The organism is Pseudomonas sp. NPDC096950, assembly GCF_044762525.1.
Classification (GTDB): domain Bacteria; phylum Pseudomonadota; class Gammaproteobacteria; order Pseudomonadales; family Pseudomonadaceae; genus Aquipseudomonas.
This window is the reverse complement of record NZ_JBIWEL010000001.1, coordinates 50,728-108,398: the sequence shown is the minus strand read 5'-3', so window position 1 is coordinate 108,398 and position 57,671 is coordinate 50,728. Positions and strand designations below refer to the sequence as shown.

Sequence of the window (57,671 nt, the reverse complement as noted above, 5' to 3'; positions counted from 1 at the left end):
GCATCGGCCTGGCGCGTTTTGCCTATACGCCGTTGATTCCATCGTTGATCCAGGCGCAGTGGTTTTCCGCCAGCGACGTGGTGTACCTCGGCGCCGCCAACCTGGTGGGTTACCTGATTGGCGCACTGATCGGTCATCCACTGGCCCGCCGGGTGGGCAACAGCACGGCCCTGCGCCTGATGATGCTGGCGGTGACGCTGTCGTTTTTCGCCTGTGGCTTTCCGTTGTCGGTGAGCTGGTTCTTCGGCTGGCGTTTGCTGTCGGGTGTTGCCGGTGGCGCGATCATGGTGTTGGTGGCGGCGACCGTGTTGCCCCATGTACCGGTGTCCCGTCGAGGCCTGGCCAGTGGTGCGATTTTCCTCGGCATCGGCTTGGGCATTGCCGGCTCGGGAACAATTGTCCCGCCACTGCTGAGCCTGGGTTTGCAGAACACCTGGTTCGGGCTCGGTCTGCTGGCGCTGGTGCTGACCGCCGCGAGCTGGTTTGGCTGGCCGACCTCGACCCCGCACCACGCCGCGCCAGTTGAGAGCAGCAGCACAACATCGCCAACCCCGCCGGCCCTGTACCTGTTGTTCGCTCAATACGCGTTCATGGCAGCGGGCTTGGTGCCAGCGATGGTGTTCCTAGTGGACTTCGTCGCCCGCGGCCTCGGCGCCGGGGCGCATGTGGGGGCGCTGATCTGGGTCATGTATGGCCTGGGGGCGATTGTCGGGCCGGTGAGCTACGGTTTTCTCGCCGACAAACTCGGCGCGCGGTTGAGCATTCGGATTGTGTTGGTGGTGCAGGCGATTGCCCTGGGTTTGCTGGCGATTTCCAATTCGTTCCTGGCCCTGGCCTTGCTGGCCGTGATCCTCGGCTCGTTCCCACCCGGCATCGTGCCGCTGGCGCTGGCTCGGGTGCATGAACTGGTGCCCAACCACCATCAACAGCAAATTGCCTGGAGCCGCGCCACGGTGTCGTTCGCCACGTTCCAGGCCCTGACCGGGTTTGCCTATTCAGCGATTTTCAATGCCAGCGGCGGGCATCACGCGCTGTTGTTTGTGATAGCGGCTGGGGCCATTGTTGTTGCACTGGCTTTGGAGTTGGCGATGCGGTTGTTGAATAAACCCCAATCCTCTGTGGGAGCGAGCCTGCTCGCGAAGGCGTCGGCACACCCGGCATCTTTGTGAATGACAGACCGCTTTCGCGAGCAGGCTCGCTCCCACACTGAATCATTCGCCCATTGATGCGATCACATTTACAGATCCCTTTCACCACAGGAACCCAAAAATGACCCTGCCCCAAACCATGACCCTGATCGAAATCACCCAACCCGGCGGCCCCGAGGTCTTGCAACCTCGCGATGTGCCCATGCCCACGGTCGGCGCCGGTGAAGTGCTGATCCGCGTGCACGCCGCCGGGGTCAATCGCCCGGACGTGATTCAGCGCGCTGGCAAGTACCCGATGAAACCCGGCATGAGCCCGATTCCCGGCCTGGAAGTGGCCGGTGAAGTCGTGGCCATCGGCAAAGGCGTCAGTGAGTTTGTGCTGGGGGACAAGGTCTGCGCCCTGACCAACGGCGGCGGCTACGCGCAATATTGCGTCGCTCCGGCCAGCCAGACGCTGCCGATCCCCGACGGCATGGACTGGATTCAGGCCGCCGCGATCCCGGAAACCTTCTTCACGGTCTGGGCCAACCTGTTTGAAATGGGTGGCGCCAGCAAAGGCCAGCGCGCCTTGATTCACGGTGGCACCAGCGGCATCGGCACCACCGCGCTGATGCTGTGCCGCGAGTTCGGCGTCGAGGCCTTCGCCACCGCTGGCAGCGAAGAAAAGTGCGACGCGATTCGTAAACTCGGGGCCAAGGCGATCAACTACCGCGATCAGGATTTCGCCCAGGTCATCGCCGAGAAAACCGGCGGCAAAGGCGTCAACGTGATCCTCGACATCATGGGTGGCTCGTACTTCAACAACAACGTGGCCGCCCTGGCGATGGAAGGCCGATTGGTGATGCTCGGCTTCCTCGGCGGTGCCCACGCCGACGGTGTCGATCTGCTGGCGATCATGGCCAAGCGCGCGATCATTACCGGCTCACTGCTGCGCTCGCGCACTCGGGAAGAGAAAGCCGCCATCGCCCAGGGCTTGTACGAATATGTCTGGCCGGTGCTGTCGGCCGGGCGTTGCTTGCCGATGATCGACAAGGTCTACCCGTTCACCGACGCCGCGCAGGCCCATGCGCGGATGGAAGCCGGCGATCACATCGGCAAGATCGTGTTGCAGATGAACTGATCAGTAACCCTCGCCCGCCGCCTGGGAGCCACCGATGATCGCGATGCCGGAGCTGCTGCCCAACCGGGTCGCACCGGCCTCGATCATCGCCACGGCGGTCGGGTAATCCCGCACGCCGCCCGAGGCTTTCACGCCGACGTCGGCGCCCACGGTGCGGCGCATCAGGGCCACGTCTTCGACGGTGGCGCCGCTGCGGCTGAAACCGGTGGAAGTCTTGACGAACGCCACGTTCAGCTCACGGCAGATTTCGCAGGCCTTCACTTTTTCCGCATCGGTGAGCAGGCAGGTTTCCAGGATGACTTTCAGCGGCACGCTGCCGCAGGCCTGTTTGACCTGGGCGATGTCGTCCTGGACCTCGGCGAACAAACCGTCCTTCAGCCAACCGATGTTCAACACCATATCGATCTCACCCGCGCCAGCGGCAATCGCCCGCTCGGCTTCGAAAGCCTTGGTGTCGCTTAGCCCGGCACCCAGTGGGAAGCCAACTACCGCGCAGACCTTGACGCTGTGACCTGTCAGGCACTGCGCCGCATGGGGCACTTGCCCGGAATTCACGCACACCGAATAGAAGCCATGTTCCGCCGCTTCGCGGCACAGGGTGGCGATTTGTTCGCGGCTGGCGTCCGGCGCCAGCAAGGTGTGATCGATGTACTGCGCCAGTGCCTGGGGTGGGAGATGGGCCATCGCAAAAACTCCTGTTTGTATATTCAAATGCCCCTGCGCCACAATCGAGGATCATTTGCGCAAAAACGTTACAAAACTCACAATTAATGTTACTTAAATAACATCAACAATCAACCCCGGAATGCCTGTGGACAGTAAAAAAGCCGAGCGTCTCAAGCTGATTCAACAAGCCCTGCAAGACCAGAGCGCCATTCACCTGCGCGAAATGGCGGCGTTGCTGGACGTGTCTGAGATGACCCTGCGCCGCGACCTGAGCAAGTACACCGACCATCTGCGCCTGCTCGGCGGTTACATCACCAAGATCCACGACGGCAATGAACCCGGCGATTACCGTGTGGCCGAACAGGACACCCGGCACGTCGAGGAGAAACGTCGTATCGGCAAACTCGCCGCACGGTTTATCCAGCCCGGCGACACGGTGTTTTTCGACTGCGGCACCACCACGCCATTCGTGGTGGACTTCATCCCCGACGAGCTCGAGTTCACTGCCGTGTGCAACTCCCTCAACGTACTGCTCAAACTCTCGCAAAAACCCAATTGCCACATCGTGGTCTGCGGCGGCACGTTCCACCGCAAGAACCAGGTGTTCGAGAACACCACTGAAACCGGGATCCTCGATGGCGTGCGCCTGACCTGGGCCTTTGTGTCCGCCGCCGGGGTCAGCCAGGACTTCGGCGTGACCTGCTTCAACTTCAATGAAGTGGAGGTCAAGCAGAAGGTCCTGCGCCAAGCGCAACAGCGCTTGCTGCTGGCGGACCACAGCAAGTTCGACACCGTGCGCACCGCGCATTTCGCCGCCCTTGAGGATTTCCAGTACGTGGTCAGCGACAAGAAAATCCCCAAGGCCTATCGCGACGCCATCGCCGCCAGCGGCGCACAGTTGATTATCTGATCAGGGCCTGTTGCTCGCCCTTATTCAGATAACCGGTGGTGACCTTGAACGCCGCCGTCTCCCCCGCCGCCAACGCGCGCACATGGCCCTTTGCGGACTCGGCGCGATAGCCTTCCGGCTCGCAGGTGGCGGGCAAGATGAACGCTGCCACTTGCTGATCGGCGTTGTGCAGGATCCAGCGCGCTGCGTGGTCAAACTGGTCGGGGCGATAACGCGTGTAGAACGCCGCGCCGTCCGGATGACTCAGCAGGAAATGCGCATCGCCATTGGCATCGGCTCGCACGCCGTCGAAGAAAAACACGATCTCCGGGTCGTACAAATCCGGGCGATCCAGGCAGCGGAACTGTTCCGGCTCCAGCGCCAATTGCTCCATGTAACGGCTCCAGGCCGGCGTCGGTTTGACGTGGGCCGGCACGCTGCTGCGCAGGCGCACCCGTTCAAATCCCTGCGGCTCGACAAACCGCGCGCCCTCGACGTAGGCGTAATTCATGTGGGCCATGTACATCAGGTCCATGGGTTTGCCGGCCAGGTTGGTCACGGTCATGGCGATATCGAACAGCCCGGAATCGGCACGCAAGGTGACGCTCGGGCTAGCCAGATAACGGTCGCCAAAACCCTGGGCGTATTCGTACTCGCCGCCCAGGCGCAGGAAGGGTCCGGCGCTGTCTTCACCGACTTCCAGCCAGGCCCGATCCATCGCCGCGCAGGGCATTTCGCCGTGCAGCGGATGGTCGTCCTCGGGCGTCGGGCAACCGTTGCGCAACAGGCCGCTGTGGAACATGAAGCAGCCGTAGGTGCCGATCACTGTCGGGCTCGGTCGGGGTTGGCTGAACAGGTTGCTCATGGTCAGGTCGCAACCGTCGAACACGGCGTCCCAGATCATCTGGCCCTGATACGGTAGCACCACCAGTTTTCCACGGCTGTTGCTCATTTCCAGCGCCAGTACGCCGCTGGGATAAACGCTGGCGCTGACCCTGAATTGTTCTGACTCCAGCAATGTCTTTGGCGCTTCGCCAAACAGCGCCGGATAGAGGTTGATCCGCGTACTCATGAGGTCACCGCCGCACCTACGGGGGCCGTTTCGCTGGCGGAATGACGCAGGCAACGCACCGCGTAGGCGACGATCACGATGAAACACAGCAACGGCACGCTGTAGGCCAGTTGCATGTTGCCGCCGCTGTAATCGGACAGCAGGCCCTGGAAGATCGGAATTACCCCGCCACCGACGATGCTCATCACCAGCAGCGAACCGCCGACGCCGGTGTCTTCACCGAGGCCGTCGATGGTCAGGCCATAAATGGTCGGCCAGCACGGGCCGAGGAACACGCTCACACCGACCGCTGCATACACTGCGGTGATGTTCGGCACGAGGATGGTGTAGGCCAGCAACACAATGCACAGCACGCCATACACCGCCAGGACCTTGGCCGGGTGCAGTTTGCGCATCAGCACGTTGGCGATCATTTTGCCGATGAAATACATGGCGAAGGTCGTCAGCAAAAACCACGACGCGCTGCGCTCGTTCATCCCGCCCAATTGCATGGCCAGGCGAATGGTGAAACTCCACACGCCGACTTGCGCGCCGACATACAGGAACTGCGCCAGCACGCCGAAGGTGAAACGCTTGTTACCCCACAACCGCGACAGGCTCTGGCCGAGACTGGCGGTTTTCTTGTTGGCCGGTTGATTGCCTTTGCATTTCGGGAAGCGAGTGATGGCGATCAGGATGAACATCAGCACCAGTACCGCGATCATCCATTTGTACGGCAGCAAGGTGGACTGGATCATTTGCAGCTGCTGGATCGCCGCATCGGAAGCGCTCATTTGCGTGAGCTGCTCGCGGGTGGCGTCGGTGTCCTTGAACATCACGAAACTGCCGACATACACCCCGGCCATCGCACCGAACGGGTGGAAGGTCTGGGAGATGTTCAGGCGACGGGTGCCGGTTTCACGCGGGCCCATCAGCGTCGAGTAGGTGTTGCACGCGGTTTCGAGGAACGACAGACCTGCCGCGATCACGAACAGCGCCAGCAGGAACATGCCGTACTTGGCGGTGGACGCCGCCGGGAAGAACAGCAGGCAACCGAGCATGTAGAGCATCAGGCCGATGAGGATGGTGGTCTTGTAACTGAAACGCCGGACCACCAATGCCGCCGGGATCGCCACGAAGAAGTAGCCGAGGTAAAACGCCGACTGCACAAATGCAGTCTGGAAATCGCTGAGCAGAAAGGCTTTCTTGAAATGCGCGATGAGCACGTCGTTCATGCTCGCGGCCGCCGCCCACAGCGCGAAAATGCTGCACAGCAAGATGAAGGCGAACCAGGGCGTGCGGTTCAGGTAGAAACCATCGGGCGTCTGTTGGAGCGGAGGCTTTGTCATTGTTGTTCTCCGGGTAGGTTGTGAGGGGTGAATCAGTTCGACTTCAGGCGTCGAATTGGCGCTGGAATTCGGCGAACGCAGTGGCATCCGGGTAGGAGGTCTGGGTGCCGAGGCCGGTGACCGAGCAGGCGGAATAGGCCACCGCTTGGAGCATGGCGGCGCGGATATCGCGGTCGCGGCTCCAGTGCTGGATGAAGCAACCGATGAAGGCATCGCCGGCGCCGGTGGTGTCGCGGGCCGCGACTCGCAGGCCGGGAATCTGGAACTCGCCCTCCTCGCCGACGTACAGCGCGCCTTGCTGGCCGAGGGTCACGATCACATGGCGAATGCCGCTGGCGACCAGGGTTTTCGCGGCTTTCAGTGCTGACTCTGGCGAGTCCACGGTCTGGCCGCTGATCAACGCGAGTTCGGATTCGTTCGGTACCAGGAAATCCAGTTGCGCCAGGTGCTCGCGACTCAGGCCGGCCAAGGCTGGCGCCGGGTTGAGCAACACCGGGATGTTGTGTTTGCGACCGAAGGCGATGGCGTGGTAGACGGTTTCCACATTGATTTCGAGTTGCAACACGATCAGGGAACACTCGCGCAGCGCTGGCGCGGCGGCGTCGATGTCCGCCGGGGCCAGATGGGCGTTGGCGCCTTTGACGATGAGGATGCTGTTGTGGGAATCGGCCTGGACGAAGATTGGCGCCACCCCGCTGGATACGCCAGGCACGCGCTGCACGTAGCGAGTGTCGATGCCGAAGCGCTGGAAATTGGCCAAGGTATTGTCTGCAAACATGTCATCGCCAACCTTGGTCAGCATCAGCACATCCGCCCCGAGCTTGGCCGCGGCCACTGCCTGGTTGGCGCCCTTGCCGCCGCAACCGAGGGCAAACCCCGGCGCTTCCAGCGTCTCGCCCTGGGCCGGCATGCGGTCGATGTAGGTGATCAGATCCACCATATTGCTGCCGATGACTGCGATCTTGCTCATTGCTATCCCACCTTGTGACGGCTTGCCGGACTGGTGTCGGCGTTGTTGTTTTGTTATTTAAATAACACTTGATGTGATTATTCAATCTTTTTTATTGGGTAGGTGGACAGGCAAAGACGAGCGGCTTTGCGCAAATCCTGTGTGGACTGTTGCGAACATCGATCGGTTGAACGACACAGAACCACTGTGGGAGCGAGCCTGCTCGCGAAAGCGGAATGTCAGGCGACATCGATGCAGGATGGGCCGCCGTCTTCGCGAGCAGGCTCGCTCCCACAGGGTGATCGGGGTTGTGAATCACACCGTGCAACACACGGCTGTCGAAATAATTCCCCTCCCTGGCGTGCATCTGTTAAAACCCGTGCTTTCCCCTGTTCGACTGGACCGCTGCATGTTTTCTACCCTCATGAGCCGCTTGAGCCGGCGCTGGTTGCCGTTGCTGTGCATGGCGCTGTTGATCGTCGGTCTGCCGGTGGGTTGCGGGGTGCTCAAGTACAAAGAGCGCGAGTTGCTGTTTCGTATCGAGCCGGGCACGGCGGGCTGGTATCACGGCTTGCCCCGGGACGTTCAGGAGTTCGACATCAAGCCTGCCAGCTTCAAGGGCGGTCAAAACCTGCATGCCTGGTGGTGGCCGGCCGCGCGCCGGGATGCGCCGTCGATTCTTTACCTGCATGGCGTGCGCTGGAACCTCACCGGCCAGGCATTCCGCATCGAGCAATTGCGTGCCATGGGCTATTCGGTGCTGGCCATCGACTATCGCGGGTTTGGCCAAAGCAAAGGGGATTTGCCGTCGGAAGCCAGCGTTTACGAAGACGCCCGCGTCGCCTGGGAGCGTTTCACGTCGATGCAACCGGACCCGAATAAACGCCTGATCTACGGACACTCATTGGGTGGCGCAGTGGCCATCGACCTCGCGGCCGACCTGGCAACCCAGGCGAAAAAAGACCACGTCCCCGTGCCGGTGCGCGGCTTGGTAATCGAATCCACCTTCACCACGCTGGGGGATGCCGTCGCACAAGTGGCCGACAGCAACCTGCCGGTGAAATCCCTGCCGGTGCGCTGGCTGCTGTCGCAGAAATTCGATTCCATCGACAAGATCACCGACATCGACATGCCATTGCTGGTGGTCCACGGGCTGGCCGATACGTTCATGCCGTCGCGCTTCAGCCAGCAGTTGTTCAATGCCGCCAACGAACCCAAGCGCCTGTTGCTGATTCCCGGTGGCACCCACAACAACAGCATGAGCCTGGGCGGCAGTCAGTATCGCCAGGCCATCGAAAATCTGATGAAAGCCAAGCCTGCCCAGGTTGCCGCGGTGAATCGAAGTTCGCCAGAGACGTAAGGCCTAGCGGTAACCCCGGGCCTGCAAATCGAACAACTGCGCATAACGCCCACCCGCCTCCACCAGTCTGTCGTGATCGCCGCGCTCCAGAATCGTCCCTTGATCCAGCACGATGATGTGGTCGGCGTTGCGCACACTGGAAAACCGGTGGGAGATCAGCAAGGTCATACGGCCCTGGGTGTGCTCGCTGAAATGCTCGAACACCGCCGCTTCCGCCGCCGGGTCGAGGGCTGAAGTCGGTTCGTCGAGAATCAGGATGTCGGCGTCGCGGCGCATATAGGCCCGGGACAAGGCAATCTTTTGCCATTGCCCGCCGGACAACTCCTGGCCACCAGCAAACCAGCGCCCCAGTTGCGTGGCATAACCGCGATCCAACCCTTCGATAAACGGCGCGGCCATGCCTTCGGCGGCGGCGGCTTTCCAGCGTTGTTCATCGTCGAAGGCCAGGGTATCGCCGACGCCGATGTTCTCGCCCACGGAGAACTGGTAGCGAATGTAGTCCTGGAAAATCACGCCGATGCGCCGCCGCAGCGCATCTTCTTCCCAGGTATTCAGATCGCTGCCATCCAGCAGAATCCGGCCCTGATCGGGGCGATAGAGCCGGGTCAGTAACTTGATCAACGTAGTCTTGCCCGAGCCGTTCTCCCCCACCAGCGCCACACTGCGACCGGGCACCAGGTGCAGGTCGATGCCTTCCAGCGCCGCACGACTGGCCCCCGGATAACGAAACCCGACGTTCTCGAACCGCAGACCATCGCCGGGCAGTGCGCCCTCGGTCAGGTTGCCGTTATCGCTCACCACCGGCTCGGCCAGATATTCGTAAAGGGCCGACAGGTACAGACCGTCTTCGTAGAGACCGCTGATCGCACTGAGGCTGCTGCTGACGGCGGTTTGTCCCTGCTTGAACAGCACCAGGTACATGGTCATCTGACCGAGGCTGATATTGCCGTGAACTGTGTCCACCACCACCCACGCATACGCCAGATAAAACGCCCCGGTGCCCAGCAGACCGAGCACAAAACCCCAGCCATCCCGGCGCAGGGTCAGGCGCCGATCTTCGGCGTAGAGCCGGGCAAATGTCTCGCGATACCGCTTCAACAACAACGGCGCAAAGCCGAACAGCTTGACCTCCTTGATGTAGCCCTCGTGGGACAGCAGCGTCTCGATGTAACTCTGCTGCCGACTCTCCGGCGCCCGCCGGGTGAACAGCCGAAACGCATCCCCTGAAAAATGCGCCTCGGCAAAAAACACCGGCAACGCACCGACTACCAGCAACACCAGCGCCCACGGGGAAAAATGCACCAGCAGCACGCCGAAACTGATCAGCACAATCAGGTTCTGAATCAGCCCCAACGACTTCATCACCAACGCCAACGGCCGGGTCGAAGCCTCGCGCCGCACCCGCACCAACTTGTCGTAGAACTCCGAATTCTCGAACTGCACCAACGACAACGTCTGGGCCTTCTCCAGAATCATCGTGTTGACCTTCTGCCCCAACTGCACCCGCAACAACGACTGCTGAACCGACAATGCCCGTTGCGTCCCGGACAACAACGCCAACACCCCCGCCTCGAACAACACATAACGCACCACCGGCCACAACGGCGCACTGCCCTGCTGCGTGTGCAACTGCATGGCGGTGACCACCGCGTCGACGATGCGCTGGCCGATCCAGGCAGCCAGCGCCGGGAGGACACCGGCGATCAGGGTGGCCAGGACCAGGCCGAGAAATAATCCGCGGGAGGTGCCCCAGACCAGTAGCAAGGCGCGTCTTGCCTGGTCGAGTAGTGAGGCGAAACGATTGACTGCCAGACTCATTCGGCACGCTCCGTCGACGGCCTGGAAGACTCCCCTTGAAACCGCGCCCGATACCGCCCCGGACTCTCCCCCGTCCATTTCTTGAACGCCCGGTGAAACGCACTCGCCTCCTGAAACCCTAACTGCTCGGCAATATCCCCCACACTCGCCTTGCCATGCCGCAACTGCTCAAACGCCACCCCACGGCGCACTTCGTCCTTGATCTCCTGATACGAGCAGCCCTCGCGCTCCAGTTTGCGGCGGAAGGTGCTGGGGCTCAGGTGTTGTTCGAGGGCGAAGGCTTGCAAGGTGGGCCATTGGCTGTAATGGCTGTTGCGCAGGCGTTGGTGAACCTGGGACGCGAGACCGTGTTGGTTGCGGAAGCGGATCACCAGCCATTGCGGTGCAGTGCGTAAAAACACTTTTAACGATGCCAGGTCCTGAACGACGGGCAGGCGCAGGTAATGGCTGGCGAATTCGATTTCGGTGCGTTCGGTGCCGAAGGTCAGGTTGGGGCCCCAGAGCAGCCGGTCGTCGCTCAGGGAAACGCGCCCGTGGCGAAAATCCGCGCGGTCGATGGGGATGCGCCGTCCGCCGAGCCAGCACAGCAGGCTGATCATCAGCACCAGAAAGGTTTCTTCGCCCAGGCGACTGACGTCGTTGTCGGTCGAACGGTTTTGCAGGCTGATGACTGCGCGCTTGCCGCGCACGGTCAGCGTGCCGCGAAAGTCGTGGAGGAACAGGGCGAAGTTGGCCAGGCATTGGCGCATGGCTTTGTGCAGGTCGGGTTCCTGGATCAGCGCGCGGCAGATCAGGGCGAAACTGCCCGGTGGCATGCCGTGGCTGTCGAGGCCGAAGAACTCGTCGTCGAGTTCGCGAATCTGCAGCAGCCACAACGCAGCAAAAGCATTGGCCGGCACCCGGGCCGTGGGCTGATCGAGCAACGCCGGGGCGATATTGGCCTGTTCCAGCACGGCCGCCAGGCGCTGAGGATTGTCCTCCAGCCGATGGATCATCGCCCGCACGAAGTAGGCTGCCACTGAATCCTTTTCCCGCATGTGAACGCTTTTCTCCCCATCGCCCGAATGGCAAAAAACACCACTGCCGTTGAACAGTTGCGGCATAGGACAAGCGCCCTGCCGGCTCTAGACTCGCGCCATAGTACGCCTTCGGCCGTTATGGCGGCCAAGGTATCGAAGGTTTGATCGCAAGGATTTCAAGCATGAATCTGCAACACATCGGCGTGATTGGCGCGGGCACCATGGGCAACGGGATTGCGCAGGTCTGCGCGGTGGCCGGCTTCGACGTGACCTTGATCGATATCAGCGAAAGCGCCCTGCAAAAGGCTGTCGCGACCGTTGGCAAAAACCTGGATCGGCAGATTGCCAAAGCGACCTTGACCGAAGAGCAAAAGCTCGCCGCCCTCGACAAAATCCGCACCAGCACCGACTACGGCAGCCTGCAAAACGTGCAACTGGTGATCGAAGCCGCCACGGAAAACCTCGACCTGAAACTGCGGGTGCTGCAACAGATTGCCGCGCAGGTCAGTACCGAATGCGTGATTGCGTCCAACACCTCATCGCTGTCGATTACCCAACTCGCTGCCAGCGTCAGCCAGCCCGAGCGTTTCATCGGCCTGCACTTCTTCAACCCGGTGCCGGTGATGGGGCTGATCGAAGTGATTCGCGGCCTGCAAACCAGCGACGCGACCCACGCCCTGGCGCTGGACATGGCCACCACACTGGGTAAAACCGCGATCACCGCCGGCAACCGCCCGGGCTTTGTGGTGAACCGGATTCTGGTGCCGATGATCAACGAAGCGATCCTGGTGCTTCAGGAAGGCCTGGCCACGGCGGACGACATCGACGCCGGCATGCGCCTGGGTTGCAACCAGCCGATCGGCCCGTTGGCGTTGGCCGACCTGATTGGCCTGGACACCGTGCTGGCGATTCTCGAAGCGTTTTACGACGGCTTCAACGACAGTAAATATCGCCCGGCGCCGCTGCTCAAGGAAATGGTCGCCGCCGGTTACCTGGGACGCAAAACGGGGCGCGGCTTCCATGCCTATGCCTGAGCGTTGTTCGCGCTTCGCCGAGTACCGGGACAAAGTGCTGGAGCTGTTCGCCAGCAAGGGTTTCGGCCAGGTCGGCATGCGCGAACTCGCCACCTGCCTGGGGCTGGCCCCGGGCTCGTTGTATCACCATTACCCGAGCAAGCAGCACTTGCTGGCGGACTTGATTGAAGAGTTCTACGAAGAGCTGCTGGCCACACTTGGGCGCATCGAGAAAAAGACCAGGCGCGACATGCTGCCGAGACTGATTCACGCGCACCTGAATCTGCATCGGGAAATGCCTTGGCATTTTCGTCTGGCCGAGCGGGACAGCGGTTGCCTGAATGACGATCAGCAGGCGCGGGTCCGGCAATTGCGCGAGCAATACGAACGCACGCTGTTGCAGATGCTCGGCAGTAAATCCCGGTTCAATGAACCGGCGCAGTTGGCCGTCGCTCACGCGATTGCCAACTTGCTCAACAGCGCGCCCGGTTGGCTGATGCAGCATCCATTGGCGGACGCCGAGCGGGATGAATTGCTGGAAAACCTGGTGAGTGGCGCCGTCGAGCGTTTGCTGCGTCCCTTGACCCCGCGAGCAGTGGCCTGAAGCCTGGACGTTCACCCCTTTAACAAGGCCGCTCAGCAGTTGAAGGTCTGCATTGGCGATGAACCCGTCATCGTCGATTGATCGGGCAATAAGCCGCGACTTATCTATAGAAAAAACGTCTGAATAAACCCGGCAAGAGTTGCCCTCTAACGCTTTGCTATTTGAGGTCAAACCCCATTGAAGCTGGCGGCCGTCGTGGCCTCCAGCCAGACTCGGTTACCGGGAGTACAACATGAAAATCAATCCCTACCTGATCTTCAACGGCGACTGCAAAGCCGCGTTCACTTATTACGCCAAGGCCCTGCCCGGCACCATCGACGCCATGATGACCTTCGGCGAAACCCCGGCCAAGGATCACGTACAGGCGGACTATCACAACCTGATCATCCACACTCGCCTGTCGGTGGGCGACCAGGCGATCATGGGCTCGGACACCACACCCGACCGCCCGACCGATGACATGAGCGGCTGCTCGATTTCGCTGAATGTCGACAGCATCGCCGAAGCCGAGCGTGTCTTCGCCGCACTGGCGGACGGCGGCACCGTGCAAATGCCGCTGGAAGCGACGTTCTGGGCGGCACGGTTTGGAATGTTGGTGGATCGGTTTGGCGTGGCGTGGATGGTGAATTGCGAGAAGGATCAATAAGCACTATTTGCTTCAGGCACAAAAAAGCCCAGCCTTGAAGGGTTGGGCTCTCTGGTAAGTCCCTTTTCGTCTGCTACCTTCAACACGCCGCTCCGCATCGCGTCAACGGAGGTTGAATGAATCATCTGCTGATCGCACTGATCGTGTTCACCTGCCTGTTCGGCAGCGCACTGGTGGGCTCGTATGTGCGGCAGCGCTTGCCCTCGCATCACCTGAGCGATGACTCCGTCGCTGTCCTGAAACTCGCCACCGGCCTGATCGCGACCATGTCGGCGCTGGTGCTGGGCTTGCTGGTTTCTTCGGCCAAAGGCACGTTCGAAACCACCAACACCCAACTGGAAAGCGCGGCGGCCAAGGTCGTCGAGTTCGATCGTGTGCTGGCACGCTATGGCCCGGACACCCAGCCAATCCGCACGCAACTCAAACACAATTACGCCGAAATCGTGCAAGTCCTCGCCTCGCGGGAGCCGTCCCGCCTCGCCTTGCTCGACAGCCCCGAAGCCATCAACCGTTCCGAAGCGCTGCAACAACAAGTCGCCGCGCTGTCCCCCGCCACCGACACCCAACGCACCCTCAAGGCCTCGGCGATCCAAACGATGGACGCCGTATTCGCCGCCCGCTGGCTGACCATGCTGCAGGCTAACCAATCGATCCCGCCGGTGATGCTGGTAATCCTCATCACCTGGCTGTCGATCATCTTCGGCTCGTTCGGCTTGTTCGCCCCGCGCAATGGCACGATTGTGGTGGTGTTGATGCTCTGCGCCGCGTCGACGGCGGCGACGATCTTGCTGGTTGAGGAATTGAATCGACCGCTGGACGGGTTGATCAGTGTGTCGCTGGAGCCGATGGTGCATACGATGGAGCGGTTAGGGCAGTGAGGATGACCAAGTTGGACACCGTCTTTGTGGCGAGGGGGCTTGCCCCCGTTCGGCTGCGAAGCAGTCGTGAAGTCGGCTTGCACAGTGTCACTGACAAAATGCCGGGGGCCGCTTCGCAGCCCAACGGGGGCAAGCCCCCTCGCCACAAAGGCCCTTGAAGATCCTTCCCTACAACGCCATCGACTCCACCACACACTGTTCGCCCAACGCATCCATCCGCGGCCGACCGAACAAATACCCCTGCCCCCACTCACTGCCGCACGCCGTGCCCAACGCTCGATCAGCTTCAGACTCGATGCCTTCGATAATCACGCACGGCGCCAGGGTCTTGCACAGTTGCACCAGGTGCCCGAGGGTCTGGGCGTTGTTGGTTTCCAGACGCGCGCGTTGCAGGTAGCCCTGGTCGATTTTTACGATGTCGGGGCGAGTCTGGCGGATGAATTCCAGGGTGCCGAGGCCCGCGCCGAAGTCGTCGATGGCCACCCGGCAACCCAGTTCGCGCAGGCACAGGACGAACTCGATGGCGGCCGAGATGCTCGGCGGTGTGGCGCTTTCGGTGATTTCGATCACCAGTCGCGCGGCCACTGAGGGCGCGTCGCGCAGTTGCGTAAGGATGTCTCGCCAGTGACCATCGACAATGGCGCTTTGCGCGGAGATGTTGCAGCCCAGGCGCAGGTGTTCGTTTTGCAGCAGGCGCTCGATCACGCTGTGCACCACGCTACGGTCGAGCTCGCGCATCAATTGAAGTTTCTCCAGCATGGCGAAGGGATAGACGCCCTCGCCCTGGGCATCGATATGGCGCAACAACCCTTCCTGGTACAGCACCCGACTGCTGTCGGGCAACCAGACCACTGGCTGAAACGCCAACACCAACCGGCCCTGTGCCAACTCTCGATAAAAGCTTCTGACTCTGTGCATGTCATATCCGTAGACAAAGCGGCGGCCGGCCGCGGTTGAGCGTTGACTGCCGGCCATAATCGACGCTCGCCCAGCCCTCAGGAAGTGTTCCCGGATACCTTTCGCTTGTCCTTGGAAACGTGCACATACCGTTTATCGACTGCGATCATTTGTTTATTGCGATCATGCGCCGGCTAGCGCGACATCACTTAGCCATCACCTCAGGAAAGACTATGCACAGAATGACCAGCGCCAGTTTTAGGGTGCTTGCCGATGTCCTGACCGACGGAGGGGCGAACGTCAACGCCTTGCTCAAGCAGTTCGACAGTGACGAGGAAGTCTTTGCAAACCCAAAGGGTGTCGGGCTGGAGTTGGTCTATAAGGTGATGGCAGAAGCGGTCAAGCACACCGGTGACCCGGACATCGGCCTGCTGGCGTATACCCGGGCGCACCCGGCTAATCTGGAGGTGCTGGGTTACGCGGTGATGTCATGCGCCACGCTAGGCACTGCACTGCAACGGCTGGTGGACTATCACTCGCTGATCAGCAATGGGTTTTATATGTGCCTGGACCACAAGCCCCAGGCGCTGAAGCTGATCGGTTTCGACATCAGCATCGAGCCGTCGCTGACCCCTCGCCCGTTTATCGACGCCGGCGCCGCGCAAACCCTGGGCTTGGTGCACTGGCTGTTGCCCAAGCACAAACCCCATCCGCTGGCGGCGACGTTCACCTACCCCGAGCCCGCTGACACCTCTCGGCTGGAACGGCTGCTGGGCAGCAACCTGATGTTCGGCGCGGCGTACAACAGCCTGACGTTCAGCAAGGACGACTGCGCGATTGCCCTGCCCACCGCCGACCCCGCGCTGGATGTGCTGCATGTCGAATACGCTCGCGCACGCTTGAACGTGCTGCTCAACGGCTCGATGACCGCGCGGGTGCGACGGGTGTTGTCCGAACGCCTGGCCCAGGGCGTGCCCAGTGATCTGGACAAGATTGCCCAGGTTGTCGGCGTCAGCACGCGCAGTTTGCAACGGCGCTTGAGCAATGAAGACATGCACTTCTCGGCATTGCAGGATGAAGCGCGGTTGATGCTCGCGCACAACTTCCTGCGCAACTCGGCGCGCAGCGTGAAGTACATCGGTGCGTTGCTGGGATTTCGGGATCAGAGCAGTTTTCACAAGGCGTGCATTCGCTGGTTCGGGATGACGCCAGGGCGGTATCGGCAGGCGTCCTGATCCGCCATCCACAGGGGATTTGTTGTGAACACCTGGCCGATAAACAACAGAGATCAACTGTGGGAGCGGGCTTGCTCGCGAAAGCGTCGGGTCAGTCGACATCTACGTTGAATGACAGACCGCATTCGCGAGCAGGCTCGCTCCCACAGTTGTTTTGCAGCGCTTCATCCGCCGCGACAACCTGTCCATCCGCTGCCGGTGGTCGACGGCCACCCTCCACTGGTAACCTGCGCCCTGCTCTTTCAATGACGACGGTGACGCATTTGATCAGCAGTACCCCCACCCTGGCCCGGGATATCGACGGTAAAGCCATCTCCGCCCAAGTGCTCGACGAGGTTCGGGAAGAGGTTCTGGCCCTGGCCGGGCAGCAGATTTATCCCGCTTTGGCCGTCCTGCTGGTCGGCGATGACCCGGCCAGCCATGTGTATGTGCGCAATAAATTGCTGCGGGCCAAGGAAGTCGGGATTCGCTCCCTCGAATACCGTCTGCCGGACACCGCCAGCCAGGCGCAGGTACTCGAACAGATTGCGCAACTGAACGCCGATGCTTCGGTGAACGGCATTCTGGTGCAGTTGCCGTTGCCGGGGCATATCGACGAAGCGGCGGTGATCCATGCCATCGACCCGATCAAGGACGTCGACGGTTTTCATCGGGAAAACGTCGGCGGCCTGGTGCAAGGCATGGACGTGCTGACGCCCTGCACACCGAGCGGCTGCATGCGTCTGCTGAAGGAGACTTGCGGCGACATCAGCGGTTTGCACGCGGTGGTTATCGGCCGCTCGAACATTGTCGGCAAACCGATGGCGACGTTGCTGTTGCAGGCTCATTGCTCGGTCAGCGTGGTGCACTCGCGCAGCGTCGATGCGCCGGCGCTGTGTCGATTGGCGGACATTGTTGTGGCGGCGGTGGGTCGGCCGCACTTGATCGATGCCAGTTGGCTCAAGCCTGGAGCGGTAGTGATCGACGTCGGGATCAATCGCGTGATCGATGAATCCGGCAGCCACTTGGTGGGCGATGTCGACTACGCCAGTGCGCGGACCGTTGCCCGTGCGATCACGCCGGTGCCGGGTGGCGTGGGGCCGATGACGATTGCTTATCTGCTGAAGAACACGCTGATCGCCGCCCAGTTACAGCGTGCAGCACTGGCCCGTGAGTCAGATCCGGATGGGTGTGATTCGGATATCAACTGACTGACGCTAATCTGTGGCAAACACCAGACCTTGTGGCGAGGGAGCTTGCTCCCTCGCCACAAGGTCCGGCGCCAGCCACAGGTTTTCACTCAGGAATCAAAACCTCGGCTTAACCGTCTTCCACTCCGGCTTGTAACGCTGCATCTGCCTCACATCATCGCGCTGGCGAATGCCGCAGGTCAGGTACTGATCATGCAACTTGCCCAGCTGATCATGATCCAGTTCCAACCCCAAACCCGGCGCACGGGTGATCTTCACGCAGCCATCCACGATCGGCAGTTTGCCGCCCTTGATCACCTCTTCGTCCGGTTCCTGCCACGGGTAATGGGTGTCGCAGGCGTAATCCAGATTCGGCACCGACGCGGCCACATGGGCCATCGCCATCAGGCTGATGCCCAAGTGCGAGTTGGAATGCATGGACACGCCCAGGCCAAAGGTCTGGCACATTTTCGCCAGGGCCTGGGTGTCGCGCAGGCCGCCCCAGTAGTGGTGATCGGCGAGCACGATCTGCACGCTGTTCAATGCGACGCTGCGGCGGAACTCATCGAAATCGGTGACCACCATATTGGTCGCCAGCGGCAGGCCGGTGCGTTTGTGCAGCTCGGACATGCCTTCCAGGCCCGGCGTCGGGTCTTCGTAATACTGCAGGTCATCACCCAGCAGTTCGGCCATGCGGATCGAGGTTTCCAGCGACCAGTTGGCGTTCGGGTCAATGCGCAACGGATAACCAGGAAAGGCTTTTTTCAGGGCCTTGATGCACGCCACTTCGTGTTCCGGTTCCAGCGCGCCAGCCTTGAGCTTGATGCTCTTGAAGCCGTAGGTTTCGATCATCCGCCGCGCCTGGGCGACGATCTGTTCTTCGTTCAGCGCCTCGCCCCAACTGTCCGGCTTGTAGGGTGAATCGATGTGCTGCGCGTACTTGAAAAACAGGTAGGCGCTGAACGGGATTTCATCGCGAATCGCCCCGCCCAACAGGTCCACCAAGGGCACATTCAGGGAGTGCGCCTGCAGGTCGAGAAACGCCACTTCAAACGCCGAATAGGCGTTGCTCACCGCTTTGCTGGCGTGGGAACCGGGGGCCAGTTCCGCACCGGCAATGCTGGTGGTTTTGTTGGCCGCCACGGTCGCTTGCACGATGGCGCGTAACTGGTTGAGGTTGAACGGGTCGAGGCCGATCAGTTGATCCTTGAGTTGCATCTGGATCGCCAGCGCCGGGGCATCGCCGTAGCTCTCGCCGAGGCCGATGTAGCCGTTGTCGCTCTCGATTTCGATGATCGAGCGCAACGCAAAGGGTTCGTGAATGCCGCTGGCGTTGAGCAGTGGCGGATCGCGGAAGGCGATGGGGGTCACGGTCACTCGTGTGATTTTCAAAGGGTCAGGCTCCGATTATCCAAGTCTTAATGTGAAGCGGCGTGGCTCGGCACCACGACGTCGTTGCGCGGGGTTGGCGTGCCGGCTTTCGGGGTGGTGCGAGCGAAGAAGATCACCACGGCGGCCACCAGCGAAGTCGCCGCCAAACCGTACAAGCCACCTTCGATTGAACCGGTGGATTGCTCGAGGAAGCCGAACGCCGTCGGCGCGACAAAACCGCCGAGGTTGCCGATGGAATTGATCAGCGCAATCACCGCCGCCGCGATTCGCGCATCCAGATAACTTTGCGGAATCGGCCAGAACAGTGCCGACGCAGCCTTGAAGCCGATGGCGGCAAAACAGATCGCGACAAAGGCGCCGCCGGTGGTGGACATGAACATGCCGAACGCCGCGATCACCAGGGTCAGCGCGACCCAGGCCTGCTGGAATTTCCATTTGCTGGCCATTGCCGCGAAGCCGTACATCGCGACGATGGAAATGATCCACGGCACCGAATTGAACAGGCCGACCTGGAAGTCGCCGAGGTTGCCCATCTTCTTGATCATGCTCGGCAGCCAGAACGTGGCGCCGTAGATAGTCAGGGCGATGGAGAAGTAGATGAAGCAGAACAGCGCAATCTGCCGGTCCGCCAACAGCTTGAACATCGACGGCGCGGGCCCTTTCGCGGCTTCGCGGATTTGCTGTTCTTCAGCGATGGCCGTAATCAGCGCGCCCCGCTCCTCGTCGCTCAGCCATTTCGCCTCGCGTGGATGGGATTGCAACCAGAACCAGACGAAACCGCACAGCACGATGGAAGCGAAGCCCTCGATCAGGAACATCCACTGCCAGCCATGCAGGTTCAAGCCGTTGACGTTCAACAATGCGCCGGAGACCGGGCCGGAAATCACCGAGGCAATCGCCGAACCGCTGAGGAATACCGCCATGGTCTTGCCACGTTCAGACGCCGGCAGCCACTGGGTGAAGTAATAAATGATGCCGGGGAAGAACCCGGCCTCTGCCGCGCCGAGGATAAAGCGCAGCACATAGAAACTGGTTTCACCTTTGACGAAGGCCATCGCCATCGCGGCGGCGCCCCAAGTGAACATGATCCGCGTCAGCCAGACCCGCGCGCCGTAACGCTGCAGCAGCATGTTGGACGGTACTTCAAACAGCGCGTAACCGACGAAAAACAAACCGGCGCCCAAACCATAAGCCGCTGCACCGATGCCGAGGTCTGTCTCCATGTGGCTGCGCACGAAACCGATGTTGACCCGGTCGATGTAGTTGACGATGAACATGACCACGAACAGCGGCAGCACGTGGCGCTTCACTTTCGCGGCGGCACGGGCGAGTACCGTGGGTTCCGGCGAACTCTGGAGGGTATTCAAGGGGCGACTCCCGATCTTGTTTTTTTGGGGACGAACCGATCATGGACGGCGCAATTGATCCCGTCTAATCTAACTTGGCATTCGATTGATACCTGGATTAGATCAATGTTCGAACTCACCCAGCTGCGCTGCTTCACTACGGTGGCGACCGAACTGAATTTCCGTCGCGCCGCCGAACGCTTGAACATGACCCAACCGCCGCTCAGTCGACAGATTCAACTGTTGGAGCATCACCTGGGTGTCGAGTTGTTCACCCGCACCACCCGCAGCGTCGCCCTGACCGCCGCCGGGCGCGCGTTCTTCATCGAAGCGCAGAACCTGCTGGAGCGCGCGCAGCAAGCGGCGGTCACCGCTCGACGCTTTGCCGAAGGGGATATCGGCACGGTCAATATCAGTTTCGTCGGCAGCGCGGTGTATGAATTCCTGCCCAAGGTCATCGCCGAAGCACGGCTCAAGCAGCCTCATGTGAAAATCGATCTGTCGGAGATGAACACCTATCAGCAGCACGAAGCCCTGCGCGCCCGTCGTATCGACTTGGGCATAGTCCGCGCGCCGTTGCTGGAACCGGGCTACGCCACCGAATGCCTGGTGCGCGAGCCGTTTCTCCTGGCGGTGCCGAGCAATCATCCGCTGGCCAGCGCCGACAGCGTGTCCGTGCAAGACCTCGACGCCCAACCTTTCCTAATGTACTCCCACGCCGCCTACCCGCCGTTTAACGAACTGCTGACCGGTATGCTGCGCTCGGCCCGCGTCGCCCCGGAATACGTGCAATGGCTGGGTTCATCCCTGACCATCCTGGCGCTGGTCAACGCCGGCATGGGCCTGGCCCTGGTGCCGCGCTGCGCTTCAAGCGTGGTGTTCAAGAACGTGGTGTTTCGCGATATCGACCTGGGGGAAGGCGTGCAAAGCGAGCTGCATCTGATCTGGCGCGAGAACAACGACAACCCGGCGTTTGCCATGTTGCTGGAGGGGATTCGACGGGCGGTCCGGGAAGGTTGGGGCGCGCCGTGAATGCAGTTTTCCGCAGGCAAGAAAAAGCCCAATTGTTGCAGATCGGGCTCAGGTATTAACAACTGATAGCGGTGGTAATCCTGACGTCGTGAAGCGTAGGCATTGTGAGCCGTGGATGCTACTTAGGGGTCATCATCCTGTCCGGAAAGCGGTAGCGCTTCATAGATCGTCTGAAGTGGAAGTTTTCCTTTGCACAGCTAAGCTTCGACAGGCCAACGAGCGTATTAATGAAAAGCCGTTTAATACTTTCTCGGTCCGGTGCATGGGTAAGCGTTGTGCTGATTATCAAAACTGTCGAATGCATCAATCAACGATAATCGACACCCCCGAATGAGAAAGCGGAGACGGATATCCTGTGAAAACCAAGAACGTAGTTCGGGGTGGAATACTGCTAGGTGCCCTACTCTTGATATTTTTTACTTTCTATCAAGTATTGTCACTTCAGGCAGGGCGCCCTTATCCCGCCCCCGCCCCGACATCGATTGAAGACCCTGTTGAGCCTAATCCCGGAACAGGCACACCTTCTACCGATCCTGCGGCCCCCGACTTCCTGGCGATGGACCGGGTTCTGGAAAGGCTGGCGTCCGCATCTATCGTATTTAACGCGCCCTCTCATCTGAACGCCGAAGATACGACTGAAATCCAACTGGTGATGAGTCTTGCGGAAACTGCCGAGATGCTTGAGTCAATCGTCTCGGCCCCTGGAGAAAAGGAACACGCGACCGTCAAGGTCTCCAAGTTAATGGAAGCGAAGCTCATTGGAGAAAATTACTCAATAAAGAGCATCACTCCAGAACAGCAGATCGTGGCCAATCAGGGTATTACGGAATGGAAATGGTCCGTTCACCCTACCAGTGAAGGACGCCAAACACTTTATTTAACACTGACCGCAATTTTGAGTGTCGACGGTTCAACGCTCCAAAAATCAATCAGAACATTTGAAAAAGAAATTGTTGTAGAGGTTACGGCCACTCAGCGGATTAAGTACTTTGTCGAAAATAATTGGCAGTGGTTATGGGCCGCCATTCTGATTCCGTTAATCGGCTGGTTGATCAAAGCGATGAAAACAAAGATTTCCCGGCGAACTCAAGGTGAGTGACGGATCACAACATTTGTTTAGTCCTGAAATCGGGCTTTGAGTAACCACGACCTCACCCCGCTTCGGTAAACACCGTCCCCAGCCAATCCGACAAACCATCAACGCCACACTTCAACGGGTTGAGGCCTGGCGTTGATGGTTTGTCCAGCTAAAACACCATTGGTCGCCTATCGACCACTTCGAATCATATCCGCCGCCTTCTCGCCAATCATGATGCACACCGAATTGGGGTTGCCTGAAATCAACGTCGGCATGACCGATGCGTCGGCCACCCGCAGCCCTTCAATGCCGTGCACCTTCAGGTCCGGGCCGACCACCGAACGCTCATCCACGCCCATGCGACAGGTGCCGGACGGATGCAACGCAGCGTGGGCTTCTTCGTGGCAGAACTTCTTCATGGCCGCTCGCGAGGTGACGGTTGCGTCCGGCACATGACGCCGCGCCAGGTAAGGCTTGAAGGCTGCCTGGGACATGATTTCCTCGCCCACCAGGCAACCGTCTACCAGGCTTTCAATGTCATAAGGGTCGGAGAAATAGTTGGGCACGATCCGTGGCGGCGACATCGGGTCTGCGGAATATAGCTCGACGTAACCTCTGGATTTCGGCCGGATCTGTCCCAGGTTGAGTGTGCAGCCGTTGCCACCGGGAACGGAGTCAACGCCTTCTTCGATCCCGGCGCCCACCACCATGAAATACTGGATATCCGGATTGGTGGCCGCTTTGTCGCCCCACCAGAACGCCCCGCCCTCGATCAGGTTGGACGCTGCCGGGCCTTGCCGGAACAACGCATATTGCAAGCCCGCCATCATCTTCCAATGCAGCTTTTTGTACTTGTCGTAGCTGTGGGGGCCGGTCAACTCATAAACCAGCGACACTTCGATATGGTCCTGGAGGTTCTGCCCCACGCCGGGCAAATCCTTGATCACTTTGATGCCATGCTTTTCAAGCTGCGCAGCGGGGCCAATGCCGGACAACATCAACAAGCGAGGTGAGTTGATCGCGCCGGACGACAGGACGATTTCCTTTTCGGCATGCATCACCTGGCGCACACCCTTCTCGATGTATTCCACGCCAATGGCCTTGTCGCCCTGAGTCAGGATGCGGATCACACGGCAACCGGTCTTGACCGTCAGGTTCTTGCGCGACTTCGCGGGGGCCAGGTAGGCCACGGCCGCACTGCTGCGAAAACCATTCTTGGCGGTGATCTGATACAGCCCGCAGCCTTCAGGTTTGCCCGAGTTGAAATCCTCGTTGTAGGGCAAGCCGTACTGTTGGCAAGCGCGCAGCCACACTTTGGTCAGCGGGTGAATATTGATCGGATCAGACACACCCAACGGCCCACCCACGCCGTGGACGTCGTTGCAGAAACGCTCGTTGTCCTCGGCTTTCTTGAAGTAAGGCAATACGTCTTTGTAAGACCAACCGGTTGCGCCCTGCTCGGCCCAACCGTCGTAGTCGGCGGGGACGCCACGGATGTAAATCATCGCATTGACCGAACTCCCGCCCCCCAGCACGCTGGCCTGGACCATGGTCGGCGTTTCGGTGCGGCGTTGATCTTCGGTGGGCTCCCAGGCATAGCGCTTGAGCAGCGGACCTTGCGCCGTCTTGTAGTAGGCGCCGGGAATATGGATGTAGGGGTTGCGGTCGCGCGGCCCCTCTTCAAACAGAACCACCGACGCAGACGAATCTTCGCTGAGTCTCGATGCCACCGTGCAGCCCGTCGAGCCGCCTCCGATTACGATGAAATCCACCATGACGCTTAAGACCTTTTATGAGGTAACGAGGGAGTGGTTAATCCGTGGGAACGGCGCTTTATCGACCAACGAGGCTGACTAACAGCGCCTTCAGCTCTTTCGCGACCTCATAGCTGTTTTGCTGCTGCTGTTTCTTGCAGAACAACTCGCAACTCCACCAGCCGTCGTAACCGGTGGCCTTCACCGCGTCCGTCCACTCGGCGAGGTTCAAGATCCCGCGCCCGGTCGGGATGTCCCGAAGGAGGTCTTCATTGGGAATGCCACCGGCAAACGGCAGCGAGTCACACACATGCACGCCGTAGATCACGTCTTTGTTCATGCGCGCGATGTCTTCGGGCCTGACGCCGGAGGTAAAGCAATGCCAGTAATCGATCACCATTTTGACGTTGCTGCGTTCGGTGCGATCGATCAGCTGCAGTTGGTGCGCCAGGGTGTTCAACGGCGTCCACGACAACGCTTCCAGATAAAGCAGGACGTCGTATTGCTTGGCCAGGTCCGCCAGCAGCGCCAGGTTGTGGGCGGTCAACGCAAATTGTTCGGCTTCATCGTGCCCGAGCAAACCGCTGTAATGAGTACTGCTGCCGTGTTGCTGAAAATCGATCACCGCTTGCACGTTGATCGGCCCGGTGAGCACTTGCACACCCTTGGCGCCGACCAGGTGGGCCAGTTGAAACAGGCGTTCTGCTTCCTTCAACAAATCGTCGCGTTCGGCGCCCTGGCGTTCGATATCCCGCAAGTAACCGATCCCGGTGACGTGGGTGTTGCTCAGCAACGCTTTGAGTTCCGATTCGGAATGACCGGCCTGCAAATAGGCTTCCAGTTTGCCGCTGTAGATTTCCAGCGCATCGAAACCGACGGTCTTTGCGATGTCGATGTCGATCGCCAGGGTCGAATGTTTGGCGACTGTGGAGTGCAAGGCCAGGATGTTGTTTTGAGTGTGCATATAAGGCTCCTACCGTTGGCATCCAGTGTAGAGCGATAGGGTTCCGGCGGTTATTTCGCACTCGCGGCAAATGCGGCGCAACCTGACGCAGTTGCTGCGTCAGGTGTCGAGCGGGCTTGCTCGCGAATGCGTCCGATCAGTCAACACTTAGGCTAAATGACACACCGCTTTCGCGAGCAAGCCCGCTCCCACAGGGGTTATAGGGTTGAAATCGCGAGGCGGTTGGCCAATGTGGAGACGGCTATTGCAGCTGCGTCCAGTCGCTCCGCCGGCAAGGTGCCCTGAGCGATGGCCGCGGTGATGGCGCGAACGATCTGCGGCATCTCCGGCATCGCTTTGGCGGAAACCAGCAACAGATCCGCCCCCGCGTTCAGCGCCGCCACCGCGACTTCACCGAGGGACAAGTCGCCGAGGGTGGAGCGGTGGTCGAGGTCAATGGTCATGACCAGGCCCTTGAACCCCAGTTCCTGACGCAGCAAACCGATCAATTCGGGAGACAGCGACGCGGCAACCGGCGGCTGGCACGCGGCAAAAATCGCCGGCCCCATCATCACCGCGTCGGCCCCGGCATTCACCCCGGCTTGAAACGCAGGCCAGTAGGCGCGCAGTTGATCCAGCGACTCGTTGACCACCGCCACCTCCGTGGCCGGTTGATTCAGCAGCACTGGATGCCCGGGGAAATGCTTCAGCGTGCTGGCCAGCCCGGCCCGACGCACGCCGCGAACGTAAGCGCCGACCATCGCAGCCGCGCGCTCGACATCATCGCTGAGCGTGCGCCCCCGCAACCAGACGTTGGTGCCGCCCACCACATCGGCGGTCGGCGACAGCAGCAGATTCACCCCGGCATTGCGCACGGCGGTCGCGACTTGAAAGCACGCCTCTTCAAGCTCGATCACATCCATCGCCCTGGCCCGCTCCGGCTCGGGCAGCGCCGGCGCTATCCCTTGCAAACGGTGCACCGCGGAGATATCCGCATCCGCCGCGAGCAGCAACGGACCGCCCAGTTCCCTGGCCGTGCCGGTGAACCGCTGCCACTTTTCCAGGGTTTCCGCTTGCAGGCGACTCGCGCTCATTTTGCCGCTGACATACTCCTGCGCGGTCTCGCCGAACAGCAGGCTGCGCCCGCCACTGCCGAGAAAACGGCGCACGCTGTCGTTCATGTCCAGGTCGAGCAACACCGGGAACAGGACGCTGAATGCCTTGCTTTCAAGGGTGCTCATGGTCAACCCCGACGGGAGATGTGTTGGTCGTGATTTGCCGCTGCCAGTTCGCGAACCTTGGTGGCCGCGTCCAACAGCACCTGACGATCCAGCGTGCCTTCCTGAACCGCTGCGACAATCGCCTCGGCGATGGCATCCAGTCCCGACTCGCTGGACACCAGCAACAAATGCGCGCCCGCCGCCAGCGAAGCGACGGCAGTGTCGGTGATCGAATGACCCCGGAGGATGGACACCGCATCCAGATCATCGGAAATGATCAAGCCACCAAAACCAAGAGTGTCACGCAAAACCCCGATGACTTTCGCCGAGGTCGAGGCGGAGTGATCAGGGTCGATGGCCGGAAAAACCGCCGGCCCGGGCATCACCGCTTGCACGCCGGTGGCGATGACCTGTTTGAACACGTCGAGGTTGTCATTGAGCAATTCCAGCGGCCCCGGAACCGTAGCTTCGGCGATGGCCGGATCGTTTTCAGTGACGTAATGACCGGGGAAGTGCTTGGCGGTGGCGATGACCCCGGCACGCTGGACCCCACGGATAAAGGCACAGGAAACCCGGCTGACTTCCACCGGATCAGCCCCCAAGTGACGGTTGTGCAACCACGGGTTGGCGCCCGTGACCACATCGACAATCGGCGCCAGGAACAGATTGACGCCCAGGCCCCGCGCGACGGTGGCCATCTCAAAACTGCGTTGCTCGATGGCTTGCGCACTGAGGCCCTTGAGCTGTGCTCTCGACGCAATGGCCGGCACCAATTGATGCAGGCGCTCGATGCCGCCGAGTTCCTGATCCACCGCAATCAATACGGGCGCCCCGGCCAACGCCGTCGCCTCTGCGGCGATGTCGATGAAGTCGGCCTGGGTTTCAGTGCCCTTGCGCGCTTGGCTCATGTCCCGGCCGACGTACTCGTCCCGGGTTTCACCGAGCAAAATGGAAACGCCGCCACGGCTCAAATAACGACGGACGTTGTCGTCCAGGTGCAGATCCCCGAACGCGGGCAGCAGGACGGAATACGCAGCTTGATGCAGTTCGCTAGACATCGCTTTTCCTCAACACAGTTTTTGAGCGGAACGCTCGACTTTTTTATCGTGATCGCGTTTTGAGCCAACGGATTTACTGTTCTGGAAAAACCACCCAGGCTCGCCGTTGACTGGATTCGACACAGGCCTGGGACAACAGCACGCCGCGCACGCCCTCGTGAATATCCGGCAACGGCACGGTCGTCGCCGTGCGCCACCCTGCCCCAGCGTCGAGGGCATCGGCGAAATCGGCATACAAAACCGCCAGCGCTTCCAGATAGCCTTCGGTATTGCCTGCGGGCAGGCTGGTGAAGGTCAACGTCTGGACCGAGTTGTCGCTCTGGCCGCGACGGTAGATGCGGTCGGCGCCGTCGATAGGCGTAAACAGCAAGGTTTCCGGTGACTCCTGGCACCACTCGAGCGACGCCTTGCTGCCAATGATCTTGAACCGTAACCCGTTGCGATGCCCCGGCGCGGCGAAACTGGCCCAGAGCAAACCGTCTGCGCCACCTGCAAATTCCAGTTGCACCACACAGGTGTCGTCCAGGCCCCAACCGGGCACGACCGTGGTCAACTTGGCGTTCAGATTCGTGCAGCGTTGCCCGGAAAGGAACTCAAGCATATTGAACGCGTGAGTCCCGACATCGCCCAGCGCGCCGGTCGGGCCGGCCTTCTCCGGATCGCCACGCCACGCGAGGCTTTTGCTCAATCCCTCCACGCCCGGCGCCAGCCATTCCAGCAAATACTCGACATACATGAAGCGGATTTCACCCAATTCCCCGGCCTGGATCCGACTGCGCGCGTCCCTGACCATGGGATAGCCCTGATAGGTGTAGGTCACCGCGAAAAACGTATTGTGCAGCTCGGCAATGCGCGCCAACTCAAAGGCTTCTTGCGGGTCATTGACCAGCGGCTTGTCGCAAATCACCGGGATCCCGGCCTCAAGGAACAGTCGGCACGGTTCGAAATGCAGGTGATTGGGCGTGACGATGACCACCGCATCGATGGGGTCCGGACGCCGGGATTCGGCAGCGGCCATGTCCGCGAATGACAGGTAAATCCGGTCGTCCTCAAGATTGAACGCCGCGCCGGCCTCACGGCATTTGTCCGCGTCCGAAGAGAAGGCGCCGGCGACCATCTCGAAGCGATTGCACAAGCGCATGGCCGCTCGATGATAACTGGCGAAGTAAGCGCCCTGCCCGCCGCCGACCATGCCGACCTTGAAACGCCTTTGCCCTGGAATGTCGCCGGTTAATCTTGCCATCGCTTGAAGACTCCACTAATGAGTGCTCCATGAAGTATCAGCGGGGCTTCTTTTTATCTCCATTTCGCACTTCTTCAATACATGACGCGCACTGAAGCACCCTGGCCGCCAAACAGTATCTTCAAGACGAAGCAACATCAGTTGTTACCCACGAAAAATCAATGTGTTACTGGCTGTGGTCGGGAGTAACCCGAAGGCTGTGGACTGGCCCGTCCGGCCACGATGATCCAGTCTTATCAGAGCCAACCAAGCCGAAAACACGCCGTATTCAGCTGTTTATAAAAGAACCCTTGGAATTGAATAAACCGGCATAAAACATGCTTGGATTAATAACAACGAATTCAAGCACTTGTGGTTAAGCAAAGGGTTATTTCGATAACTGCGCTATAACTTTTATAACCTGCCACTTAATTAACCAGACCCCATCGAGATAACAATGCCCAGCCGAGGAGATCAGCCCCCCATGTCGTTGACTGCCGCCACCTCGCACCCCGAGCGACAGCAGGTTCGCAGTGACTTGCAGGCCAATGTGCAAAAGAACCTGAGTACGCTGGTGGAGTCCTGCCGGTCGGTAGCTGACATGTGCCGCAAGGTCGACGTCAATCGCCAGCAGTTCAACAAATACCTGGTGGGCCAGCACGTTCCTTCGCAGAAGATCCTGCAGAAGATCGGCCGCTATTTCATGATGGAAGCCGAGGACCTGTTTCGCCCGCCCGCCGAGTTCAAGAAGTTCTACGAAGGGTATGAAAACGAGCTGCCGACAGACTTGCGCGCCTCGGCGCAATTCAATCATTTCCTGCCGCTGGCCAAGCAGTCGGCGGATCTGCTTGAAGACTATCTGGGCGTCTATTACCGCTACCACAACTCATCGATCTACAAGGGCCGGATCCTGCGTTCCGTCACGTGCCTGTATCGCGCCGATTCGATGGTGCAGTACGTCACGGTTGAGCGTTTCCCGTTGCTCGATGGCAGCGGCAAGATTGGCTACTCGTTCACCTATCACGGTTTTTGTCTGTTGCTCGGGGACCGTTTGTTCCTGGTGGACTTTGAAGGCAAGCAACGCAACGAGATGACGTTTTCGATCCTGACTCCACAGCATCGCCGACCGATCCGCTTCCTGTATGGCCTGGTCACCGGCGTGGCGTCTTCGTCTTTCCGCCAGCCCTTCTCTACCCGAATGGCGCTGGGTTTGGTGGATAAAGGCAAGATCCGCAAGCATCACCTGCGCAACGCCACCGCCGTGCTGCCCAGCGACCAGTCTTTACCCTTGGAAGTGCGCGAATACATGACCGGCGACAACGCGACCATCGTGTGGGGCGGTCAGGACTGAGGCGGTTGCTCACCGCCCTTTTCATCGTCATTCATGGCTTTGCGAAAGCCCTTGATGGATTCACCGACATCGGTGCCCAGGTGCTTCAGTTTCTTGGTGCCGAAGACCAGCACAACCACCACCAGCATGACGATCCAGTGCTTCCAGTCCAAAATGCCCATCGCCTGATTCCTCTGTAGACCCGTTGATTAATTCACCCGCGAACCGCGCGCCGTGATCACCTCGACCAACGACGGACCCTTGCTGTTCAGGGCCTTGATAAAGGTGGGATTGAGTTGTGAAGCGTGCTCGACCCGCCACGCGTCAAGACCGAAATTCCTGGCAATGCCGGCGAAGTCCGGCGAGTAGGGTTTGCCGTCCGGCAAATTGAATTCGCCGGCGCGATGTTGCTCGACCACCGGGACCTGCACATCGCTCAATGACACGTAACCACTGTTGTTAAACACCAGGAACACCACGGGAATGCTGTGCATCACGCACACCGCCATCTCCTGCATCGACTGCAGGAAATCCCCGTCGCCCACGGCGCACACCACCTGACGCGCCGGCATGGCGAGCTTTGCGCCGATGGCCGCCGGCACCGCCCAACCCAACGTGCCGGCACCGCCGGTACACAGAAGATTGCCGGGATCGTCGTGGGCGAACATCTCCCGCGCGATGGCCTGGGTGCGCCCTGCGCCGATCACCAGCAGCGCATCGCTTTCCAGCACCGCGCGCAATTCGGCCAAGGGTTTGTGAACGGTCAAGACCGGAACATCGCTGACGCCGTCGTCGATCCAGTGCGGTGCGGGATGTTCACCCGGCGCGGCGGTTTTCAGTCGGGGATCCAGCCGTTGCATTTCACTGGTCGCCCGTAACGTGGCGGGCGCCAGGCTGACGTCCAGCGAAGCGCTCTGCACCGCGTGGGCAATCTCCAGGCTGACCGGTCCGGCTCGGCCACTCAACATCGTATCGAACGCCCGACGCAGGGCTGCCGGCAACTGTTCAATCGCCGAGACCTGCACATGCGCTTTGGTAATGCCGGGCGCCAGCCCCCCTGTGGGAGCGGGCTTGCTCGCGAAGACGCCGGCAGATCCAACATCAATATCGCCTGACACTCCGCTTTCGCGAGCGAGCCCGCTCCCACACTTGGCCTGGCACAGATCACCTGTGGGAGTGTGCTGGTCAAACAAAACACCGTCACCGCTGATAACCAGCATCGCCGATGAATCCGCCAACGCCGCCGCCATCGCGCCCAGAGCTTTGGAAATCGCCGGCGGGACGGGCAGCAGGACCGCCATGGGACGACCGCAGGCGCGGAAATAGCCATCGGCCAGATGCACCGAGCTTTGCTCCTGCATCACTTGAATGAACGGGATGTCGGTGCCGGCCGTCAGCAAGGCTTCCACCAATGCCCACGCGCCGTCACCCGGCATCCCGGCCACGTAGTCGACACCGTTCGCTTTCAGCGCTTTCGCCACAATCTGGCCGCCAGTGAGTTTCACAGGACACTCCAATCAAAATCTCAGGATCACGATTGGAGTATTCGCCCGCCGCCGCCCCGGCTCAATTTCGCACACCCGGCAAAAGAGACGCAGGTTGACGCAGCTCATCGATCCCCCTCACCCGTTCAGGGAGAACTATGGTTAGGGGGAGTCTGCTGCGCCGATTAGGTCACTTTGATGCGTCAGTGTGCGTCGCTTTTAAAGATGCTGCGAAATTGAGTGCTCTGCCTGCCAGGCCAATACTCGATCCATGAAAACAACAAGCCGAGCCTATCAAGCGCTGGGCGCGCCGCTTCAAGGCTTGACCTCACAACCCGGGGAAAGCGGCGCCGCCCAGCCAAGGAAGAGTCAATCGGATCAGTGGAGGTCAACTGCGCAATGCCCGCTGCACCCGGCATTTTCGCGCCGCCCGCCTCCCCAGCTGCAAAGGACCCATGCTGGCCATAACACTGCCGATCTACAGACATTGCTAGTCGCAAAGCGTTTGCTAACAACCACCCTAGGCAGGAACTCGAAATGAAAAAAGAAACAGAGACGGGTTATGGCTTGACCGGCATTGACCTGGATTCGATCAGCTTGAAACGGCGCACGTTTTTGCTCGGGGCCGCCGCCTCTGCCGTGGGGTTGTACGTGGGTTCTTTCGTGCCCAGTGCGTTCGCCGCGTCGGGCGGGCATTTGGAGATTCTTGGCTGGGAAGGTGAAACCGGTGACGCGGAGCTGGCTGAATGGCGCAAGCAGCGTGGCATCAGCGTGCGCTCCAGCTACGCCAGCAACCAGGACGACATTACCGCGCGGCTGGCCGGTTCCGATCCGGTGCAACTTGACCTGACCATGTACGCGTTGGGCTACGAGACCATCTACCAGGAAATGGGCCTGCTCAAGGCGATCGACACCTCGAAGATCCCCAACTACTCGCAGGAAAATACCGTCCCGCTGTTCTACAAGGGCAAGCGCTGGTTCTGGGATGGCAAACAGTGGGGCGTGCCGCTGCTGTGGGGCATGAACACCATTGTCTACAACCCGAAGAACGTGAAAAAGCCGACCGAGTACAAGGACCTGCTGGACCCGAAACTGAAGGGCAAGCTGACCTTCGTCGATGACGGCACCTCCAACTGGTCCCTCATCGCGATCATTGCCGGCTACGGCGACAAGTTCCCCAACCTGACCCGTGCCGAGTTCGACGACGCCTTCGAAAAACTCAAACCGTATCGCGATCAATGCCGCGTCTTTGCCGCCTCGTCGGGTGACGCAGTGTCCCTGCTGGTATCGGGCGAAGTCGACGCGGTGTTCTCGGCCTCTGCCAACACCCCGAGCGAAACCGTCAAGCGCGGCGTGACCACCGCGCTGTCCGTTCCCAAGGAAGGCGCGGCGCTCTGGTGCGATGCCTTGTTTATCCCGAAAACTGCCAAGGACGTGCCCCTGGCGCTGGAGTTCATCAACAAGACGCTCGAGGCGGATACCCAGGCCAAGATGGCCACCACCATGTTCTCGGGCGTGGTCAACCAGAAAGCCGTGCCGCTGCTGCCCGATGATCTGCGCAACACCTTCGACTACGCGAACCTCGACAGCTTTTTCGAGAAGTCGAAACTCTACGGCCAGCCACCCCTGAGCTCCGACAAGTATGTGACCTATGCTGAATGGATCGATCAGTGGGCGAACTTCAAAGGCTCGTTCTAGAGCCGCCGGCCACTCCGTGGACTGAAAGGTTTGATTGAACGGACGGTGACCGGAGGGTGCGTGTTTACGGGCAGGCACTCTCTGCTTGATGGGGGCGCTCGCCAAAGCGCTCTCGTTATCGAAACAAAAAAAGCAAAGGCACAATAATCATGAACGTAGTCAACAACAGCGAACCCATCCTTCTTGAGGAACGGGATTCGCCGGCCGGAAAACACGTGAAAATCGACAAGAAAACCCTCAGCGGTTATTTGCTGGCGTCGCCTCCCCTGTTTTTCCTGGTTGTGTTCTTTCTCATCCCATCGGTGCTGCTGCTGGTCGCCAGTTTCTGGACCGCCAAGACCTTCAGCATGGAACCGGCCGCGACCCTGGCCAACTATGCCAAGGCCCTCGGCGCCAGCGGGTTTTACGACTCGCTGTGGATCGCGCTGCAAAACGGCTTCTGGACCGCCGTGCTGTCCACGGTGATCAGCGCCCCGGTGGCCTATTACATCGTGTATCGCACGCGCTCCAACGCCGTGCTGTACCTGGCGTTGATCTCGTGGTTTTCCAGTTATCTGGTGCGGGTTTACGCCTGGCGCTCGATCCTGGGCACCAACGGCGTGATCAACTCCACGCTGATGCACCTGGGGCTGATCGATCAGCCACTGGACTGGCTGGTGTTCAGCAAGTTTTCGGTGGTGTTGACCCTGGTCCACATCATGTTGCCGTTCACCCTTTTGCTGCTGGTGTCGGGCTTGCGCGATATCAAAAAAGATTACCTCGAAGCCGCCGCCGACCTGGGCGCCAGCGGCGCCACCATTTTGTGGCGGGTGATCATGCCGATGGCGCACAAAAGCATCGTCAGCTCGTTCATGTTCACCTTCGTCCTCGCCGCCAGTGACTACGTCACGCCGCAGCTGCTCGGCGGTCGAGATGCCATGACCACGGGCCTGGTGATCGCCAACCAGTTCCGCTCGGTGGGTAACTGGCCACTGGGCGCGGCGATGGCCTACCTGCTGTTGATTGTCTTCATGCTGGTCTATGCGCTGCTACTGGGTGTGTTGCGGGCGGCCAACCTGGCGCCCGGCAAGCGTTACCACGACTGAATGCCGCCCATAACAACAAGGTGACCGCCATGATCAGACTCTTCACTTACGTTTACATGCTGTTTCTCTACGCGCCGATCGCGATTATCACGCTGTTCAGCTTTCACTCGTCGGCCTCGTTATCGTTCCCGTTCGAGGGCTTCTCTACCCAATGGTATGAGGCGCTGTTCAGCAGTTCGGACTTTATGACGGCGCTGACCAACAGCGCGATCGTCGCGGCGGGTTCGACCGTGCTCACCACCCTGCTGGGCACGTTCTCGGCACTGGCGCTGATGCGCATGAAAGGCCGGGTCAAAACGGTCTTTGCCTTCATGAACTTCGCCCCCATCGCCCTGCCCGGTCTGTTCCTCGGCATCGCCCTGGTGATTTTCTTCTCGCTGATCGGCCTGCCGCGCTCGCTGCTGACCGTGGTCATCGGCCATACGCTGTTCACCTTTCCGTTCTTCGTCGAGTCCGTGCGTTCACGCCTGGAGTACTTCGATCTGTCATTCGAAGAGGCCGCGCGGGATCTGGGCGCCACACCGCTCAAGGCGTTCTGGCTGGTGACGCTGCCAATTATCGGCCCGACGATTGCCGGCGCCGCGATCCTCGCGGTGGCGCTGTCGATGGACGAATTCCTGATCACCGTGTTCGTCACCGGCAGCGACACCACGCTACCCCTCATGATTCTTTCGATGATGCGCCGCGCCGTCAGCCCAACCATCAATGCCGCCTCGGTATTCATGCTGGTCGTGACCATCGCCATCATCGTTATCGCCGGCCTGGTCATGACCTTGCGCCGTCGTCGTCTCGAACTTGAACGTGCTGAAACTGCAGAGTAATCGCCATGACCAACAGTATTGAACTGAGCAGAATCTCCAAGAGCTACGGTGGCCTGACCGCCCTGGGCAAAGTCGACCTGACCGTCAAACGCAACGAAATCCTGACCTTGCTCGGCCCCAGCGGCTGCGGCAAGACCACGCTGATGCGCATCATCGCGGGTTTCGAAGAACCCACCACCGGCAAGGTCGTGATCGACGGCAAGGACTCCACGTCCCTGCCGCCCGAGCAGCGCCCGGTGAACATGGTGTTCCAGAAATACGCGCTGTTCCCGCACCTCGATGTGTTCGATAACGTCGCGTTCGGCCTGCGCCTGAAGAAGAAACCGAAGGATGAGATCAAGCGTGAAGTGACCAAGGCGCTGGAGCTGGTGCAGCTGGAAGGCTTCAAGAATCGCTGGATCTCCGAGCTCAGCGGCGGCCAGGCGCAACGGGTCGCCCTGGCGCGGGCGCTGGTGAATCGTCCCGCCGTGTTGCTGCTCGATGAACCGCTGGCGGCGCTGGATTTGAAGATTCGCCACCACATGCTCAACGAGATCAAACGCATCCACGAAGAGACTTCGACCACCTTCGTTTATGTGACCCATGACCAGGACGAGGCGATGATCCTGTCGGACCGCGTGGTGTTGTTGAACAAGGGCGGCATCGAGCAGATCGGTGGCCCGCAGGAGATGTACTGGTCGCCGCGTACGCTGTTCGCCGCGAAGTTTTTTGGCGACACCAACATCGTCAACGGCACGTATGGGCTGGGTGATACCAGCAATGGTTTTGTGGACCTGCCGTTCGGTCGTTATGCACACACGGCCAAAAACAGCCTCGGGGCCGGGCCGGTCAACGTGTCGATCCGTCCTGAAACCATCGGTCTTGAGCCTGCTCTGGGCGCGACGCTGGCTGACGGGGCGTTTGCCGGGAAGGTGAAGGACACGTCGTTTATCGGCAACCGGGTGATCTACCGGGTGGCAGTGGCCGGCGGCACGATCGACCTCAAATGCCAGCAACTGCCGACGCCGGGCAGCCTCACGCTGCCGCCCGGAGCGGACGTGGCGCTGACCTGCAAGCCAGATAGTTTTGTGGTGATACCGGCGTAAAGAAACGCACAGGCTTTAACAGCAACTTCCTCGCCGGATCGTCCGCTCTTGCACAAGAGCATGATCCGGCGTTTTTTTTACCACCACAAAACACCCTCTCACAGGGGGATCTGTGCCAGGCTCAGGTCTTGTGGACGACACTAATTCAGTGTGGGAGCGGGCTTGCTCGCGAAGGCGGTGTGTCAGACAACGATGATGTTGACTGACACGCCCTCTTCGCGAGCAGGCTCGCTCCCACAGGGGGATCTGTGCCAGGCTCAGGTCTTGTGGACGATACTAATCCAGTGTGGGAGCGGGCTTGCTCGCGAAAGCGGTGTGTCAGGCGACGATGATGTTGAATGACACGCCCTCTTCGCGAGCAGGCTCGCTCCCACAGGGGGATCTGTGCCAGGCCCAGGCTTTGTGAGCGACGCCATTCCAGTGTGGGAGCGAGCCTGCTCGCGAAGGCGGTGTGTCTGGTGACGGTGATGTTGACTGTGCCAGAGCCATCGCGAGCAAGCTCACTCCCACAGGGGATCTGTGCAGGGCTCGGGTTTTGTGAACGACACCAATTCAGTGTGGGAGCGGGCTTGCTCGCGAAAGCGGCGTGTCAGGCGACGATGATGTTGAATGACACGCCCTCTTCGCGAGCAAGCCCGCTCCCACAGGGGGATCTGTGCAGGGCCGGGGTTTTGTCGGCGGCGCCAAGCCCACTCCCACAGGGTTTCAGACCCTGAAGTTGTTCATCAGCAGCTGTTGCTGGTTCGCCAGGTCATTCAGGGATTGGCTGATCCGCGCCGATTGATCGGCCTGTTCTACCAATGCCCCCGTCACATCCCGGATCGCCGAGACGTTGCGGTTCACTTCTTCGGTCACGGCACTCTGCTCTTCCGCCGCGCTGGCGATTTGCAGGTTCATGTCGGTCATGATTTCGATGTTGTGGCTGACATGGACCAGCGCGCCGACCGCCTCCAGTGCCTGGGCGGCGCTGGCGTCTGCCTGGCGGTGCTGGCTTTGCATGGCGTTCACCACGTCGCGGGTACCGCTTTGCAGGCTTTCGATCACGCCCTGGATCTCACTCACGGAATCCTGGGTGCGCTGGGCCAAGTGGCGAACTTCATCCGCCACCACCGCAAAGCCGCGCCCCGTCTCCCCGGCCCTCGCGGCTTCGATGGCGGCATTCAGCGCCAACAGATTGGTTTGCTGGGCGATGGTGCGAATCACATCCAGCACGCTGCCGATTTTCTCACTGCTGTCGGCAAGCTGGCGGACCCCGCTCATGGCGCCGCTCATGTGATCAGCCAGCAACTGAATGGAATGCGCAGCGGTCTCGATCGTACCTTTGCAAGACCGCGCTGCGACATCGCCATTGCGCGCGGCAGTCGCGGCCATGGATGCATTGCGCGCGACGTCTTGAGAAGTCGCGCTCATCTCATGGGCAGCGGTGGCGACTTGCTCGACCTCGCGCAGTTGTTGCTGCATGCCGCTGCTGGTTTGAGTCGCGATCGACGATGCCTGATCCGCGGTGGATCGGGTCTCCAGAACACTCTGGCTGACCTCGGCAATAATCGGCTGCAGCTTATCGAGGAAGCGATTGAACCACCCCACCAGCGCACCCATTTCGTCGCGCCGCTCGGCACTCAACCGGCGAGTCAGGTCGCCCTCGCCATTGGCGATGTCTTCCAGCATGGCGGACACCCGACGAATTGGCCGCGTGACACTCACCGCCAACAACCCCATCAACAACGTACCGGCCACGGTGACCACTATCCCGGTGACCACTTGCACCATGATCGACCGGCGGTTGGAGTGCTCCATCACCTGCTGCATCTCCGCGACCGAGGCCATCAACGTGGCGCGCGGCACTTCGATAACAGTCATCCACTGGCTGGCATTCGGGATCGGCGAAAACGGCACGACGAGCATCACGTTGGCGCTGTCAGGTTCATCAAGGGTCAGGGTTTTCCCCGACTTCGCGCCCTCGAACATGTCAGTCGCCTGTCGCGGATAGAGGTCCTTGATGGATTTGCCCAACGCCGCAGGATCACCACTCTTACCCATGACGGCACCGGCGGCGCTGACAAACGTCAGTTGTCCCTGGCCGTCGAACAGCGAGGTACTGGCTTTCTGCGCAATGTTTTGCAGGCTGCTCAACGGCAGATCGATGCTGACCACACCAAGGAATTTCCCGCCGTCCATCAATGGGATCGCGATGCTCGACGTCAGGGTCGGCACACCGTTGAGCTGGAAGGTATAGGGCTCGATCAGGCAGGCCTTGCGGGTTTTCTTCGGGCAATTCCACCAGGCTTTGCCGGGGTCGCCGTCGTCGAGCATTTCTTTCTCATCGAGGACGAAGTTCTGCATCGACGACACATACACCGCAAACCGGCCCTTGGCGTTGCCAGTGAAATCGGCGCCATTGATCGCGCTGCCGTCTGCACCGTCGAGGGCATTCGGTTCAAAGGAAATGCCGACGCCGAGAATCTCCGGCGTGGTCGCCACTTGCGCGCGAATCAAGCGATACAGATCACCACGCAACTGCGCCGGGGCCAAGCCATTTTGCTTGGCCTGACGGCGCATCATCACAACCTGGGTGGCCAGGGAACGGGTGAACATCAAGCTGCTGAGGAAGCGCTGCTCAATCCCGTTAGCCTGCAAGAACCCCGTCGCCTCCAAATATTGCACGGAGGCCTGGGACAGCGCCTGGGTACTGGACGCGCTGACCACCGCCGAGGTGTCGCGCATCTGCTGAATCGAAAACCCCACCAGGCAGAGCACCATGACAAACAGACAACTCCCGGCAGCCAGCGTAATTCTTGTTTTGATCGACAAGGTTCCCATCGCATCGCCTCACTAAAATCCAGCCTGGAACAACGAGTTTTTTTGAGCGGTTCAAAAAAAAAGCTCCCCATACGGAGAGCCTGAAAACACTTGGAAAGACGGTGAGAGTGACCAGCAGCAGCGAGAAACGACCCTTTTTCCCGCTACCCGCTTGCCAAGTGCTGCAACGGAACAACAACCCTCAAGCGGGTTTCTTGTAGCGACGAATGCGGATATCCGCCTGCTCCTTGTGCCCGGCAAAACCTTCCATGCCGCACAAGCGCGAGCAGTATTCGCCGACCAGCACCGATGCTTCGTCCGTCAGCACTCGCTGATAGGTGCAGGTCTTGATGAACTTGCCGACCCACAGCCCGCCGGTGTAACGCGCGGTGCCGGTGGTGGGCAGGGTGTGGTTGGTGCCAATCACCTTGTCGCCGTAGGACACGTTGGTCCGCTGACCGAGGAACAGCGCGCCGTAGTTGGTCATGTGTTCGAGGAAATACAGCGGCTCGCGGGTCATCACCTGAACGTGCTCGGAGGCAATCCGGTCGGCTTCCTGCACCAACTCGTCGACGGTGTCGCACAGGATGATTTCGCCGTAATCGCGCCAGGCAACCGAAGCGACCGGCGCGGTGGACAGGATGGTCAACTGGCGCTCGATTTCTGCCGGCAGGGTTTCTGCGAGTGCCGGGCTATTGGTCAGGAACACCGCAGGCGAGTTGACGCCATGCTCGGCCTGGCCCAGCAAGTCAGCGGCAATGATTTCGACATCGGAACTGTCATCGGCGATCACCAGGGTTTCAGTCGGCCCGGCGATCAGGTCGATACCGATTTTGCCGAACAACTGGCGCTTGGCTTCCGCGACATAGGCATTGCCCGGGCCGACGATCATGTCCACCGCTTTGAAGGTGTCGGTGCCCAGGGCAAACGCGGCAATCGCCTGCACGCCGCCGACGCAATAGATCTCATCGGCACCGGCCAGGTACATCGCGGTGACGATCGCCGGATGCGGCTTGCCATCAAACGGTGGCGCGGCGGCGACCACGCGTTTCACCCCCGCAACCTTGGCGGTCAGCACGCTCATGTGCGCCGAGGCCAGCAACGGGTATTTGCCGCCGGGGATGTAGCAGGCCACTGAGTTCACCGGAATGTTGCGGTGCCCGAGGATCACGCCTGGCAGGGTTTCGACTTCGACGTCGTGCATCGAGGCTTTCTGCACTTCGGCAAAGCGGCGCACTTGTGCCTGGGCAAATTTGATATCGCCGATTTCCTGCTCCGACAGACTGGCGACACACGCCGCGATTTCTGCGTCGGTCAGGCGAAAGGACGCGGGGTCCCATTTATCAAATTGCCTGGAGTATTCACGCACGGCGGCATCGCCGTTTTTGCCGATGTTGGCGATGATTTGCTCAACGGTGTCGCGGACTTGGGAGGCGATTTCGGCTTGAGCTTCGACAGGCTTACTTTTCTTCAGATAACGAATCATCAATTTGCTCCAGGTGGTTCTTGAGCGCACGCCAGATGCACTCAGCATTGGCGACCATCTTTTCGTACCCCCCTGCCCCGGGCAATTTCGCAGCCTCCTTATTGATGACGCGATCTGACGCAGCACAGACGCAGTGTTGAAGCACTGGCAACGGCAACTGTCGTTATTCGTATAACCTTTTCTTATTAAAACCCGTAAAGCGCTGCATCCAGTGACTTGTCGGATTGCCCACAAGCCTTACTCCACGTGGCTTTAAGCCCATATAACAAAGACTTGACACCTCCCCAATGAAAAAAACAAAGCAGGCATTGACTTAGCCATTCGGAGTGATAGCTTAAATAAGCGGTTATACGTATAACCTAATAATCACAACTTGAAGAGGTGACCAACCGTGAGTCGAGTCTTGTATCTATTCGGTGGCTGGCCCGGCCATTACCCCTACGAAATTGCTGCATGGGCCCGGACCGTTTTCCAGGAGCTGGATTTCGAAGTCGAAGAGTCCACCGACATCTTCACACTGGACAGGGACTTGACCGGTTATGACCTGATCGTGATCGGCTGGAACAACGCCGTCACCACGGAAACCCTGACCGCCTCCCAGGAAAACCGCCTGCTCGAAGCCATCGAAAGCGGCACCGGGCTGGTCGGTTGGCATGGCGCCGGCGCGGCGTTTCGCGCCAGCCTCAAGTATCACTGGGTGCTGGGCGGCTCGTTTCTCGAGCACCCGATGGGCGAAGGTTTTCCCCATCCGTACCAGGTCAACTTCATCGACCGCAGCCACGAAGTCACCCAAGGCGTCGAGGATTTCGAGGTGCGCTCCGAGCAGTACTACATGCAGGTCGACCCGAACATCCACGTATTGGCCGAAACCACGTTCGACGGTAATCCGTTCCCTTGGCTCAAGGGCCATCGCAGCCCGGTCGCCTGGGTTCGCCAGTGGGGTCAGGGCCGGGTGTTCTATCACTCGATCGGCCACGACACGAGCAACCTCGCCGACCCGAATATCCGCCGCCTGACCAAGCAGGGCCTGAACTGGGCAACCCGCGGCCGCGCACAAGGCACCGGCAACACCACCCCGCTTTCATCAACCCAAGGAGTCCTGTCATGACTAAATTGACCGGCAGCCAGATCGTGGCTCAAACCCTGAAAAACTATGGCGTCGAATACGTCGCCGGCATCCCCGGCCACGGTATCTGGACCCTCACCGACGCCTTCCTTGAAGAAGACTCGAAGCTCAAGTTCATCCAGGTCTTCCACGAACAGAGTGCGGTGCACCTCGCCGACGGTTACTACCGGGTTTCCGGCAAGCCGATGGCGGCGGTCACTTCCATCGGTGCCGGCGCGGCCAACACCGTCATCGGCATGGCCACTGCGTTCACCGACTCCACCAGCCTGATGCTGATCACCGGCGGGCCGCCCACTCACATGCGCGGCCACGGTTTGCTGCAAGAACTGGAACGCTACACCGACAACGACTTCCCGAAAATCGCTGAAGCCGTGACCAAACGTCACTGGGTCGCAACCCGCGTTGAAGAGTTGCCGTTCATGATGCATCGCGCCTGGAGCGCGATGGTCACGGGCCGCCCAGGTCCCGTGCACCTTGAAATCCCGATGGACGTCCAGGCAGAAGCCGCCGAAGTGACCTTGCACGCGTTGGAAGAACGCACCCCGATCGGCAAGTGCTTCCCGGACCCGGCGGCCACCGCCCGTGCGGTTGAAGAGCTGAAGGCGTGCAAGCGCCCGGTGCTGGTGATCGGCGGCGGTGTCATCACCGGCGAGGCCAGCGCTGAAGTGCTCGCCCTGGCTGAAGCCTGGAAGATTCCGGTGGTGACCACCTGGAACGGCAAAAGCGGCTTCCCGGAAGATCACCCACTGTTCGCCGGCAGCGTCGGTCAGACCGGCACACTGTGCGGTAACCAAGTGGCGTCCACCGCCGATGTGATCATTGCCGTGGGTTGTCGCTTCACCGACTGGTCGTCGTCGAGTTATGCCAAAGGCGTGACCTTTGCGATTCCGCCGTCGAAGCTGATTCACATCGACATCGATCCACACGAAATCGGCAAAAACTACCCAGTGACCGTGGGCATCTGCGCCGATGCGAAATACGCCCTCGCCCACATCGTCGAAGGCTTGAAAGGCCAGACCGTGGACCGCGAGGAATACCTGGCCGACCTGCGCGGCTATCAGGACGAATGGGAAACCAAACTGGCGGGCCGTCGTGATTCCGACCGCTTCCCGTTTACCTCGCAACGTCCCCTGGGCGCGCTGCGCAAGATCTTTCCGCGGGACACCATTGTGGTGGTCGGCTCCGGCAACACCCAGGGCGCGGTCAAGCAGACGTTCCCGGTGTACACGCCGCGCACGCACCTGACCTCGGGCGGTTTCTCGTCCATGGGCTGGGCCGTGCCGGCCGCGATCGGCGCCAAACTGGCGGCACCGAACCAACCGGTGGTGTGCATCCTCGGCGACGGCGACTTCCTGATGACCTCCCAGGAAATTGCGATCTGCGTGACCAACAACATTCCCGTGGTGTTCATGATCCAGAACAACGCCGGGTACATGTCGATTCGCGGTGGCCAGCGCAAGCAGACCAGTCGCCACATCGGCACCGAGTTCAACCACCCGGACGGCACGCCGTACAGCCCGGATTTCAAAGCGGTCGGCGAAGCCTTTGGCCTGAAATCCTATCGCGTGGAGCGTCCTGAAGACCTGGAGCCGATCCTGCAGGAAGCCCTGGACCTGAACGTGCCGGTGCTGATCGAGATCCCGACCGACCGTGACGCCGCAGGTCCTTGGGTGCCGGGCTGGTGGGACTTCCCGATCCCTGCGTACATCACCGACGAACGCCAGGACGAATACCAGGAACTGCGCAACTCCGAACAGCACCTATAAGAACTGGAGCAGCTCAAATGAGTGATGCCTTGATTTCGCATCATGCAGAGCTGAATCCACAACCGGGGGCGCCGCGCGAACCGCGCGCCCTCGACGTGGTGACACCTGATGCAGATGGCAATATCAATTGTGATGTCGTGATTATCGGTTCGGGCATGGGCGGTTCGACGTTTGCCCATGCGTTGCGCGAAAGCGGGCTGGACATCGTGATCGTCGAACGGGGGGATTTCCTGCCCCGAGAAATACAGAACTGGAGCACCGAATCGGTGTTCGCCGAAGGCCGCTATCGCAATGCCGAGCAGTGGCTGGATGAGTCCAATCAAGCGTTTTCCCCCGGCGTTTTTTACTACGTCGGCGGCAACACCAAATTCTACGGCGCCATGCTGCCACGGTTTCGCGAAGAGGATTTCGGCGAAATCCAGCATGCCGAAGGCGTGTCACCGGCATGGCCCATCAGTTACGCAGAACTGGAACCCTGGTACGCCGAAGCTGAAAAGCTTTATCGGGTGCATGGCCAGGCCGGCAGCGATCCCAGCGAACCCTGGCGCTCCGGGCCATTTCCGCAACCGGCGCTCAAACATGACCCGGCCCTGGCCCCGCTGGAGCACAGCATGCGCCGCTCCGGGCTCAAGCCGTTCGTGATGCCGGCCGCGGTGGATTACGGCGACGGCGGTGGCTGCGTGTTGTGTTCGACCTGCGACGGCTATCCCTGCCTCGTAGACTCCAAGGCTGACGCTGAAGTGTCGGCACTACGACCGGCCCTGCGCAGCGGCAACATCCGGCTGATGACCCGCACCACGATCAAACAACTGATCACTGGCAGGGACGGTCGCACCGTGACCGAGGCCCGAGGCCTGATCGATGGCCGCGAGGTGACGTTGCGTGCCAAACGCTTCGTCCTGGCCTGCGGCGCGGTGAACAGCGCCGCCCTGTTGTTCAAGTCGGCGAACGAGCAACACCCGGAAGGCCTGGGCAACAGTTCGGGGCAACTGGGGCGCAACTACATGGTTCACAACAGCACCTTCATGCTGGCCGTGGACCCGCGACGCAAGAACAAAGTGATCTTCCAGAAGACCCTGGCGATCAACGACTGGTACCACGCCAGCCCGCACAATGCGTTCCCGTTGGGCAACGTGCAGATGCTGGGGAAAATCCGCGAGCCGATGATCACCTCGATGCGCCCGTGGCTGCCCAAGTTTGCCTCGCGCTACATCACCGACCACAGCGTCGACCTGTACCTGACCTCGGAGGATTTGCCGACCCAGGGCAACCGGGTCACGTATGACAAGCAGCGCGGCGCGATCAAGGTCCACTGGACACCGAACAACCTCAAGGCCCACGAAGGCCTGGTGAGCAAGACCAGTAAAGTCATGCGCGAGGCGGGTTATCCGGTGATTCTGAAGGCTCGCATGGGGATCGCCACCAACTCGCATCAGTGCGGCACGGCGGTGATGGGCACTGACCCCGCCACGAGTGTGCTGGATGTGAATTGCAAGCTGCATGACCTGGACAACGTCTGGGTGGTCGACAGTTCGTTCTTCCCGTCGTCGGCGGCGGTTAATCCGGCGTTGACCATTGCGGCGAATGCCCTGCGGGTCGCGGCGAATTTCATGAGGGCCTGACACCCCGCCCCGTAGCAGCTGTCGAGCCCCGGCGAGGCTGCGTTCGGCTGCGGAGCAGTCGTAAACCCGGCATACGCGGTTTGCATGGTAAACCGCGTAGTCTGATCTCACGACTGCTTCGCAGCCGAACGCAGCCTCGCCCAGGCTCGACAGCTGCTACAGCGACGAACGCAACTGCTGCAAGGTTGGTGTTAAATCTGGAGCGTCGAGGTACGCACAATCAATTTCGTGGCGAAGATTTTCTGCTCGGGTTCAAGCCGGGTGCCGGCCGGTGCATTCAGCTGTTCGGTGAGCATTCTGGCGGCGTAGACGCCCTTCTCCACCATCGGCTGGCCGATCGTGGTCAAGCCGAGTTGAACCGCCTCGGGAATATCGTCAAAGCCAATCACCGAAAGGGTTTGCGGAACATTGCGATTGAGCGCGTGGGCGGTTTTCATGCAGGCGATTGCCATCACATCCGAGCAGGCGACCACCGCCGTGATGTCGTTGGAGGTCAGCAGCGTGAAGGCCGCCGCTTGCCCCGACGTCGAATCCAGCCCGCCGGCTTCGATAATGCTCAAATCCTCGAAGGCCAGACCTGCCGCACCCGCCGCTTCCACATACCCGGTCAGACGCTCGCGGACAATGCGTTCGCTGGCGCTCTTGAAACGCGCCTGATCAATCGGCCCGCGATAACCGTCGGGGTTGAGTCGGTCGATGATGACGCCGATCTTGCGGTGGCCCAGGTCGAGCAAATGTTGCATCTGCGTGCGGGCGGCGCCGCGATCATCAATGCCGACAAAAAACGAGTCGTCCACCAATGGCGAATCGATCACCACGAACGGAATGTTCTGCTTCACCACGGCCAACACGGCCGGGTGATCGTCGGGCAGGGTTGAAATAATCAAGCCATCCACCAACCCGCGCAGGGCCAGGCTGCCGTGATTCGCCGCGGGCGAACGCCCGACCAGGCGATTGTTATTCAGCGGGAATAACGTCAGCGCGACGTTCTCCAGTTCGCCCACTTCACTGATGCCGCGCAACAAGGCAATCGTGCAGGGATCGGCAAATGCCAGGGACAGTTTGTCCATCATCATCAACCCGATCGCGCCGATCTTGCCCGAGCGCAGGCTGCGCCCCAGCACGTTGGGCCCCGGGTAACCCAATGAAGCAGCCACCTCAAGGATATGTTCACGCTGGGCTTGGGACAGTTTGGAGGGGCGATTGTAAGCGTAGGACACCGCAGGCTGAGACACCCCCGCCGCCAGTGCTACATCTTTCATTGAAACGGATGCCATCGCTTGCTTCCCGATCTTTTGAAAAACCTCGTTCGAGGTCGGTGAAAAAACAGGCACTCAGTGTAACCGTTGACGGGAAACCTTCGGAACCAGTCGCGTGGCACTGAGCATGACCGCAATCATTAACGAAGCCACGGCGAGCAGCGCCGCCGACAGGTTCGTCGCGTGGGCAAACAGCCCGATGACCGCCGGGCCCATCAGGATGCCGAGATAACCGAGGCTGGTGGCTGCGGCGATCGCCAACTCACCGGGCATGGTCCGTTGGGCGCCGGCCAGGGATAAGTAGACCGGGGCAATGTTGGCCAGGCCGGCGCCAATCACCGCAAATCCCACCAGGTTCCACAGCCAGTCGGTCGCGAGCACCACCACCAGAAACCCCAGCATCACAATCAGTCCGCCACCGATAAGCACCGTGCGCGGGCCGAGCTTCAGCAGAATCCGGTCACCACTCAAGCGTCCCAACGCCATCATCACCGCAAACGCAGCGTAACCAAGGCCGGCAATCGAATGCTGGACCCCACGGACCTCGGCGAGGAACACCGCGCTCCAGTCGAGAATCGCGCCTTCGGCAAGAAAAGCGAACAGACACAGCACGCCCAGCAGCAAGACCTTCCGGGAGGGCCGGACAAAAATCGGGCTGCCCTCATCGCCGCTGCGCCCCAGCATGTGCCGCCCGGAGGTCAAAACGAAAGCGACCAGTGCCGCCAGCACTGCGCTGCTGGCCAGCAACGGTGTTGCGCCGAGCCATAACAATCCAGTCATACCCGCCGCACTGACGATCGTTCCGAGGCTGAACAAGCCATGAAAACCCGACATCAGTGAGCGACCGGTTGCGCGCTCCACCATGACGCCTTGGACATTCATCGTCACATCGACCGAGCCGCAGCCTGCGCCGAATATCGTCAGGGCGAACATCAAACCGGCGAAGGAATGCGTAGTCGCCAGCATCGGCAATGTCAGCAGCACCAGGGCTATGCCGACGTGCATGGTGAAGCGGCAACCTTTCCTGGCGTTGAGGATGCCGGCGAGCGGCATCATCACCAGCGAACCCAGGCCGAGGCAGAGCAACAACAGGCCCAGCGCTCCGTCGTCGACTCCGGCCCGACTGCGCGCATACGGCACCAACGGTGCCCAGGCGCCCATGCACAGGCCTGACAACAGGAACGTCAGCCGATAAGCCGCCATGTGAGGGGTAGCGCACGGCAGTACCAATTCTTGAGACGACACGGAAACCTCGGTGCTCGAATTACGAAAGTTATACGTATAACTTAAAAATATTGATCAGGCTATACGGTCATGGCGACTCCTTAAGGCCCGGCTAATTTAAGCGGCTTCCGTGCACCTAACCTTCTGGCCGTAAATCTGAAAAGGGTTGACAGCCAATCTCCTGAAAATGTTACTTTCATGGGGTTATACGTATAACTCAATTGCATAAACACCCCACAAAAACAAAAGGGACCATGCAGCGTGATCGACAACCTTCCGGCAACACCTATCCCCCTGCGCATTCGTAAAGCGCGCATCGCGACGTTCCTCGGCTTCATGATGATTGGCGCCCTGATGTACATCTGGTCCACGGGCGTCAGCGTGTTCAGGGTGCAACTGGGTCTGACCGGCGAACTGGGCGACGGGAATTTCGGCTTGATCGCACTCGGGGTCGGCGTGGGCTCGGCAACCGGCGCGCTGTTTGTGGGCCGGTTGCTGGATACCTTCGGCGCGAAACCGGTGATCACGGTGTGCGCCCTCGCGTATCCCCTGTCCATTATCCCGCAGGGATTCGTCAGTGGATTCTGGTTCGCCCTGTGCTTCGGCGTCATCCTCGGGTTGCTGCGTGGCGCGATGGACACAGCGCTGAATGCCCACGGCGTACAGGTCGAACGCTTCTACCAGCGCTCGATCATGTCGGGGTTCCACGCGTGCTATTCGCTGGGTGGTTTTCTGCTGGGGATGGTGTGCAGTTGGCTGACCGGTTTCTACACCGACAGCGTGCAAGTGCCCTACACCGTACTCGGTGTGGCGTTGTTTATCGTGGGCTGTTTTTTCAGTCGATGGCTGCTCGGCAAGCATGATGTGCCGGACGCATCCTTCGGTGACTGGCACACCGGCGACCGCTCGACCGATGAGGCCGGCAAAGGCCCATCGACCAAAACGCTGCTGGTCATGATTGCCCTCGGCACCCTGTTGCTCGGCAGCATGATGGGCGAAAACGCGATTGCCGACTGGGGTCAGGAATACATTCGGCGTGAGTTCTCGACAACGACCTCGACGGCCGGCATGGCGGTCTCGGTGTTCGTCGGCGCGGCTTTTGTCGGGCGTTTGTTCGGTGATCGGCTGGCGGCCGCGTTCGGCAACTCACGGGTGGTTTTCGGCTGCGGGACGCTGTGTGTCCTCGGCATGATCATCACCATTGTCGGCGGTACCGCGCTGACTGGCATTGTCGGCTTCGCCCTGTACGGCCTGGGCCTGTCCTGCATCGCGCCGCTGATGATTTCTGCCGCCGGGCGCCGCGATCCCAACCATGCGGGTCGCAACATCGGCATCGTTAACTGCATCGGTTTTTCCGGGATGCTCGTGGGGCCGGCCGCCATCACGGTGATTGTCAGCAACTTCGGCCTCGGCAGGCTGATGTTTTTCCCGTTGATCATGCTGGGTTTGCTGGCGACATTCGGCCCGTTGCTGATGCGAACGCCAAAAGCCGCAAGCATCCAAGAACAGCGCTACGGGGCAACCTCACCCCGTCTAGGTGGCTGAACCACTGACCACCCCGACGTTCGTTGCGATGCCTTAAAGCATCGGCGAAGTGCTCACCACTCGCAACGCCAGGCCTTCAAACGCATCCAGGGTAATGGTGAACTCACCCTCAGGCGTGAGATCACCTTCGACCCGTTCATTGATGATGTCGACCACCGGCCCCGGTGCAATATTGGGCAGGTGCAGGGTTTCGGTGATCGGTGTCGAGCCGAAGTTCAGCGCCGTGATTTGCGTGCCTTTGCCGGCCGGCAATTCGTGAACCATGATCAGCAGCCCTGGATGCTCGACGTCCGGGATCAGGATCTGACGGCTGGCGGCAATGTCGTAGGCGCGGCGCGCGGCGAGGATTTTGCGCAACTGCGAGACGAACGAATCCGGATCTTTCAGTTGGCTCGGCAAGCTGCCGTACAGCGTCTTCGGTCGCGGCATTTGCCCGGCGGACAACGGCGCATCCGGGTTGAGGTCCACCAGGTCGTAGGCGCCGCGATGAATCCAGCGCGTGTCACCGTCGCCCATCAAATGCTCGACCTGTTCCGCCGGCAACGGCAGCGCACCGACCAAATCCCAACCCGACAGCGCGAACACGCCCGGCTGCATGGCGTTGTACATCACCAGCAGTAAATGCACCTGGCGAATCTGCTGGATATCAGCGGTGGTAATCGCGTCGAGGTCACGGATTCCCAACGCGGCGGTGATGATGCTCGCGGTGGTGCAGGACACCCCGTTGGTAACGAATTTCAAGTTATAGGGCGCGTGCTCGCCGGCCAGGCGCTCGTACATCTGCTCGCGGATATGCTCACGCAAGATACTTCCGGGAAAGGTCTGGCCTTGAAAGAGGTAAGTGTCGTGGGCGTGCAGCGTCCAGAAATGCACCAGCTCCAGGGTCAGTTCGTCGTGGTTCTGCAAAGCATGAATCAGCGAGCCCGGATCGATGCCCTGGGTGTGCATCTGCCGCAGCATCAGGCGCAGGAACTCGGTATCGCCCATCAGCAACGCATGCTGGTAGGCCGGACGGGTGATGAAGTCATACGAAAGATCAGCGCCGCCATGGGACATCGCGGCGATATCGTCGACGGTCAGGTTGAGCTCCTGGAAGCTGAAACCACCGGCCTTGCGGATCGCCCCGGCGAGCAACTGATTGCCGGTGATCGACAACGGATGGCTTTCAGACCAGGCGGTGCCGTCAAGCTTGCGCTCGACGCCGAGGAAACCGTTGGCGTCCAGGCGCAGAATCTTCGCCCCCATGACATCAATCGCATGCAAGGCATCGCCGATGATCATCTGCTGCGCCGCGAAAGTCGGGTCCAGCCAGTTCAACGACGGCTGCCCTTCCTTGAAGTAATGCAGGTAGACCCAGCGCCGTGGTTTGCCGTCGACCCCGATCACCACCGAGGTCGCGCTCCAGTCAGTTTCCTTGACGCCGGGCTCGAAGAAGATCACGCGCTGCAATTGCCCGACGATGTAATGCTTGTCCCGCAGCACATCGACCTGCGCCGGGCTGAGGTTCTGGGCATCGCGACCTTCGGCGATATCCGGCAGCAACGGCCAGTCCTCCTCGCGGATCTCGACCATGTGGTACAGGCCCGGATAATCCTCATATGCCATCTCGGCCAGGCGGAAATCCGCGCCTTTGCCGGTGTGCGAAGGGATCACGTCATCGATGATCACCGCGTTGTGCGCAGCGGCCATGCGGGTCAGCGCTTGAAGCTGCGCCTCAGTGCCCAACTGCGGGTCGATCTCGAAACTGATGCGGTCGAAATTGCCGTCGATCGTCGGTGTGTGTTCAGTTCCCGTCAGGCCACCGGACATTTTCAGCGGCCCATTGTGGATGCCCTGGATACCGATTCTCGACAGTGCATGCCACAGGGTTTCATCCCCCAGCGCTTCCAGCACCGTGCCGTTTTCACGGGTCACGATGGAGGCCGGGTACGCCGTGAACCATACCGACGCCAGGGCCGAAGCATCCCGGGGGCGCGTATGGGCATACGGCTGCTGCCACAACCGACCTTGCCCGGAATACAGTTTGGCCCGCTGTTTTGCGGCATGCAGCATGGATTGCTCGACCAGCCAGGTCACTTGGTTCTTTTCAGCAGCCGTCATAAAACAAATACCTATTGTCGGAGTAAAACCGCAATTGGCCAGTGCCTACGTACAGCAAAGGCTTCGCTCGTCTTTATATGAGGCCCTGGCGTGGCATTCGTTGCGTCGGACTGGCTCACAACGCCCATCTCGCTCATTACAGAGGCAACGGTCGATCCTGCACAACCCGTTTCATGACCAGCGTTGAGGTCAGCCGCTGCACGTTGGGCAACGTCGAAAGGCTCTCATCGTAGAGCCGCTGGAAGGCCGGCAAATCCTGAGTGATGACGTGCAGCAGGTAGTCCGGCTCGCCGAATAACCGCTGGGCGTCGACTATTTGCGGGATGTCGACCAGCGCCGTTTCAAAAGCCTCGACAGCTTGCCTGTCGCCCTCACGCAGCGTGGCAAACACCATGGCTGAAAAGTTAAGGCCCAATGCGCCGGGGTCCAGTTGGGCTCGATAGCCGAGCAACACACCCGACTCTTCCAGTGCCCGAACCCGGCGATGGCACGGGGAAAGGCTCAACCCCACGCGTTCGGCGAGTTCGGTGACCGAAAGACGACCGTCCTTTTGCAGTTCAGAAAGAATCTTTCGATCAATCCTGTCCATTTGGAAGAATCTCCCATTCTGTAGCGACTTGATGATTACCTTTGAAAGTAAATTCTAACCACATTTCATTATTCTTCCTCCTGTCAATAATGACCGGAGCGAGACGATGGAGCGAATGGTGTTTCAGCAGCAGATGGGGAGAACGCCATGACCTTGAGCGTTTTCGTGGCTTTTTGGGCAGTGTCGATTCTGTTCGTCATCACGCCAGGCGCCGATTGGGCCTATGCCATTTCTGCCGGATTGAAAGGTCGAGTCGTCATACCCGCCGTGGGTGGGTTGTTGTCCGGGCATTTGATAGCCACCGCTATTGTTGCCGGTGGTGTCGGCACGTTGGTGGCCAAGCACCCTTTGGCTTTGTCGGTGCTGACCGTCGCCGGGGCGGGTTATCTGCTGTGGCTGGGCGTCAATATGCTCGCCCGCCCCGCTACACCTCATGCGGATGACATCCAGGCGTCCGGCTCCTGGAAGCGCTGGGCGATCAAGGGACTTTGCGTGAGCGGGCTGAATCCGAAAGTGTTCCTGCTGTTCCTGGCGCTATTGCCGCAATTTACCGACGCTACCGCAGCCTGGCCGGTGCCGATGCAGATGATTGCGCTGGGGCTTATCCACACCGTGAGTTGCGGCGTGATCTATTTGCTGGTCGGGTTTGGCTCACAGGTGGTGTTGCAGACTCGTCCCTCCGCGGCTCGTTTTGTCAGTCGTTTTTCCGGAACGGCCATGATCGTCATTGCGGTCGTTTTGATCATTGAGCAGATGTTGGGTTAATCCATTTTTTCAGCGAGACACCGCCATGAGCGATCAGCCTTCACCGTATGACAACGCCCAGCAACTGCCACGGGTCCGCATCCCGCATTTGAAACAAATGAAAGTGGAGGGCCGGAAATGGGCGATGCTCACCGCGTATGACATGTACAGCGCGAGCATTTTCGAAGAGGCCGGAATACCTGTCCTGCTGGTGGGCGATTCCGCGTCCAACAATGTCTTCGGCAATGAGTCCACGTTATCGATCACCGTTGACGAACTGATCCCGCTGGTTCGCGCGGTCAGCCGAACGACGCGCCGGGCATTGGTGATTGCGGATCTTCCTTTCGGCTCTTATCAGGCTTCGGCGGAGCAATGTTTCCACACAGCTGTGCGTTTCATGAAGGAAGCCGGTGCGCATGCGGTCAAACTCGAGGGTGGCGTCGAAATGCTGCCTCAGGTTGAGAAACTGGCTCAATCTGGCATTCCCGTCATGGCACACATCGGCTTCACACCGCAGATGGAACATCAATTGGGTGGCTACCGCGTCCAGGGTCGAGGCGAAGATGCGCAGCGGCTAATAGACGCCGCCAGAGCGTTTGAAGCAGCGGGCGCATTCGCTGTTTTGATTGAGATGGTGCCCGGCGATGTGGCTCGAGCGATCACTGAAGCCGTTTCAATTCCTACCGTCGGGATTGGCGCAGGTAGTGAATGCGATGCCCAGGTGCTGGTCTGGCAGGACATGGCCGGGCTGCGCACCGGTCGCCTGCCGCGATTCGTCAAACAGTACGCCGACCTTCGTTCGGTACTTCACACGGCAGCCAGCGACTTTGCACGTGAAGTCGATGCAGGAACATTTCCAGGCCCTGAACATACGTTTTAACCGCGCCCCTCTTAATGGAGTCGTTATGAAGAGTATGAGAGAACGTGCTGCCGAAGGCCTCCAGGTCGGTGACCGGTTCACCGTCGTCCGCTGTTTTTCAGAGGATGATATTCGAAAATTCGCGCAGATTTCTCGGGACTACAACCCGGTTCACTGCGAGGCGCGCTACGCAACGCTGCGCAGGTTCAAAGCGCCTATCGCCCATGGCCTCCTGACCGCCAGCCTCATCACCGAAATTGGCGGGCAAATCGGTTGGCTGGCAACGGGGATGAGCTTTGCGTTCAAGCAACCGGTTTATGCGGGAGAACAGATCACCTGCCATTGGCTCATCATTGAGATCGATGAACGGGGTCATGCGAAAGCTGACGTGAGGATTCTCAACGCAGAGGGAATTACGGTGCTGGAGGCGAGTACGACTGGGGTACTGCCCGGAACTGAAGAGCGTGAATGCCTCAAGCAGATGCTTGCTGAGGGAGATCCTACTAATGGGACTGCCGGGGTCGCCTGTTAATTGCTCGGGGGTAGAACGCAGACAAATAAAAGGGGCCGCGAGATAAATCTCGCGGCCCCTTTGAATTATATGGTCGGGACGGAGTGATTCGAACACTCGACCCCTAGCACCCCATGCACGCAGTAACGTAGCAAACCTCTGGTATACGGTTGATTTCTCTGGCGCTCGCTGCAATCGAATAGCTATAGATCAACATAGAGTCACGCCAAGTCACGCAAAAGTCACGCAACCCTTCCCGGCGTCCTGCCGACCGAACACAATCCCTATCGACACACATTCATTACATACGCCTGAAGCGCCCTTAAGGCTGCTTGGTCGGCAATGATCCCGGCGCGGATATCGAAAACAGTTGATCCAGAAGCTGCAGAGAGTTCGATGGTGCCTGCATCGCCCAGGCTGGTGGTACTGGTGGTACTGGACAAGTCCCCGGCACCGGCACGACAACTTCCCGCGATGCGCAGCCGGCGAGCAGAGTCAGCAGCAGCGCGGCGCCACTTTTCATTTTCAGCGAGGGCATCGGTCTTCTCCTTCTGGTTTTTCTGGTCGAGGTTGGCGACGGCCTGCTCGGCGCTCTGTTGCTTTTCCAGTGCCCGGCGAGCCTGCGCGGCGCCGGCGTTGGCGATAGTGGCCAGGTCCGCCTGGCGGCTCGCCTCGTTGATGGCAATGATCTGGCCGTAGCTGTTGGCTTGCCATATCCAGGCGCCAGCTGCACCGATCAGCAGCGCAGCCATATAAGGAAGGATCCGCAGCCAGATCGACGTCATACCTCATCCTCCCAAGGCGGCAGGTTAACTGTCTGTCCGGCGAAGGCATGGGTGCAGTCACCCAGGAACTGGATCTGTCCATCAGTGACGAACGAGTGACAGACACGCTCACCATCAGACCAGTTGTAACGCACCAACACCGAAGGAGTGAGCGTTGGCTTGTCAGCGTCGCCATTCCATCCCCATCGAGGGCCGGCGCCCGGACCGTGCATGATTCTGTGCACCATCTCGCAGCCCGGGCATTCAAACCACAGACTTCCTTCCTCAGTCGTGGCCAGCACGCGAGAAACTTTGCGAAAAGCTGTCATGGCACATCCTTGAAGAAAATGTGGTGGCCGAGCTTCAACGTCTGTTTGGCACCCTTCACCCAAGTCGGTGGCGTCGGCATGGTGGTCGCGTAATAGTGCGTGGCGCCGCCGGTCGGGTCTGCGACCTTGCCGTCAATCACCTGGTCAGCGGCGATCCGAGCCTGGGCCAGCTCACGGAACGGGATCTGCTTCACGCCGATCAGAAACTTATAGTTGGGGTCGGTCTTGTTCCAGCAACTGAACTGGTATGGCGCCTGGCACACACCGGCGTAACCCTCGCCCCACCACGATTTCAGCTTGCCGTCGTCCACCCGATTGCGAATGGCCCAGGCCACGGCGATCTGGCCGGCCAAACTTTCGCCGCGGGCCTCACCCCACAGCGTGCGCGCGAGGATGTCGCGGTCTTTCTCGGTAACAGGCATAACTTTTCTCCAGGCAAAAAAATACCCGCTCGATGGCGGGTGGTTATTCTTCGATCGTCGGTATCGGCATTACGGGCTCTGGCATTGCCAGGCGGACGTCGATCCAGCTGTTCAGCGGCACATCAATTGGTGCTCCGCGCCCGGGGATCATTTCGCCGTCATCCGACAGCGTCCAGCGTTGCTTGAACAGCTTGATGGTCACAGTGCCGTCTTCAGCCTGTTGGCTTTCGGTGATGCCGAGTATCCGGCCGCCGTCGGGCGAGCATGGATCTTGCGTGCGCCAGCCTTCCAGCGCCAGGCCAAGGCTTCCACTGACGCGGTATTCGCCGACGTCCAGACGCTCCACAAGCACGCCATGCGCTTCTTCGTTCGCCACGCCCCAAACTCCGGCAGGTTCAAATGTCTGCTCCTGCAAGTCACGACGCTGCGTGTCTGCAACGTTGGCAATGCGTACGATGGGCGATGCAGCGGACAGCGCACCGCCCGAGCCTCGGGTCGTGTTTCCTGTGTGATAAAGCTCGGCCCATGAAGTCGCCGATGTTTGATCCTTTAAGATTGAGCGAATGTAAGCTTTGTTTTGTGAAATACCCAGCGCAAGCTGGGATTGCCAACGCGGATCAACGCCCCAATCCGAAGTGAGTAGCTGGATGGCCGCATAGGGTGCGTTCACAGCATTGCTGACTCCGTAAAGGCCAGTGGCCTTCGCATTGTTCATATTGGTGCTGTCAATGGTCGAAGAACCTAGCCAACCGCCAGCGCCAACGGGCATGACGTTGCCAGCGGCAGTGCCGACATTCGCCACAGCTGCTGTGCCCAGCCCGAGTCCGCTACGAGCGGTGGTTTGTGATGTTCCACCGGTGCCGCCCTGGGCAACTGTCAACGCCTTGGTCAAGGCATTTAGTTCGGTAATGTCCGCGTTGGCCCCTGACTTGGCCGTTCCAAGCGCAGTGCGTGCGCCAGGCGCATCGCCGGCACCGGTGCCGCCTTTGCTCACCGGCAAAATTTCGTAGTTGCCGGTGGTTCCCAGCACAGCGAGCTTGGCACCATACGTGTTGACCAGTGCCCGCAGCGCGTCCGCTGAGTCCTTCACATAGCCTTGCAGTGGGGCCATCGCGTAACTGCCGGCTCCGTTGGTTGCGCCCTGGTAATTCGGTGAAATCGACATGGCCGTGTCACTGGCAATATTGATCACCTCATACCACCAGCCATCGGGCCCACGAAAGCCATCACCAACGCGACTGTTCGCAATAAACGCGGTACCCGCTCCGATAACGGCATTAGAATTTTGCGTAACGGAAACCGTCCCGGCTTTATACCAAGGCATAGAGCTTTCCTTTTACTTAAAGATGAGTGCCCGCGCGGAGCAAGATAAAATGCTTAAACGAATTAGTTAAAAGGGAACGGTAGATTCGCGGTCTGAATATACAGTGCTGTCGGATAACGATCAGTTGGAATATTTTTATAAGTGGCTGGCGCATAATTTACTCCACTAGGAACAGCTTCGTTTGTGCCGGCCGATGCACCGAACATAAAACTGATTCCGCCGACCCTCCCATAAGCGCCTTCCACCACGCTGTACTGAATAGTCCCGCCAGTCGTGCTTTCCTGCGTTTCGGTTATAGTCGCTGCTCTAGACCAAGGGAGAAACGCCGCATACTCGACGCCACTCGACAACGAGACATCAACTATGCAATCCATTTGAGACGCAAGTGAGCCTCCCGGCGCGCCGCCCATGTACTGCCTCTTTTGTACTCGGCCGCCGTTGTAGGTTAGGTACTTGTTGCCGTCCGGGGCTCCGGCCGCAGGGGGGGCGGGTGATTGATACGCGCCGACTACGTTTAAAGGTGGCTGCAAAGAGTTAAACGTGATCTTACTGGTCGTATCATAAATTTTAATAAACGTTGTTCCAGCTAGATTGTCCGACATAAGGTCGAAGCAATAGAACTTTGTGTCAGTCGACGCGTTGGAATAAAGAAAGGTGAAAGCGCCCCCGCTTATTGATGTGCCAATCAATGTCCCGGAACCAGTAATAAAACAAATCGGGGATAGTGCATTATTGACAGTGAACCCCCACAACTGGTCACTGCGCGAACCTTGAGCGGGAGTTCCGTTTCCTGCAACCACAACGACAGCTGTCCAGTTCGCGCCATCATTCGGATCGAGCTGT

At 60.0% G+C, this 57,671-nt stretch carries 50 protein-coding genes and 2 pseudogenes (2 of these 52 only partly in view); 24 read left to right on the top strand and 28 right to left on the bottom strand.

Annotation, left to right across the window (positions count from 1 at the left end; all coding sequences use genetic code 11):
• On the top strand, positions 1-1,169 hold the 3' portion of the coding sequence (locus ACIQY3_RS00615) for a YbfB/YjiJ family MFS transporter (protein WP_403016217.1). The gene continues 76 nt to the left of window position 1, outside the view; 1,169 of the gene's 1,245 nt are visible here — the last part of the coding sequence; the start codon falls outside the window, past its left edge; the stop codon is at positions 1,167-1,169.
• A gap of 100 nt (positions 1,170-1,269) precedes the next feature.
• Positions 1,270-2,268, top strand: a complete 999-nt coding sequence (locus ACIQY3_RS00610) for an NAD(P)H-quinone oxidoreductase (protein ID WP_403016215.1) — start codon at positions 1,270-1,272, stop codon at positions 2,266-2,268.
• Here the strand turns inward: ACIQY3_RS00610 and deoC are convergent, their stop codons facing one another.
• Positions 2,269-2,952, bottom strand: coding sequence for a deoxyribose-phosphate aldolase (deoC, locus tag ACIQY3_RS00605; protein ID WP_403016213.1), 684 nt, complete (start codon positions 2,950-2,952; stop codon positions 2,269-2,271).
• Between the two features lie 121 nt (positions 2,953-3,073).
• On the opposite strand from deoC, the gene deoR reads away from it, so the two are divergent.
• Positions 3,074-3,844 (top strand): DNA-binding transcriptional repressor DeoR, encoded by a 771-nt coding sequence (gene deoR, locus ACIQY3_RS00600; RefSeq protein ID WP_177331441.1) that lies wholly within the window; start codon positions 3,074-3,076, stop codon positions 3,842-3,844.
• Here deoR and ACIQY3_RS00595 read toward each other — a convergent pair.
• From ACIQY3_RS00595 to rbsK, 3 genes are read right to left on the bottom strand one after another with little or no spacing between them, the layout of a single operon-like run.
• A complete protein-coding gene (locus ACIQY3_RS00595) occupies positions 3,837-4,895 on the bottom strand; it encodes an aldose 1-epimerase family protein (RefSeq protein ID WP_403016210.1) in 1,059 nt (352 codons plus the stop codon). The genes deoR and ACIQY3_RS00595 overlap by 8 nt on opposite strands.
• Entirely contained in the window at positions 4,892-6,223 is a 1,332-nt protein-coding gene (gene fucP / locus ACIQY3_RS00590) for an L-fucose:H+ symporter permease (RefSeq protein ID WP_403016208.1), read from the bottom strand. The genes ACIQY3_RS00595 and fucP overlap by 4 nt, the downstream gene beginning before the upstream one ends.
• A 43-nt stretch (positions 6,224-6,266) precedes the next feature.
• Positions 6,267-7,193, bottom strand: a complete 927-nt coding sequence (rbsK, locus tag ACIQY3_RS00585) for a ribokinase (protein ID WP_403016206.1) — start codon at positions 7,191-7,193, stop codon at positions 6,267-6,269.
• 388 nt (positions 7,194-7,581) lie between these two features.
• Here rbsK and ACIQY3_RS00580 point away from each other — a divergent pair, with 388 nt between their 5' ends.
• Positions 7,582-8,532 (top strand): alpha/beta hydrolase, encoded by a 951-nt coding sequence (locus ACIQY3_RS00580; RefSeq protein WP_403016204.1) that lies wholly within the window; start codon positions 7,582-7,584, stop codon positions 8,530-8,532.
• 3 nt (positions 8,533-8,535) lie between these two features.
• Here ACIQY3_RS00580 and ACIQY3_RS00575 read toward each other — a convergent pair whose 3' ends face one another.
• Positions 8,536-10,350 carry an ABC transporter ATP-binding protein gene (locus ACIQY3_RS00575; protein WP_403016202.1) on the bottom strand — a complete coding sequence of 605 codons (1,815 nt, stop codon included), beginning with the start codon at positions 10,348-10,350 and terminating at the stop codon, positions 8,536-8,538.
• Positions 10,347-11,387, bottom strand: a complete 1,041-nt coding sequence (locus ACIQY3_RS00570) for an AraC family transcriptional regulator (protein ID WP_403017611.1) — start codon at positions 11,385-11,387, stop codon at positions 10,347-10,349. Before ACIQY3_RS00570 ends, ACIQY3_RS00575 begins: the two co-directional genes overlap by 4 nt.
• Before the next feature lie 164 nt (positions 11,388-11,551).
• Between ACIQY3_RS00570 and ACIQY3_RS00565 the strand changes: the two genes are divergently transcribed.
• The 4 genes from ACIQY3_RS00565 to ACIQY3_RS00550 all read left to right on the top strand — a co-directional run bounded on the left by ACIQY3_RS00565 (position 11,552) and on the right by ACIQY3_RS00550 (position 14,510).
• Positions 11,552-12,403: a 3-hydroxybutyryl-CoA dehydrogenase gene (locus ACIQY3_RS00565; protein ID WP_403016200.1), complete on the top strand. Its 852-nt coding sequence runs from the start codon at positions 11,552-11,554 to the stop codon at positions 12,401-12,403.
• Positions 12,390-12,986 carry a TetR/AcrR family transcriptional regulator gene (locus ACIQY3_RS00560; RefSeq protein ID WP_403016198.1) on the top strand — a complete coding sequence of 199 codons (597 nt, stop codon included), beginning with the start codon at positions 12,390-12,392 and terminating at the stop codon, positions 12,984-12,986. Before ACIQY3_RS00565 ends, ACIQY3_RS00560 begins: the two co-directional genes overlap by 14 nt.
• A gap of 232 nt (positions 12,987-13,218) precedes the next feature.
• Positions 13,219-13,632 carry a VOC family protein gene (locus ACIQY3_RS00555; RefSeq protein WP_163909400.1) on the top strand — a complete coding sequence of 138 codons (414 nt, stop codon included), beginning with the start codon at positions 13,219-13,221 and terminating at the stop codon, positions 13,630-13,632.
• 116 nt (positions 13,633-13,748) lie between these two features.
• Entirely contained in the window at positions 13,749-14,510 is a 762-nt protein-coding gene (locus tag ACIQY3_RS00550; RefSeq protein WP_403016195.1) for a hypothetical protein, read from the top strand.
• A 168-nt stretch (positions 14,511-14,678) separates the two neighbouring features.
• Here the strand turns inward: ACIQY3_RS00550 and ACIQY3_RS00545 are convergent, their stop codons facing one another.
• Positions 14,679-15,428 (bottom strand): EAL domain-containing protein, encoded by a 750-nt coding sequence (locus ACIQY3_RS00545; protein ID WP_403016193.1) that lies wholly within the window; start codon positions 15,426-15,428, stop codon positions 14,679-14,681.
• 212 nt (positions 15,429-15,640) lie between these two features.
• On the opposite strand from ACIQY3_RS00545, the gene ACIQY3_RS00540 reads away from it, so the two are divergent.
• Positions 15,641-16,642: an AraC family transcriptional regulator gene (locus ACIQY3_RS00540; protein ID WP_403016191.1), complete on the top strand. Its 1,002-nt coding sequence runs from the start codon at positions 15,641-15,643 to the stop codon at positions 16,640-16,642.
• A 263-nt stretch (positions 16,643-16,905) separates the two neighbouring features.
• Positions 16,906-17,832 (top strand): bifunctional 5,10-methylenetetrahydrofolate dehydrogenase/5,10-methenyltetrahydrofolate cyclohydrolase, encoded by a 927-nt coding sequence (locus tag ACIQY3_RS00535; protein WP_403016189.1) that lies wholly within the window; start codon positions 16,906-16,908, stop codon positions 17,830-17,832.
• Positions 17,833-17,928: 96 nt separating this feature from the next.
• Here ACIQY3_RS00535 and ACIQY3_RS00530 read toward each other — a convergent pair whose 3' ends face one another.
• Together ACIQY3_RS00530 and ACIQY3_RS00525 are read right to left on the bottom strand one after the other, a co-directional pair.
• Entirely contained in the window at positions 17,929-19,203 is a 1,275-nt protein-coding gene (locus ACIQY3_RS00530; protein WP_403016187.1) for a glucarate dehydratase family protein, read from the bottom strand.
• A gap of 26 nt (positions 19,204-19,229) precedes the next feature.
• Complete coding sequence (locus ACIQY3_RS00525; RefSeq protein WP_403016185.1) at positions 19,230-20,570, bottom strand: MFS transporter; 1,341 nt, start codon at positions 20,568-20,570, stop codon at positions 19,230-19,232.
• Between the two features lie 105 nt (positions 20,571-20,675).
• Between ACIQY3_RS00525 and ACIQY3_RS00520 the strand changes: the two genes are divergently transcribed.
• The gene (locus tag ACIQY3_RS00520; RefSeq protein ID WP_403016183.1) at positions 20,676-21,581 is read left to right on the top strand and encodes a LysR substrate-binding domain-containing protein; all 906 of its coding nucleotides are present in this window, start codon (positions 20,676-20,678) and stop codon (positions 21,579-21,581) included.
• Positions 21,582-21,936: 355 nt separating this feature from the next.
• Complete coding sequence (locus ACIQY3_RS00515) at positions 21,937-22,680, top strand: hypothetical protein (RefSeq protein WP_403016181.1); 744 nt, start codon at positions 21,937-21,939, stop codon at positions 22,678-22,680.
• A gap of 167 nt (positions 22,681-22,847) precedes the next feature.
• Here ACIQY3_RS00515 and ACIQY3_RS00510 read toward each other — a convergent pair whose 3' ends face one another.
• From ACIQY3_RS00510 to ACIQY3_RS00490, 5 genes are all read right to left on the bottom strand, one after another.
• A complete protein-coding gene (locus ACIQY3_RS00510; protein ID WP_403016179.1) occupies positions 22,848-24,434 on the bottom strand; it encodes a GMC family oxidoreductase in 1,587 nt (528 codons plus the stop codon).
• Positions 24,435-24,492: 58 nt separating this feature from the next.
• On the bottom strand, positions 24,493-25,377 hold the full coding sequence (locus ACIQY3_RS00505; RefSeq protein ID WP_403016177.1) for a sugar phosphate isomerase/epimerase family protein: 885 nt from the start codon (positions 25,375-25,377) through the stop codon (positions 24,493-24,495).
• A 197-nt stretch (positions 25,378-25,574) separates the two neighbouring features.
• Positions 25,575-26,597 carry a glycoside hydrolase family 3 N-terminal domain-containing protein gene (locus tag ACIQY3_RS00500; protein ID WP_403016175.1) on the bottom strand — a complete coding sequence of 341 codons (1,023 nt, stop codon included), beginning with the start codon at positions 26,595-26,597 and terminating at the stop codon, positions 25,575-25,577.
• A 2-nt stretch (positions 26,598-26,599) separates the two neighbouring features.
• Positions 26,600-27,634, bottom strand: a complete 1,035-nt coding sequence (locus tag ACIQY3_RS00495) for a glycoside hydrolase family 3 N-terminal domain-containing protein (RefSeq protein WP_403016173.1) — start codon at positions 27,632-27,634, stop codon at positions 26,600-26,602.
• A 73-nt stretch (positions 27,635-27,707) separates the two neighbouring features.
• The gene (locus ACIQY3_RS00490; protein WP_403016171.1) at positions 27,708-28,877 is read right to left on the bottom strand and encodes a Gfo/Idh/MocA family protein; all 1,170 of its coding nucleotides are present in this window, start codon (positions 28,875-28,877) and stop codon (positions 27,708-27,710) included.
• Positions 28,878-29,340: 463 nt separating this feature from the next.
• Between ACIQY3_RS00490 and ACIQY3_RS00485 the strand changes: the two genes are divergently transcribed.
• Positions 29,341-30,207: an XRE family transcriptional regulator gene (locus ACIQY3_RS00485; protein WP_123512810.1), complete on the top strand. Its 867-nt coding sequence runs from the start codon at positions 29,341-29,343 to the stop codon at positions 30,205-30,207.
• Positions 30,208-30,215: 8 nt separating this feature from the next.
• On the opposite strand, the pseudogene ACIQY3_RS00480 reads toward ACIQY3_RS00485, so the two are convergent.
• A pseudogene (locus ACIQY3_RS00480) lies at positions 30,216-30,368 on the bottom strand (twin-arginine translocase TatA/TatE family subunit); the annotation flags it as partial.
• Between the two features lie 27 nt (positions 30,369-30,395).
• Positions 30,396-31,691, bottom strand: coding sequence for a thiamine pyrophosphate-dependent enzyme (locus ACIQY3_RS00475; protein WP_403016168.1), 1,296 nt, complete (start codon positions 31,689-31,691; stop codon positions 30,396-30,398).
• 516 nt (positions 31,692-32,207) lie between these two features.
• Here ACIQY3_RS00475 and ACIQY3_RS00470 point away from each other — a divergent pair.
• From ACIQY3_RS00470 to ACIQY3_RS00455, 4 genes are all read left to right on the top strand, one after another.
• On the top strand, positions 32,208-33,368 hold the full coding sequence (locus ACIQY3_RS00470) for a PotD/PotF family extracellular solute-binding protein (protein ID WP_403016166.1): 1,161 nt from the start codon (positions 32,208-32,210) through the stop codon (positions 33,366-33,368).
• A 149-nt stretch (positions 33,369-33,517) separates the two neighbouring features.
• Complete coding sequence (locus tag ACIQY3_RS00465) at positions 33,518-34,453, top strand: ABC transporter permease (RefSeq protein ID WP_403016164.1); 936 nt, start codon at positions 33,518-33,520, stop codon at positions 34,451-34,453.
• A 29-nt stretch (positions 34,454-34,482) separates the two neighbouring features.
• The gene (locus ACIQY3_RS00460) at positions 34,483-35,274 is read left to right on the top strand and encodes an ABC transporter permease (protein ID WP_403016162.1); all 792 of its coding nucleotides are present in this window, start codon (positions 34,483-34,485) and stop codon (positions 35,272-35,274) included.
• Positions 35,275-35,279: 5 nt separating this feature from the next.
• Positions 35,280-36,359, top strand: a complete 1,080-nt coding sequence (locus tag ACIQY3_RS00455) for an ABC transporter ATP-binding protein (protein WP_403016160.1) — start codon at positions 35,280-35,282, stop codon at positions 36,357-36,359.
• Positions 36,360-37,064: 705 nt separating this feature from the next.
• Here ACIQY3_RS00455 and ACIQY3_RS00450 read toward each other — a convergent pair.
• The 3 genes and pseudogenes from ACIQY3_RS00450 to hisD form a co-directional block, all read right to left on the bottom strand.
• A complete protein-coding gene (locus tag ACIQY3_RS00450; protein WP_403017609.1) occupies positions 37,065-37,820 on the bottom strand; it encodes a methyl-accepting chemotaxis protein in 756 nt (251 codons plus the stop codon).
• Positions 37,821-37,922: 102 nt separating this feature from the next.
• A pseudogene (locus ACIQY3_RS00445) lies at positions 37,923-38,918 on the bottom strand (HAMP domain-containing protein); the annotation flags it as partial.
• A 442-nt stretch (positions 38,919-39,360) separates the two neighbouring features.
• Positions 39,361-40,644, bottom strand: a complete 1,284-nt coding sequence (gene hisD / locus ACIQY3_RS00440) for a histidinol dehydrogenase (RefSeq protein WP_403016158.1) — start codon at positions 40,642-40,644, stop codon at positions 39,361-39,363.
• 391 nt (positions 40,645-41,035) lie between these two features.
• On the opposite strand from hisD, the gene ACIQY3_RS00435 reads away from it, so the two are divergent.
• The 3 genes from ACIQY3_RS00435 to ACIQY3_RS00425 are packed head-to-tail and all read left to right on the top strand — an operon-like array spanning position 41,036 to position 45,158.
• A complete protein-coding gene (locus ACIQY3_RS00435) occupies positions 41,036-41,752 on the top strand; it encodes a ThuA domain-containing protein (RefSeq protein ID WP_403016156.1) in 717 nt (238 codons plus the stop codon).
• The gene (locus ACIQY3_RS00430) at positions 41,749-43,536 is read left to right on the top strand and encodes a thiamine pyrophosphate-binding protein (protein WP_403016154.1); all 1,788 of its coding nucleotides are present in this window, start codon (positions 41,749-41,751) and stop codon (positions 43,534-43,536) included. The genes ACIQY3_RS00435 and ACIQY3_RS00430 overlap by 4 nt, the downstream gene beginning before the upstream one ends.
• A gap of 17 nt (positions 43,537-43,553) precedes the next feature.
• Entirely contained in the window at positions 43,554-45,158 is a 1,605-nt protein-coding gene (locus tag ACIQY3_RS00425; RefSeq protein ID WP_403016152.1) for a GMC oxidoreductase, read from the top strand.
• Between the two features lie 191 nt (positions 45,159-45,349).
• On the opposite strand, the gene ACIQY3_RS00420 is transcribed toward ACIQY3_RS00425, so the two are convergent.
• Together ACIQY3_RS00420 and ACIQY3_RS00415 are read right to left on the bottom strand one after the other, a co-directional pair.
• Positions 45,350-46,435 (bottom strand): LacI family DNA-binding transcriptional regulator, encoded by a 1,086-nt coding sequence (locus ACIQY3_RS00420; RefSeq protein ID WP_403016150.1) that lies wholly within the window; start codon positions 46,433-46,435, stop codon positions 45,350-45,352.
• A 57-nt stretch (positions 46,436-46,492) separates the two neighbouring features.
• The gene (locus tag ACIQY3_RS00415; protein WP_403017607.1) at positions 46,493-47,620 is read right to left on the bottom strand and encodes an MFS transporter; all 1,128 of its coding nucleotides are present in this window, start codon (positions 47,618-47,620) and stop codon (positions 46,493-46,495) included.
• Positions 47,621-47,977: 357 nt separating this feature from the next.
• On the opposite strand from ACIQY3_RS00415, the gene ACIQY3_RS00410 reads away from it, so the two are divergent.
• Positions 47,978-49,186, top strand: a complete 1,209-nt coding sequence (locus tag ACIQY3_RS00410; RefSeq protein ID WP_403017605.1) for an MFS transporter — start codon at positions 47,978-47,980, stop codon at positions 49,184-49,186.
• Positions 49,187-49,219: 33 nt separating this feature from the next.
• Here the strand turns inward: ACIQY3_RS00410 and treS are convergent, their stop codons facing one another.
• Together treS and ACIQY3_RS00400 are read right to left on the bottom strand one after the other, a co-directional pair.
• Positions 49,220-51,286, bottom strand: coding sequence for a maltose alpha-D-glucosyltransferase (gene treS, locus ACIQY3_RS00405; RefSeq protein ID WP_403016148.1), 2,067 nt, complete (start codon positions 51,284-51,286; stop codon positions 49,220-49,222).
• Positions 51,287-51,422: 136 nt separating this feature from the next.
• Positions 51,423-51,875 (bottom strand): Lrp/AsnC family transcriptional regulator, encoded by a 453-nt coding sequence (locus ACIQY3_RS00400; RefSeq protein WP_403016146.1) that lies wholly within the window; start codon positions 51,873-51,875, stop codon positions 51,423-51,425.
• A gap of 147 nt (positions 51,876-52,022) precedes the next feature.
• Here ACIQY3_RS00400 and ACIQY3_RS00395 point away from each other — a divergent pair, with 147 nt between their 5' ends.
• From ACIQY3_RS00395 to ACIQY3_RS00385, 3 genes are read left to right on the top strand one after another with little or no spacing between them, the layout of a single operon-like run.
• Positions 52,023-52,640: a LysE family translocator gene (locus tag ACIQY3_RS00395; RefSeq protein WP_403016144.1), complete on the top strand. Its 618-nt coding sequence runs from the start codon at positions 52,023-52,025 to the stop codon at positions 52,638-52,640.
• Positions 52,641-52,665: 25 nt separating this feature from the next.
• Positions 52,666-53,499 (top strand): 3-methyl-2-oxobutanoate hydroxymethyltransferase, encoded by an 834-nt coding sequence (gene panB, locus ACIQY3_RS00390; protein ID WP_403016142.1) that lies wholly within the window; start codon positions 52,666-52,668, stop codon positions 53,497-53,499.
• Positions 53,500-53,524: 25 nt separating this feature from the next.
• Positions 53,525-54,010, top strand: coding sequence for a MaoC family dehydratase (locus ACIQY3_RS00385; protein ID WP_403016140.1), 486 nt, complete (start codon positions 53,525-53,527; stop codon positions 54,008-54,010).
• 263 nt (positions 54,011-54,273) lie between these two features.
• Here the strand turns inward: ACIQY3_RS00385 and ACIQY3_RS00380 are convergent, their stop codons facing one another.
• The 5 genes from ACIQY3_RS00380 to ACIQY3_RS00360 form a co-directional block, all read right to left on the bottom strand.
• Positions 54,274-54,774: a lysis system i-spanin subunit Rz gene (locus ACIQY3_RS00380; RefSeq protein WP_403016138.1), complete on the bottom strand. Its 501-nt coding sequence runs from the start codon at positions 54,772-54,774 to the stop codon at positions 54,274-54,276.
• A complete protein-coding gene (locus ACIQY3_RS00375; protein ID WP_403016136.1) occupies positions 54,771-55,082 on the bottom strand; it encodes a DUF6527 family protein in 312 nt (103 codons plus the stop codon). Before ACIQY3_RS00375 ends, ACIQY3_RS00380 begins: the two co-directional genes overlap by 4 nt.
• Positions 55,079-55,504: a cell wall hydrolase gene (locus ACIQY3_RS00370; RefSeq protein WP_403016135.1), complete on the bottom strand. Its 426-nt coding sequence runs from the start codon at positions 55,502-55,504 to the stop codon at positions 55,079-55,081. Before ACIQY3_RS00370 ends, ACIQY3_RS00375 begins: the two co-directional genes overlap by 4 nt.
• 43 nt (positions 55,505-55,547) lie before the next feature.
• The gene (locus ACIQY3_RS00365; protein WP_403016133.1) at positions 55,548-56,828 is read right to left on the bottom strand and encodes a hypothetical protein; all 1,281 of its coding nucleotides are present in this window, start codon (positions 56,826-56,828) and stop codon (positions 55,548-55,550) included.
• Between the two features lie 62 nt (positions 56,829-56,890).
• Positions 56,891-57,671, bottom strand: partial view of a hypothetical protein gene (locus ACIQY3_RS00360; protein WP_403016131.1) — the 3' portion only. 131 nt of this gene lie beyond the right edge of the window; 781 of the gene's 912 nt are visible here — the last part of the coding sequence; its start codon lies off the right edge, out of view; it ends in the stop codon at positions 56,891-56,893.

Coding starts and splice junctions, on each gene's coding strand:
- ACIQY3_RS00610 (WP_403016215.1), top strand. CDS start 1,270: ATGACCCTGCCCCAAACCATGACCCTGATCGAAATCACCCAACCCGGC.
- deoC (WP_403016213.1), bottom strand. CDS start 2,952: ATGGCCCATCTCCCACCCCAGGCACTGGCGCAGTACATCGATCACACC.
- deoR (WP_177331441.1), top strand. CDS start 3,074: ATGCCTGTGGACAGTAAAAAAGCCGAGCGTCTCAAGCTGATTCAACAA.
- ACIQY3_RS00595 (WP_403016210.1), bottom strand. CDS start 4,895: ATGAGTACGCGGATCAACCTCTATCCGGCGCTGTTTGGCGAAGCGCCA.
- fucP (WP_403016208.1), bottom strand. CDS start 6,223: ATGACAAAGCCTCCGCTCCAACAGACGCCCGATGGTTTCTACCTGAAC.
- rbsK (WP_403016206.1), bottom strand. CDS start 7,193: ATGAGCAAGATCGCAGTCATCGGCAGCAATATGGTGGATCTGATCACC.
- ACIQY3_RS00580 (WP_403016204.1), top strand. CDS start 7,582: ATGTTTTCTACCCTCATGAGCCGCTTGAGCCGGCGCTGGTTGCCGTTG.
- ACIQY3_RS00575 (WP_403016202.1), bottom strand. CDS start 10,350: ATGAGTCTGGCAGTCAATCGTTTCGCCTCACTACTCGACCAGGCAAGA.
- ACIQY3_RS00570 (WP_403017611.1), bottom strand. CDS start 11,387: ATGCGGGAAAAGGATTCAGTGGCAGCCTACTTCGTGCGGGCGATGATC.
- ACIQY3_RS00565 (WP_403016200.1), top strand. CDS start 11,552: ATGAATCTGCAACACATCGGCGTGATTGGCGCGGGCACCATGGGCAAC.
- ACIQY3_RS00560 (WP_403016198.1), top strand. CDS start 12,390: ATGCCTATGCCTGAGCGTTGTTCGCGCTTCGCCGAGTACCGGGACAAA.
- ACIQY3_RS00555 (WP_163909400.1), top strand. CDS start 13,219: ATGAAAATCAATCCCTACCTGATCTTCAACGGCGACTGCAAAGCCGCG.
- ACIQY3_RS00550 (WP_403016195.1), top strand. CDS start 13,749: ATGAATCATCTGCTGATCGCACTGATCGTGTTCACCTGCCTGTTCGGC.
- ACIQY3_RS00545 (WP_403016193.1), bottom strand. CDS start 15,428: ATGCACAGAGTCAGAAGCTTTTATCGAGAGTTGGCACAGGGCCGGTTG.
- ACIQY3_RS00540 (WP_403016191.1), top strand. CDS start 15,641: ATGCACAGAATGACCAGCGCCAGTTTTAGGGTGCTTGCCGATGTCCTG.
- ACIQY3_RS00520 (WP_403016183.1), top strand. CDS start 20,676: ATGTTCGAACTCACCCAGCTGCGCTGCTTCACTACGGTGGCGACCGAA.
- ACIQY3_RS00510 (WP_403016179.1), bottom strand. CDS start 24,434: ATGGTGGATTTCATCGTAATCGGAGGCGGCTCGACGGGCTGCACGGTG.
- ACIQY3_RS00505 (WP_403016177.1), bottom strand. CDS start 25,377: ATGCACACTCAAAACAACATCCTGGCCTTGCACTCCACAGTCGCCAAA.
- ACIQY3_RS00500 (WP_403016175.1), bottom strand. CDS start 26,597: ATGAGCACCCTTGAAAGCAAGGCATTCAGCGTCCTGTTCCCGGTGTTG.
- ACIQY3_RS00495 (WP_403016173.1), bottom strand. CDS start 27,634: ATGTCTAGCGAACTGCATCAAGCTGCGTATTCCGTCCTGCTGCCCGCG.
- ACIQY3_RS00490 (WP_403016171.1), bottom strand. CDS start 28,877: ATGGCAAGATTAACCGGCGACATTCCAGGGCAAAGGCGTTTCAAGGTC.
- ACIQY3_RS00485 (WP_123512810.1), top strand. CDS start 29,341: ATGTCGTTGACTGCCGCCACCTCGCACCCCGAGCGACAGCAGGTTCGC.
- ACIQY3_RS00470 (WP_403016166.1), top strand. CDS start 32,208: ATGAAAAAAGAAACAGAGACGGGTTATGGCTTGACCGGCATTGACCTG.
- ACIQY3_RS00465 (WP_403016164.1), top strand. CDS start 33,518: ATGAACGTAGTCAACAACAGCGAACCCATCCTTCTTGAGGAACGGGAT.
- ACIQY3_RS00460 (WP_403016162.1), top strand. CDS start 34,483: ATGATCAGACTCTTCACTTACGTTTACATGCTGTTTCTCTACGCGCCG.
- ACIQY3_RS00455 (WP_403016160.1), top strand. CDS start 35,280: ATGACCAACAGTATTGAACTGAGCAGAATCTCCAAGAGCTACGGTGGC.
- ACIQY3_RS00450 (WP_403017609.1), bottom strand. CDS start 37,820: ATGCAGCAACAACTGCGCGAGGTCGAGCAAGTCGCCACCGCTGCCCAT.
- hisD (WP_403016158.1), bottom strand. CDS start 40,644: ATGATTCGTTATCTGAAGAAAAGTAAGCCTGTCGAAGCTCAAGCCGAA.
- ACIQY3_RS00430 (WP_403016154.1), top strand. CDS start 41,749: ATGACTAAATTGACCGGCAGCCAGATCGTGGCTCAAACCCTGAAAAAC.
- ACIQY3_RS00425 (WP_403016152.1), top strand. CDS start 43,554: ATGAGTGATGCCTTGATTTCGCATCATGCAGAGCTGAATCCACAACCG.
- ACIQY3_RS00420 (WP_403016150.1), bottom strand. CDS start 46,435: ATGGCATCCGTTTCAATGAAAGATGTAGCACTGGCGGCGGGGGTGTCT.
- ACIQY3_RS00415 (WP_403017607.1), bottom strand. CDS start 47,620: ATGGCGGCTTATCGGCTGACGTTCCTGTTGTCAGGCCTGTGCATGGGC.
- ACIQY3_RS00410 (WP_403017605.1), top strand. CDS start 47,978: ATGATGATTGGCGCCCTGATGTACATCTGGTCCACGGGCGTCAGCGTG.
- treS (WP_403016148.1), bottom strand. CDS start 51,286: ATGACGGCTGCTGAAAAGAACCAAGTGACCTGGCTGGTCGAGCAATCC.
- ACIQY3_RS00400 (WP_403016146.1), bottom strand. CDS start 51,875: ATGGACAGGATTGATCGAAAGATTCTTTCTGAACTGCAAAAGGACGGT.
- ACIQY3_RS00395 (WP_403016144.1), top strand. CDS start 52,023: ATGACCTTGAGCGTTTTCGTGGCTTTTTGGGCAGTGTCGATTCTGTTC.
- panB (WP_403016142.1), top strand. CDS start 52,666: ATGAGCGATCAGCCTTCACCGTATGACAACGCCCAGCAACTGCCACGG.
- ACIQY3_RS00385 (WP_403016140.1), top strand. CDS start 53,525: ATGAAGAGTATGAGAGAACGTGCTGCCGAAGGCCTCCAGGTCGGTGAC.
- ACIQY3_RS00380 (WP_403016138.1), bottom strand. CDS start 54,774: ATGACGTCGATCTGGCTGCGGATCCTTCCTTATATGGCTGCGCTGCTG.
- ACIQY3_RS00375 (WP_403016136.1), bottom strand. CDS start 55,082: ATGACAGCTTTTCGCAAAGTTTCTCGCGTGCTGGCCACGACTGAGGAA.
- ACIQY3_RS00370 (WP_403016135.1), bottom strand. CDS start 55,504: ATGCCTGTTACCGAGAAAGACCGCGACATCCTCGCGCGCACGCTGTGG.
- ACIQY3_RS00365 (WP_403016133.1), bottom strand. CDS start 56,828: ATGCCTTGGTATAAAGCCGGGACGGTTTCCGTTACGCAAAATTCTAAT.